A 57671-nucleotide genomic window follows, 5' to 3' on the forward strand; every position below is an offset into this window, starting at 1 on the left:
CAACAGCTTCCGCATACATCAACAATACTTCTGCATATCTCGTAATGATATAATTTTTATTACTACCATAACTAAGCCTATTGGGAATCAATTGATTAGAAGGTAAATAATGCTTTCCACTGAAGAATAATGCTCTTGCAGAATTGTTTATTACATCATTATCTGGAGTAGTATTAGATACCCAAGAAGGAAGTGTCGAATATGCTGGATCTTCTTTAATTTTAGAAATTCCATCTGGTGTAAATAATACATTTGTAGTAAGTCTCTTTTGTTCGTTTCTGCTAAGCATAAACTTAATGTATTTCTGGCTTGGCTCATAAAATCCCCAACCTGCACCTGCTCCCGTTACAGATGGAGTCCAGCTTGTTGGCCCATAAAAATCCCAAAGATGTTTTACATTATTACCAGTTCCAACACCAAAGTCAGAATATTGGATTTCCAATAAATTCTCGTCAGCTAATTTACCTGGTGTTTTGAATAATTCATAATAATCACTATAAAGTGTAAATTTTCCAGAATTAATGATAATGCCAGTGGCATCGGCTACGCCTTGATAATTTTTTAATTCAAGATTAGCCATTGCTTTAATTGCCAAAGCTGTATATTTAGTTACACCACCTTTAATATCAGTACGCTGATTAGGTCTCATATCAGGAAGGTTAGGAATAGATTCATCCATTTGAGCAGATATCCAAGACATCACATCATCTTTCGATCTAAGAGTCAATTGGCTTTGATCTAAAACTTCCATCACGATAACCTTACCCCAAACTCTAGATATTTCAAGCGTATAAAAAGCCCTAAGAGTTTTACATTCTGCAATATATTGATCTATTAATTGAGAATTAACACCGCCAGCTCTGAACTTTTCCAATTGTTCAATCTGTGCTGTAACTTGTACAATTCTTTGATACCAAATTTCCCATAGAGAATTATACATCCAGTAACTACGGTCATATGAATAGTTATCAGTATCTGTAAAAGGAGCCTGATCACCTTTACCTCCAGCGTTAACATCATCACCCCGTACGGATATCAACGGAATTTGTTCCCATCCCAGCCCTGTTTCATCATATGTCCCTGTAGCATTAAGCTTTTGGCCTACAAGAGTTGCATAAGCCCCCATAACCGCTCCCTTAGCACCACTAGCGCTACTATAGTCATAACTATTACCTGCATCCAATTCCATTGGTTCATCTAGCTTACTATCACAGCTTGATAAACCAATAACTCCAGCAAGCAATACTGTTTTTATATATTTTATTTGTTTCATTTTGTTTAATTTTTAATTTTTAGAATTTGATACTGTAACCAACAGAAACCACAGAAGGTGTTGGATAGACATCCAGGTTAACTCCGTCATTAGCAACTTCAGGATTCATTAAGTTCTTACTTTTAGTCCACATAAAAGGTCTGTCAGCAGTAAGTGTAAATCTCATTTCCGGAATATCGTTTGCTTTTAGAGTATAACCTAACTGGATATTTTGTACTCTGAAAAAATCTCCGTCTTGTAACCAAAATTTGGATAATTTTTGGTTATTCCAACTTTGTCTATAACCTTCGGATGATACATATTCATTAGTAGTACCCTCTCCGTGCCAACGGTTAATTGCAAAATCAGCATCAATATTTCTTCCGGTTGTTCTAATAACTTCAGCCCTGTTTCTATTAAGAATTTTATTGCCTCCCTGTCCATAAAACGCAACAGAAAGATCCCAGTTTTTATAATTCACACCCAAGGATCCACCATAATAATAAGTTGGAACAGGTGAGCCAAGGTACATTCTATCACTATCATCAATTTTTCCATCTCCATTTAAATCTCTATACTTGAAATATCCTGGTTTTACAGTTCCTGCACCTTGAGAATTAGCATAGACGGCAGTGGGATCTGCATTAACTTCAGCTTGATTTTGATAGATACCAATTATATCATATCCATAAAAAACATCTATTGGCTGACCAACCACCAACCGTTGTGGGAAATCTCCTGATCCTCTCGCAATAAATGTTTGTCCATTTAAATCTGTAATCTCGTTTTTAATTTGACTAAAGTTACCATTGATACTATATCCCCAATCTTCACCAATCTTATCTCTCCATCCTGCAGATATCTCAAACCCTTTATTTCTCATAGTACCTACATTTTTATAACTTACTTCGCTTCCAATTGTAGGCTGAACAGGGATTACTAAATTTTTAGTATCTTTTATGAAATAGTCTGCTTCCAAGGTTAAACGTCTTCCTAAAAATTCGGATGAAAGACCAACATTTGTTTCTTCTGTGAACTCTCTTCTTACATCATCTTTATATGTTGTGAACTGATAAGCAGACACATAAGTATCAGCAAATACTGTATTGACAGCAAATGGTGTATTAGCTCTATTTGCCTTCACAGCATCATTAGCCAATCTTCCCCATCCTGCACGTAACTTCAAAAGGTTAATCCAGCTTACATCTTTCAAAAATGATTCTTCAGAAACGACCCATCCCAAACCAACAGCTGGAAGATTGATTGTTTTTTGATTTGGGAATTTATTAGACCCTTCATTTCTAAGAGTAGCATAAGCAATATACCGATTCATAAATTTGTAAGAAAGTCTTCCAAAATAAGACGTTCTATAATAACGATATGGTTCACCCTCAGAAGTAATTCTACCGTCAGGAGATGTATTATTTATATACCAAGTACTTTCATTATCTCTTGAAAATAGACTACCATCGAAGAAAAAGCCTTTCATACTCATAAATTTATATGATTGATCAGCGTAAGAAGTACCTGCTAATAATGTAAAATCATGATTCCCTAAGGTTTTTGTCCAAGTAAGTGTATTATCCCAGATATAATCTTCATAAGTAGCATTATTTCGGGTAATAGAAGACTGAGCTAATGTTCTCTGAAAACCGTTTCCAAAACTATTAACATAGTATGGCAACTCCATTAGTCGTTCACTAATGTCTCTATTATTGTAAGATAAAGTTGTTTTAAATGTTAATTCTTTCGGAAGTAAACTGATTTCAGCATAAGCATTAAAGTTTAAGGATTTTTGAATTCCCAGTTTATCAACATTATCCATCAATGAAAACGGATTATCATGACCTCTATATCCTAATACCTGAGCATCAGCATAAGGCTTAACTGTTGCATCTGTAAATAAAGGGTCATAAACCGGCATTACAGGAACAGCATAGTAAATCTGCTGCCAAGCGGAACCTTCATCATCATATTTTTCACCTCGGGTATAATTAATCGTAGTTCCAACATTCAGCCAACTTGTTGCTTTGGCATCAATTTTAGCTCTAATATTAAATCTTTCATAACTATTTTTCATATTAAGGATTCCATCTTGTGCAAAGAAATTACCACCTAGGGAATATGCCACCTTCTCTGAACCTCCATCAACCGAAAGACTATGACTTTGAATTGGGGCAATTCTTAAAGCTTCTTTATACCAATCAGTATTAACATTAGGAAGATTTGGGTTTACTCTACTTCTTCCGAATCTTTGTATAGCTGCATCAATAGCATCTATTTCAAATTGACTACCAGACTCAAGAGCAAAATTTGTATATTGCTCTGTATTTGCCATCTTTATAACATTATTGGCATATTGAGACCCGTAATAAGTATCATAGGTCAGTTTAGGTTTTCTGTTATAGCTTCCTCCTTTTGTTGTTATTACAACAACTCCATTAGCAGCTAAAACCCCATAGATTGCAGATGCAGACGCATCTTTCAAAATTGTAAAATCCTGTATATCATTAGGATTCAAGAATTCAATATTATTTACAAAGAGACCATCTACAACATATAATGGTTGATTATCTCCTTGCAAAGAATGTACTCCTCTAATATTCATTTTTGGCGCCTCTCCTGGGGACCCGTTTGTTATAATCTGTACCCCAGCAACTTTTCCTTGCAAAGCTTGAGTAGCTTGTCCAGATGGTGTCTTAACGATATCAGCTGCCTTTACGGTAGTAATAGCACTCGTCAAGTCGACTTTCTTCTGAGTTCCATACCCAATCACAACAACTTCCTCGATCTTGTTCTCTTTCGTAACAGTATCCTGTGTGGTTTGTGCATGTAAATCACTGCCGAAGTACAGAGCAGCAATCAACAATGGTAATTTTACATAATTTTTTCTCATAATATTCTTAAGTATTATTTTCTTATTCTCCGAATATAAATATTTTTATTAACACAATGTTAATTTATGCTAAAATAAACATAAATAACTGAATATCAATAAAATAAAATAAAAAATAATTATATTATATATGAAAAGCATCAAAAAATAATCCCCAAATTTTGGCTCAGTATTTGTCTATTTAACATAATTGAAATTTTAATCACTCAAAACGAGCTAATATATTGCTTCACATTAAGACAATAAAAAGAATTGAATCACAAAATATTAAATTATGAATACCAACAGACTTTCACCAGAAATGCAGAATGCATTGATCAAACAAATGACAAAAGAAAATCACGCCTCACAAATATTCTTATCTTACGGATGTTGGGCGGATGTAAAAGGTTATGGAGGAATTGCCAACTTTCTTTACAGACATTCTCAGGAAGAAAGAAATCATATGATAAAGTTTATGAGATATATCCTGGACAGAGGCGGTGAAGCTAAGGTAGAAGCCATTCCCGCTCCTCCGGAAAATCCACAAAACCTTACCGATTGTTTCAATAAAGTCTTCCAACACGAGGTTGATAATACCACCTCCATATACAATCTTGTTGACCTGGCTTTCCAGGAAAAAGACTGGGCAACCTGGAATTTCATGCAATGGTTCGTGAAAGAACAGATCGAGGAAGAAAAACTAGCTCTTGAATTAATTGATAAATTGAAAATTGCCGGTGGAGACAGAGCAACAGACGAATCCCTGTTTACCCTGGATAAGGCTTTGGAAGCTGCCGCCGATGAAGTTTCTTTACCACAAGAAGCTACCGCAGATAACCCTTCTTAAAACAAAATAAATATCACTAACTTTGATCTCCGTTTTTACGGAGATCTTTTAATTTATATTCAAAACAAAATGGCAGACATTATAGAAAACAATCATTCCAATCCAGAAGATTTTTACAAATCGTTAAAAGAAAAACTGGAAGAGCAGCATAACTTCCCGGAGGAATACCTCTTCAAATTCATTGTAACAAATGATTCTGAGAAAATAACAGAAATCTTAAGGGTTTTCGATAATTTGAAATACACTTTATCCAACAAAGAAAGCTCAACAGGAAAATACACTTCTGTCTCAATCGATTGTTTTGTGCTGGACGCAGACCAGGTTATCACCATTTATAAAAAAGTGGCAGAGATCGAAGGTGTAATGATGCTTTAATTTTTGGTTTGAAACTTGTATTTTAAAATCAAATTTAATGTTATGAAAAAAGCATTTTTTAAAATACTGAACAAAATAAATGTCGCAGTTTTACCAAAGTACAGTAAAAGAGATTTTACAAAACTTAATAAATTTCAAAAAGCAATTTTTGGCTATAGATATATCGTTTTAATTAATTCTTTAGATTAATTATCAAACACTTAAAAATAAAAAAGCGTTCAAAATTGAACGCTTTTGCTTTATCTTCCGGTTTCAGACTCCCGTCCTTCAGCTTTATGAATTCTCAAGAATATAACTGAACATCAATGGAGCGCAAATCGTCGCATCACTTTCAACGATATATTTTGGTGTCGTAATATCCAGTTTTCCCCAAGTAATTTTCTCATTCGGAACAGCTCCGGAATACGAACCGTATGATGTTGTAGAATCAGAGATCTGGCAGAAATAAGACCAGAATGGGATATCGTGCATTTCCATATCCTGATACAGCATTGGAACAACACAGATTGGGAAATCGCCTGCAATTCCTCCACCAATTTGGAAGAATCCAACGCCTTTTCCACCCGAATTTTTCGTGTACCAATCAGCCAAATAAGCCATATACTCAATTCCTGATTTCATTGTAGAAAATTTCAAATCTCCTTTGATACAGTATGAAGCGAAGATGTTACCCATCGTAGAATCTTCCCATCCCGGAACCACGATTGGCAAGTTCTTTTCAGCAGCAGCAATCATCCAGGAGTTTTCTCTTGGAATCTCATAATACTGCTCTAGAACACCAGAAAGAATCATTTTGTACATATATTCGTGCGGGAAATATCTTTCGCCTTTGTTATCTGCATCTTTCCAGATTTCGTAGATATGTTTCTGCAATCTTCTGAAAGCCTCTTCTTCCGGAATACAAGTATCAGTAACCCTGTTCAATCCTCTTTCCAAAAGTGCCCATTCTTCCTGTGGCGTAAGGTCTCTGTAATGCGGAACTCTTTCGTAGTGAGAGTGCGCAACAAGATTCATAAGGTCTTCTTCAAGGTTCGCTCCGGTACAAGAGATAAAATCCACTTTGTCCTGACGGATCATCTCAGCAAAGATTTTCCCAAGTTCAGCAGTTGACATAGCTCCAGCCAATGTTACCATCATTTTGCCGCCATCTTTCAGGTGTGCAACATAACCTTTGGAAGCATCTACCAACGCTGCTGCATTGAAGTGCAAATAGTACTTTTCTATAAATTCCGAAATCGGCTTACTCATTTTATAAAAATTTTTGCAAAGATAATAATTTTGGTTCAAGGTTCAAGATTCAAGGTTAAATGTTGAATGTTGAAAAGTTTCAGATTTAATGTTCAGATTCGCTAGGAGCGTAATATTTGTAGCATCTCTATAATCCTTTCGAGCAGAGCTCCGTAGGAGCGAAATGTTTGTAGAAAACCGAATTCAATTCAGTGTCGCTCCTACGGAGCGACACTGTGAATTTTCTATTGTCACAATGTGAATTTATATACAAACTAATTTTGTAACCGCCAACCGCAATAGGGATAGAAGCGGTTATCCTTTTGTTTTTCTGTCATTCCGACGTAGGAAGAATCTGAAAAACAAAAGATATGAGCCCTTCAACAGGTTCAGGATAAACTACTAGCCCGAGTCGTGGGCAAAGTGTTGGCGAGGGAATTGCCCAAAATCCTTAAAAATCACACTATTAACACATCAAACTTCCCACTTCCAACATCCAACATATTTCATTACTTTTGCAAATCGAAATTTTAAACAGACAACAATGATATCGGCACAAGGATTAGGATTACATCACGCAGGAAATTATCTTTTCCGAGACGTCAATTTTACCATCAAGAAAGATGATAAAATCGGCTTGGTTGGTAAGAACGGAGCCGGAAAATCCACGCTTCTTAAAATCCTTTCCGGAGAGATCAACTTCTACGAAGGAAATGTTGTTCCGGAAGGAAACATCACAATTGGATTTTTAAAACAAGACCTTGATTTTGTAAAAGGAAGAACCGTCTGGGACGAGACGATGCAAGCTTATGAGCAGATCAATGCGATGAAGAATGAGCTTGAGGAAGTCAATCATCAGATGGCTACCAGAACTGATTACGAAAGTGATGCCTATTCTGATTTAATTGTCAGAATGACGGAACTGAATGACCTTTTGATGAATCACGATGCATACAATCTGGAAGGCGATGTGGAGAAAGTTTTGTTTGGTCTAGGTTTCAAAGCGGATGATTTCCAAAAAATTACTGATGAATTTTCCGGAGGTTGGAGAATGAGGATAGAGTTGGCAAAGCTGCTTCTTCAGAAAAATGATTTGATGCTTCTGGATGAGCCTACCAATCACTTGGATATGGAATCCATTATTTGGCTGGAAAATTTCTTGAAAGATTATCCTGGTTCAATCGTTCTCGTAAGTCACGATAAACAGTTTATGACATCGATCTGTAACAGAACTTTTGACGTTAACAATAAAAAGATCGACGATTACAAAGCCAACTATTCCAAATATCTGGAACTGAGAAAAGAACGCCGTGAAAAACTGGCTCAGGCCAAGAAAAATCAAGATGCGGAAATCAAACAGATGGAAGACAACATCAACAAATTCCGTGCGAGTGCAACCAAAGCTTCTTTTGCCCAGTCACTAATTAAAAAACTGGAAAAAATTGAAAGAATCGAAATCGATAATGAAGATGTTTCCAAATTCAATATCCGTTTCCAACCTTCTGTGACGCCCGGAAAAGTGATTTTTGAAGCTAAAAACCTGGGGAAAGCTTATGGGAACAAGCAAATTTTTGATAATGTCGATTTCTTTGTGGAACGTGGTGACAGAATCTCTCTTTTGGGACAAAACGGACAAGGGAAAACAACTTTGGCGAAGATTCTTGCCGGCGACATCAAAGATTATTCTGGAGAATGGAATCTTGGTCACAACGTGAGCATCGGTTATTTTGCCCAGAATCAGGAAGAAGTTTTGACACCGGATAAAACTGTTCTACAAGAAGCAGAAGATTCTGCGACAGAAGAAACGAGACCACGAGTTCGCGACCTTTTGGGTTCTTTCTTGTTTCAAGGTGAAGATGTGACGAAGAAAACCAAAGTTCTTTCCGGAGGTGAGAGAAATCGTCTGGCGCTTTGTAAATTGTTGCTTCGTCCGTTCAACACTTTGATCATGGATGAGCCTACCAACCACTTGGATATTCAGTCCAAAGAGATCATCAAATTGGCGCTTCAGAAATATGAAGGAACATTGATCGTTATTTCCCACGACCGTGAATTCCTGCAAGGTTTGTCCGATAAGATCTTTGAATTCCGTGATGGAAAGATGAAAGAATTCCTTGGAAACATAGATGAATATTTGGAATACAGACAAAAAGAAAGTATAAGGGAAATCTCTGCGGAAAGGTCAAAACTCCATAGAGAAGAGGTTGAAGCTCCAAAAAAACAAGAAGAAAAGCTTCGAGAGCCTCAGCCTGACAAAACTCCCACAATGATTGTCAGCAAAGAGCAAAAAAACATCCAGAATAAACTGAAAAAAGTAGAAGAGAAAATTTCTGAACTGGAACTGAAAATCGAAGAATTTGAAGCTTCTTTTGCTAAAGAGAACCCTTCTGAACAAACTTTGGAAACTTACAATAAAACAAAGGAAGAACTCGATTTGACCTTGCAGGAATGGGAGTATCTTGGTAGTCAATTAGAGAATTAATTTTAAAATATTTAATCCATTCGAAATGAATGGATTTTTTTATAAACTTGTTTTAATTCTTATATTCGACAAAGAAATTCAAAAATGAGCGACAAACTAAGAAAACATATCGAAGAAATCACACCGATCACGGATAAGGAATTCGAATATTTGCTGTCCCATTTTTCCGTTAAAAAACTTAAAAAACATCAGTTTCTGGTTCAGCAGGACGACCTTGTCAGGAACGACCACTTTGTAGTTTCCGGTTTATTGAAAGCTTATCACACCAATCCTGATGATGGCAAAGAACACATTCTTCAGTTTGCTTGGGAAAACTGGTGGATCACAGATTTTCAGGCTTATTTTAATCAAACCTATTCAACATTGAATATTGATTGTATAGAAGATGTCGAAGTGCTCTCTATTTCATTGGAAAACCGTGAAAAAATCTGTGCTGACCTTCATAAGATCGAACATTTTTTCAGAAAGAAATCCAATTCTGGTTACATTGCGCTTCAGCAAAGGATCCTTTCACTCTTGACTCACAGCGCAAAAGAACGTTATGAGCAGATGCTCAGCAACTACCCTGCTCTTTTCCAACGTGTTCCAAAGTCTCTTATCGCTTCTTACCTTGGCGTATCCAGAGAAACGCTCAGCAGATTGTCGAAATAATCTATCCAACACAAAGACACCAAAGTTATTCTGATTGAGAATAATTTGAAGGCACTAGAAAAATCAAAGATTTTTCAGTTTAATGAAGTTAAACTTTGTGCCTTACAACATAATATTTAATTACAACATGTGACCTTGTGTTATCTCAAATGTGACCTATATCACAGAAAAACCTTGATTTACATCCTTTCTTTCGGTCTCGATTTTGTAGAATTTTGCAGTATCAAATTTTAAAATTGTGATAATGAAAACCAAAGTTTTAATCTTTTCTGTTCTATTTGCATTTGTTTCGATGTTGAATATTGCAAATGCGCAGAACAAAAAATCTAACAAAGTTATGAGCAAAAAAATCTTATTCGTCGTAACCAGTCACGACAAAAAAGGCAATACAAACGAACCAACCGGATATTACCTTGGCGAAGTTTCCCATCCTTGGGAAGTTCTTCATTCTGCTGGTTATGACATCGATTTTGTGAGTCCAAAGGGTGGAAAAGCACCAGTTGACGGACTTAATCTGGAAGATGCTGTCAATAAAGAATTCTGGGAGAACAAAGAATACCGTACAAAAATCGAAAACACAATGAAGCCTTCCGACGTTGACCAGTCAAAATATGCTGCAATCTTCTACGCCGGCGGACACGGAACGATGTGGGATTTTCCGGACAATACAGAATTACAGAATATTGCAAAAAAGATCTATGAAAACAATGGCATCGTAGGTGCTGTTTGCCACGGACCTTCCGCTCTTGTAAACCTCAAATTATCAAATGGAAAATATCTGGTTGAAGGTAAAAAAGTGAATGCTTTCACCAATGAGGAAGAAACTGCCGTGAAGCTGGAAAATGTAGTCCCTTTCCTATTAGAAGATCAATTAAAAGAAAGAGGTGCAATCTTTGAAAAATCGGGACTTTGGCAAAATCACGTAGTTGCAGACGGAAGATTAATCACGGGACAAAATCCACAATCCGCAAAAAGCGTTGGTGAAGAAATATTAAAACAATTGAAACAGAAATAAATTTCACAACATTCAATTTATAAAAGCAAGACCCGGATGGGTTTTGCTTTTTTGTTTTTAAACTGTAATATTCGGTTTGGTTTTTGTAATTTCACATTAGATAAAACTTTATTAAAGCTCAATCACAAAAATTCAAATAATGATTAATAATCTCAAGAAATTCCTGAACGAAGAGCAAGACCCGAAAGCCATCGAAAAAATCATAGAAAAAGTCAATGACCTGCTGACCAATGGCGAATCGGTGGAATATATTGCAGTTCAAAACAAGCCAGCCATTAATATATCTCCGGATTCTATCGTTCTTACCAATAAAAGAATCCTATTTTTCCGCTCCAAGTCGTTCGGTCTGGTGACTGATTTCAAAGATTATCTTTGGAAAGATGTTGCTGAGAGTCATATCAGTGAGGCTATTTTGGGCTCCACTTTTACAATGACCGCTGTTACAGGATTCATAGAAACAATAGATTATATTCCTAAATCTCAGGCCAGAAAGCTGTATCAATATGCTCAAGGCAAAGAGGAAGAAATGATAGAATACCGCCGACAAAAAGAATTGGAAGAAAAAAGGGCCACAGCCGGAGGAATTACGGTCAATACACAAAACGAAAAACCTGAAGAACCACAAAAGCCACAAGAGGTAAAACCGGAAGTAGCAGCAGAAGGCCCAATGGAAACATTGATGAAACTAAAGGCTTTTCTGGAAAATGATCTAATATCTTTAGAAGATTACGAGACCAAGAAAAAAGAAATATTAGAAAGGATGTAGAATCCTTCCGGATATACAAAGCAAAATGTCAATCGGTGTTTTGCTTTTTTGTTTAAATTTACAGTCAAATCAATAATCAATGTCCCAAATCTTCAAATCTCATCTCGATAAATTCATCCAGATCACGGATGAGGATTTTGCGTTGATCATGGATTATTTTGAAATCAAATCGTTTGCTAAAAAAGAAATTCTATTAGAGGAAGGACAAATCTGCAAATCCAATTATTTTGTCCTCAAAGGTCTTCTCAGAAAGTTTTTTATCAATGAAAAAGGAACGGAACAAACCACAGATTTCGCACTGGAAACCTGGTGGATGACAGACAACTATTCCTTTGAACGCAAAACGCCAGCTGATTTTAGTATTCAAACGGTTGAGAAATCTGAAGTTCTGACCATCTCCAGCGAGTCTCAGGAAAAGCTTCTTAATGATTTCCCGATAATGGAAAAGTATTTCAGGATTGTTTACCAGAGAGCTTTCGCAGCCAATCAAAGGAGAGTGAAATATATTTTTACGTACTCCAAAGAAGATTTTTATTTTTCTCTGATCAAGCAATACCCCGATTTCGTACAACGTGTCCCACAATACTTAATTGCTTCTTTCCTTGGCTTCACTCCGGAATATCTGAGTGAAATCCGGAAGAGAATTTTTTCTTAGGTGGAATTTTAAGCACAAGGAACACAAAAGTTTCTTTTCATTAGCATCAGATCAAGGCATAAGAAAAATCAAAGATTTTCAATTTTTAAAATATCCGAGCTTAGTGCCTTAAAAACATATATACTAAAAACAATTCATCGTGCCTTTGTGTTATTTTAAATGCAAAATATCTTAAAATATACTTTTCTTAAACCAGTTTAAGTTTTTCCCATTATCGATTCCCCAACTTTGTATCAACAAATTAAAACAATCAAAACAATGGAAAAACGTATCAACATCCACGCAACAGAACCTCAAGCTTACAAAGCAATGTTAGGACTCGAAGGTTATCTTGCTCAGTCGGAAATTTCAAAGACGATTAAAGAGCTCATCAAAATCAGAGCTTCCCAAATCAATGGTTGTGCCTATTGTCTGGATATGCACACCAAAGACGCTATCAAATATGGCGAAACTGCTGAAAGGATCTTCCTGGTAAGTGCTTGGCACGAAGCAGACAAATTCTTCACAGAAGAGGAAAAAGTGGCGCTTAAAATGACCGAAGAAATCACATTGATCAGCCAAAACGGTCTTAGTGATGAGACTTATCAAAAAGCAAAATCTATCTTCTCCGAGAAACAAATCGCTGAAATCATTATGGCAATTGTAACCATCAATTCCTGGAACAGAATTGCATTAAGTACAAAACTGGAAATTGGTGAATTTTAACCAAAAAGGTCTCGATGTCTTACCAAAAACGTCGAGACCTTTTGATGAAAACGACGGGAGGTTTTGGACAAAACGACAGGAGGTTTTAGGTAAAAGGTCCTGTCGTTTTTATGAAATCTGCAAACGTCCTGTTCATCGGACTTTCAGAAGCTGCTTTTCTTCAGGAGATAGCATTATTGAAAGTTTTCTCAAGGCTCAGTTTTTATTGTCAATTTTCGAAGCAAATGTTCTGATGATTTTCAGGGCCAGAATTTCATCATCCATGGCAATTGCTTTTATCATACGCTAAGAACCGAGATCAAGGTCTAGCTCTATAAAGTATGATTTCTTATTTTCTTCGATCTTCAGAGAATATTTTCCCTGGTAAAGTTTTTCCAGACGTTCCGTCGTATTTTTCATACCCAGTTTTGTGGATTCGTCCGTAACGGAATGATTAACGATATTATTAAAAACCTTGAAATTCAGTTTTTCCCCATCAAGCTTCACATCAATTGATATTTTTGAGTATTCTTCTGCATTATAACCATATCTGAAGGCATTTTCAATGAAGTTCAAAAGAATCATCGGAACGATTCTAACCTCATCTGTAACTCCATTTTCTGTGTAAGTAAAATCTAGGCTATTATCCGTTCTTATAAGCTGCAATGCTAAATAATCCTTGATATAGAATAACTCTTTGGAGAGCGGCACAAAATCACTTTCGCTCTCTTCCAAGATATAGCGCATTACATTGGAAAGTTTCAGAACTCCTTCCGATGCATCATCAGGTTTTATCAAAATCAGAGAATAAATAGAATCAAGTGTATTGAAAAGAAAATCTGGTTGAAGCTGATAACGGAGATTTAGCAGATCTGCTTTGGCCCTGGCACGTTCCATCTCTTTTCTTTTTATAGACTGGTGTAGAAAAAATGAGCTGAGAAAGGAAAATAAGAACGGTAAAATCCCGGACACGTATTTTCTAGAAAAAGAGTCTTCTTTGCCCATCAATTTTGGAGGAGGAAAACCCTTTCTATGAGGTCGCATTTTGGATGGTGGCTCCAGATACTCTTTTTCAAAATATGCTCTCTTTTGTGGGGAAACATATTCTAGTGGCGGTGGAAAATCTTCAGATCTGATATGGATTTTTTTATCATTCGATATCTGATCCTGGAAAAAATTGAAACGAAGACTACGGTGATTATCCGGAAAAATAAAAAATGGAAGCGTGCAGATCCATATATAGGAAACAAAAATACCGACCCAATAAAGCAAAAGTTTCCTCTTGTCATATAATTTTGGCAGAAGAAAAAACAAATTCAGATAGAAAAAAACGATGAGAAGAACATATCTGGAAAAATCTCTCTGGAAAAAGGTCGAGCCCAACAAACGCAAACTACTATCTAATTCCGGCGACGATAAGACTGGAATCAACAAAAGAAGTAAGATCAATACAATGTGATAATAGATATTTTTGTTTTTCACAGAAACCTATTTTAATAAGAATTCTATAATTAATCGCACAATTCTTAAAATAGTTACAATTAAATTATTAGATCTGCAAAACGAAGTTAATGAAAAAAAATACTTCAAAACAAAAAACGCTTCCAAGTTTGGAAACGTCTTTTATAAATTTTATTCATGTCTTATTTGATGAAACCCCTGCTTCTAAGAAGTGGTTTTATATCGGCTTTGTGACCCGTAAACTCTTCAAAAGCCTTGTTCAGATCTACACTGTTACCAACTGAAAGAATATACTTTCTAAATCTGTCGCCATTCTCTCTCTTGATCCCGCCGTTAGCTTTTATCCATTCCCAAGCATCAGAATCCAAGGTCTCTGACCAAAGATAAGCATAATATCCAGCAGAATACCCACCGCCCCAAATATGTGCAAAATAAGGCGTGTGATATCTTGGCGGAACTTGTGGAACTAACAATCCGTATCTGGACAAAGCTTGTTTTTCAAAATCAAGAACAGGGATCAGCTGGCTGTCAGAAGTCACTGTATGCCAGTTCATATCCAAAGTCGCTGCGGCTACCAGTTCTGTTGTTGCGTAACCCTGGTTGAAGTTTGACGCTTTCTTGATTTTGTCTATCAAAGCTTGAGGCATCGGCTGCTTGGTCTGATAATGCAAAGCATAATTTTTCAGAATTTCCGGCTCCAATGCAAAATGCTCATTGATCTGGGACGGAAATTCCACAAAGTCTCTCGGTGTATTAGCTCCCGAAATGGATGCATATTTCTGGTTGGCAAACAAGCCGTGTAAAGTATGCCCAAACTCGTGGAACATTGTCTCCACATCGTCATAAGAAATCAAAGAAGGTTTTCCTGGCGCAGGTTTCTGATAATTGAAAACATTTACTATGACCGGCTTTTGTCCCAACAGATGAGACTGGGGAACAAAATTGTTCATCCAGGCACCACCGCTTTTGTTACTTCTTGTATAAAAATCAAGATAATATAATGCTAAAGATTTGCCGTCTCGGTCGAAAACCTCATAGGCCACAACATCCGGATGATAAACAGGAAGGTCTTTTCTTTCCTTAAAAGTGATTCCGTAGAATTGTTCCGCAGCATAGAAAACCCCTTTTTCCAAAACAGTTGTTACCTCAAAATAAGGTTTGATCTCGTTCTCATCGAGGTCATATTTTGCTTTTCTAACCTGTTCAGAATAGAAATTCCAATCCCAAGGCTCCACTTTGAAACCACCATTCTGAGAATCGATCAAGTCCTGGATTTCTTTTGCTTCACGATTCGCTGTTTCAACTGCAGGTTTTGCCAATTGTGCCAAAAGTCCCATTGCAGCCTCCGGCGTTTTTGCCATTTGGTCTTGCAGACTCCATTCAGCGAAGTTTTTCTTTCCGAACAATTGTGCTTTTTGCAATCTTAATTTTGCTAATTTCTCAACCGTTTCGCGCGTATCATTCTCGTCACCTTTTTCTGCTCTTGTCCAAGATGCTTTGAAGAGTTTTTCTCTAGTTGCTCTATTTTTGAGGTTCTGCAAAAGAGGTTGTTGTGTTGTATTCTGCAGAGCCAAAAGATATTTTCCTTTTTGTCCGGCTTGTTCCGCATCTGTTGCAGCAGCAGCAATTTCATCAGCAGAAAGTCCGTCCAACTCCTTGACATCAGAGATCAGAACTCCTCCCTTTTTTCTGGCTTCCAGCAATTTGCTGCTGAATTGTGTTGCCAAAGTGGCCAATTGCTGGTTGATCTCCTTCAGTTTTTCCTTTTTATCAACAGAAAGATTGGCTCCGGCCAATTCAAAATTGGTAATGTAAAATTCCGTCAATCTTTTGCTTTCTGGGTCTAATTTATCCGTTTCAACAACTTTTAATTTTTTGTAAAGCTTATCATTCAAATAGATCTTATCCGAGTGGGAGGCAAAAATCGGTGCATATTCTTCTTCTAATTTCTGAAGATTATCATTCGTATTAGAACTTGTCAAATTGTAGAAAAGAATCGTTGCTCTTCCAAGTATTTCCCCACTATTCTCCAAAGCTAAAACCGTATTCTCAAAAGTTGGGGAAGCTTTGTCATTTACAATTTTATCGATGTTGGCCAATTGCTCTTTCAAACCAGATTCAAAAGCGGGTTTGAAATGTTCATCCTTTATTTTATCAAATTCCGGAGCTTGATACTGCAACGGACTTTTTTTAAGAAATGGATTGTCTTTCATAGATTTTTCTGTGATAGCAGAAGCTTTTTTCTGCTGAGCATTTATCATCATATTTCCTGCACCAAATGCAATGAATGTGACAAGTAAGGTGGTTTTTATTTCCTTCATATATTTTAATTTTCGAAAAGAGCTGGTCTTTGGGTAATTTCGTGATAACAAACCGAGTTTTCATCAAAAAAATGAAACACCATACTTTTTCGAGTTTTATCTTTATTGGTATGCGGTTCTCCTCCATGTAAAACATTGGCATGCCAGATCAGCATATCTCCTTTTTTACATTCGAAGATTTCTTTTTTAAGGTCTAATTCTTTAACTTTTTCCTGGAGCATCAATTCGTAACCTTTGTTTCCTTTATTGCCCAGCATCCAAAAATTACCTTCATTGTCGTAATCAGAGTTCATATAATAAGGTAATTTGTGACTTTTGGGATAATAATGAAGTGCGCCCTGATCAGCCTTTATATCTTCCAGCGCAATCCATACACCGATCAGTCCACCAACTGGGAATGTGGTCATATGGATACTATCCGAATGTGTTTTCTGCTGGCTTCCATTAATAAAATTGATACTTTGAAAGAGCTTGGTCTTTCCATCTAATAAAATATCGAGCAGGTCTAATAAAGATTTCTCCAAACCTATTTCCTTGATAATTTCTGACTTATGCAGAGCAAACATGAGTTTATTTCCATATTTGAATTTAATCTCGTTGCTATCCAGAAGTTTCTGAATCTCCGAATTAACTTGATCGGCTTGCTCTGCCGATATAAAACTTTTGATAACACTGTACCCATTATCAAAAAAATGCAAAAGACTTTGCTGATTTTCCACGGTCTGATCTTTATAGAAATCTGTTTTGAGAATGGCCTCAGTATCTTCCTTTCTTACAAATTGAGATTCTATTTTTCTAAAGTCCTTGCTAGAAATAGGAGAAAAATAACTTTTGTTGATTTTGTATTTTTTGTAAAGAGGAATATTGTGCTGTAATTTCTTTTTATTGAAAATATTGAAAAATGCGTAGCTTAATTTACTGTTCTTAATCAACGAGATCATGGATTCTTATTTTTACCAAATTTAAAAAAATAATTATTTATAAACGTTATAAACAATTATTTATCTTCGTCGTCTTCCCCACTCCAGTGGTTTTCCTCGAAAGAAATACTGTCCAGAGCCAACAACTCGGCCTCACGCTCCAGAGATTCGCGAAGTGTAAATGTGATCATCTCTTTATCCTTCTCTTTCGCCAATCTTCTCGTCATGGCTTTGTCAATCAGCATAAAACGCTTGCCCATTCTGCGGGCAGTATATTTTCTCATCCCGTTCTCCTGCAGAATGTCGACCGCCATATCCACAGCAGTCCCCAGTGTCTCCCTATAGATATGACTGACATTCTTATTAAGGAAATCGTAGGCATCCAAACGGTTTTTGGCCCTTACAAATATCTTGAGTCCGGGATAATTTTCTTTGGCGTAATCCACCAGAAATCTATTTTTCTCCGGGTCATCCAGACAAAGCACAAGAAGTTCCGCATCCTCTATTCCTGCAGCTCTTAACAAAGCCGGCTTTGTTGCATCACCGTAATATACGTTAAAACCATTCGACCTCAAAAGAGCGACCCTGTCCGGGTCATTATCCAAAACCGTGGAGCGGATTCCGTTGGCTTTCAAAAGACGCCCGACCGTACTTCCAAAAAAACCGAATCCTACAATTATGATCTTACGTTGTTTGATGATTCCGAGTTCTATATTTTCCTCGGTCTTTTGCTTTATAAATCGTTTGTCCAGAATCTTCTCCTTGAAAATCAAAAGTAATGGGGACATACACATCGTGATCGCAACAATCGCCATTAATTCCGAATTTGCCTGATAATCGATCAGGTATAAACTCGCCGCGAAATTGACCAAGACAAAAGCAAATTCTCCAACTTGTGACAAAGCAAAAGCCAGAAAAAAACTTTGTTCATTGTTCATCTTGTAATACTTCCCGATTCCAAACAGAACGACAGCTTTGATAGCCAAAACAATAAATGCCGCAGAAAAGATAAAGAAAGGCTTCGAAGCAATAATATCAAAGTTAATAGTTGCACCGACGCTTACGAAAAACACGGCCAACAATAATCCTTTGAATGGGTCGATGTCGCTTTCCAATTCGTGGCGGAACTCACTGTTTGCAAGCATAACACCTGCGATGAAAGCACCTAAAGCAGGACTTAGTCCAACAGAAATCATCAATTCTGAAACGCCGATAACTAGAAATAAAGAAGCGGCCGTCAATAATTCATTTAAACCAGATTTTGATACAAATCTCAGGAACGGAATGAAAATATATTTTCCTAAAAGTATTAATGCCAAAACCCCCAGAATAACTGTAAATGGCTGTAACCATTCCGGCAGATATTGCAGTAATATTTTTTCATGCTCAGCTTGGGATAACGCTTTTTGAGACTTGGACAAGAAAGGCAATAATGCCAGAATCGGAATGACAGCAATATCCTGAAATAAAAGGATTGAAAAAGAAGATTCTCCGCTAACTGTCCTGAAAAGATTCTTTTCTTTCAAAGTCTGTAAAACAATCGCAGTGGATGACATTGCAAAACAAAGCGAGATAATGAATGACTTTTTCAATCCAAACCCTGCAATATAAAAAACAATGAAGATCCCAATGATACTTAATAACATCTGACTAAGACCCAATCCAAGAATCCGCTTTCTGATCTGCCAGAGTTTCTGAGGTTCCAGTTCCAGTCCCACCAAAAACAACAGCATGATCACGCCCAATTCCGAAGCATGCATGATATCTTCCGCATCTCTTCCTGTCAGTTGCAGACAGAACGGACCGATCAAAATCCCACCAAGAATATATCCGATGACCGAACTCAACCCAAGTTTTTTTCCTAACGGAACCATAATAATGGCCGCTCCAAGAAAAATCAGGATTGTCATTGCAATAGAGTTCTGCATCTATTCTATTTTTAGTATTTCCGATAATTCCTCACACTGCAGATCAAGCTCTGCGTCGTTCAAATTATCCGCGTTATAGATGATATGTATTTTTTTAAGGTCAATATTGTTGACTTGTAAGGAAACCTTGAGTCCGGAAAGTAATTCCTCTACTCCTATTTTATATTTTCCCTCTTTAGCATAATTGTTTTCTCTCCCACCCACACTTGTGATAATCAAAGCGTCTTTTCCGGAAAGAATATTAATTCCATTCTCAGAAACCCAGCGCATATCAAAAACTTCATCTATCCAAAGTTTCAGCAATGGCGGAAGTCCGAACCAAATGATAGGAAAATGGAAAATAATCCTTTCGTATTCTACGATTCTTTTCCTTTCCCGAAAAGGCTGGATATGAAAATCGGGATAATCCTCATACAAATCCCGAAATGTGACATTGTCCATATTTTCATAACATTCTAACAATCTAACATTTGTGGTAGAATGTTCGAAGTAAGGATGCGCAAATAGAACCAATGTTTTTTTCAAAGAAATCTCGATTTTCGTAAATATAGTGAATTTTTGTGTTGATGTCAAGGTTTGGGCTGTTACGAAATTGAGAATAATTTTGTAGATGGGAATTATTGGGGATATTTGAATTTTAACAAAAAACAAAAAACCAGACAAAAAATCTGGGTTTTATTTTATATTTTAATTTCTCAATTACCATCCGCCAGAAGCACCGCCTCCGCCAAAGCTTCCGCCTCCGCCAAAACCGCCGAAGCCTCCGCCTCCACTACTTCCGCCACCAAATCCGCCTCCTCCGAAACTTCCCGGAAATGGGAATGGAAAGAATCCGCCTCGGTATCGTCGGTTACCTTTTCTCGAGAGCGTATAATCATCGTCGTCATTGTTTCCTCCACCATTGTTACCATTCAGAATACTTATCAAAATAATAATGACAATTATAATCAGAATAATAGCGCCAATACTGATTCCGCCATCGTTCTTTTGTTTCTTGACAATCGGTTTGAATTTCCCTTGAACCGCTTCCATAATAGCAGAAGTTCCACGGTCAATTCCATTATAGAATTCTCCTTTTTTGAAAGCAGGTGTTACGAGATAATCCAGGATCTGTCCTGCAACCGAAGCCGTCAAATATTGCTCAACAGCCCGGCCTTGCTGGATAGACATTGTCCGGTCTTCTGTTGCAATCAGGAAAACAACGCCGTTATCTACTCCTTTTTGCCCAATTCCCCATTTTTCGCCGTACATCGTTGCGAGATAATTGACATCTTCGCCACCAGTTGTCGGGAGAATTATGACCTCGATTTCCGTAGAAGTAGAATCGGAGAACTTGATGAGTTTTTGATTCAGTGCATCCTTTTCAGATTCCGACAACAATCCGGCTTTATCATAAACAGGATAGAGCATCGCTGGTTTTTCCGGCACCAGCTGAGCTTTGGAAAACAATCCAAAAATCAGGAACAATGCGAAAATATATCGTTTAAGAGAAGCTGATATCATTGGGTAATTCATTGATATTTTCCCCAGAGATCGGGAAATATTTTTTGAGTTCGAGTCCTGTTTTCAGAATCGCATCTTTCAGACCTTTATAATAATTTTCCTTTGCAAATTCAGAAGTGATCTCATCGTGAAGATCATCCCAGAATTGTTGCTTTACTTTCTTATGAATACCCTCGTCTCCGATAATTGTGAGATAATGTCGTTCAAAATTCACAAAAAACAAAACGCCGTTTCTTTCTTTGGTCAGATGCATTTCCAACGAATTAAAAATCGCAAATGCTTTTTTTGCAAAATCATCTTCGGCGGTGGAATCGATATGCACACGAATCTCACCCGAAGAATGGTCTTCAGCTATTTTGATGGCTTCCACAAGGGAAGCCATCTCTGTATCTGTAAGGAAATGATTCATTATTCTGAAAATGCAGGAGGTGCTTTTTCTGCGCCAGCTTCTGCTTTGAAGTATGGTTTTTCTTTGAAGTTGGAGAAATTAGCGATCACGTTATTTGGGAACTTTTTAATATTCGTATTATATTCCTTCGCCGCATCATTGTAATAAACAGTTTCTGAGCGGATACTGTTCTCAATTGCCGTATATTCTCTTTGGAAATTGATATATTGCTGGTCGGCCTTCAGGTTTGGATAACTTTCTACAACTGCCAATAATCTACTTAAAGAACCACTCAATTCGCCTTGTGCTGCTTGAAATTTTGCCATATCGGCCTCGGTCATATTGGTTGGGTCGATGTTAACTGATGTTGCTTTTGACCTTGCCTCAACCACTTTTGTCAAAGTTTCAGATTCGAATTTAGCGTAAGATTTTACCGTCCTCTCCAAGTTGGGGATCAGGTTCGCTCTTTTCTGATAAACGGTTTCCACGTTTGACCATTTGGCATTTACGGTTTGTTCCTGTCCTACAAAACCGTTTCTAATTCCGACTGCCCAAAATCCTACTATAGCGATCAACGCAACAATTACGATTAATACAATACAACCTTTACCTTTCATAGTTTGATGTGTTTTAAAATTTTTTAATTAAATCAAATATACAAATTAAATATATCCGCAAAGTTTATTTTTCAAAAACCTTGGCTTCTTCCCAGAGCTCATCCATCTCAACAAGGTTTAAATCAGACAAAACCAAATTTTTGCTAAGGGCCAACTCCTCCATTTTCTGAAATCTGGAAATGAATTTCGAATTTGTTTTTTCCAAAGCTGTGTCGGCATTTAAGCCTGAAATTCTCGAATAATTAATCAAAGAGAAAAACACATCACCTAGCTCAGCTTCTTTTTTATCCTTGTCCGTTTCCTGATGAAATTCCTGCAGTTCTTCTCGTACTTTTGCCCAAGCATCGTCCGCAGAATCAAATTCGAACCCGATTCCTTTCACTTTATCCTGAATTCTATAAGCCTTGATAATTGGTGGTAAACCTTTCGGAACACCCGATAAAATGGATCTGTTTCCTTCCTTCAGTTTCAGTTTTTCCCAATTTTGCTTCACTACTTCTTCATCTTCGGCAACGGTGTCACCATAGATATGCGGATGACGGAATATCAGCTTTTCATTCAAAGAATTGATGACATCAGCAATATCAAAACTCTCTTTTTCTGAACCTATTTTCGCGTAGAAAACCAAATGTAAAAGCACATCGCCCAGTTCCTTTTTAATTTCCTGCAGATCCTCAGTCAGAAGTGCATCAGACAATTCATAAACTTCCTCCAAAGTCAAATGACGAAGTGTCTCAAAAGTCTGCTTCTGATCCCACGGACATTTTTCCCGCAGGTCATCCATTATATCGAGAAGCCTTCCAAAAGCTTCCATTTTTTCTTGTCGTGTATTCATAAATAATGAGTGATATTTGATAAAGATAATGTCAGGCTGAGGTTCTCGAAGCCTTTTTGACCCTAACATCATCAATAATGATATGACTGTTGATTTCCAATAATTTATTTAAAAATTCTTCCCGATCTTCAGGTGTGATATAAAGGTCGTTCTTAAATTTCGAAAAGACAATCAATCCACCAACAGAAGTGCCACATTTGTGAAACCCGCTCCACATTGTTTCTCCGATTCGGATTTTTGTGATTTTAAAAATACTGACCCTGAAAATATCGAAGATAACATTCACAACTAGATCTTCGCTGTCAATTCTAATTTTAACAAAGAAAAAACCAATTAATAAAAGCGTATTGATACCCGACAAAATAATTGCCATTATCAGCCATTCTGAAAAAGGCATATCAAAATAAGCTGAGACAATAATGATTACAAAAAGCAAACTGATCCCTAAAAATAAAGAACCATAAATCCAATCTCTTTTGCTTTTGTAAACTTTCATTAATGCGATTTGTTTTGAAGCATTGGAACAAATTTATAAACACCGAATTCCTCTTTTTCAAACTGAGTATCAGAAATTTTAGTAAATCTATAAAGAATCTGTTCATCAGTTTTACCTAGTGGGATTACCATTTTTCCACCAACTTTCAATTGTTTTAACAATTCCGTTGGGAGAACTTCCGCACCACAAGTCACCAATACTTTGTCAAAAGGGGCAAACGTCGGCAAACCCGCAAATCCGTCTCCGAAACTCTGGAACTTGGGTCTCAAATCCAATTCTCTAAGAATTTTGCTTGAAAAATTGTACAGATCCTTTTGACGCTCAATCGTGTAAACCAAAGCTTTCATCCGGATTAGAACCGCCGTCTGATAACCGCACCCTGTCCCTATCTCCAACACTTTTTCGCCTTCATTCACTTCCAGCAATTCAGTTTGTTCGGCAACAGTCGATGGATGAGAAATTGTCTGTTTAGAAGCGATAGGAAAAGCACGGTCTTCGTAAGCATAGTCTTCGAAAACACTCTCTATGAAAAGATGCCTGGGAACTTCGTTCATTGCATTCAAGACGAAAGAATCTGTAATCCCGATTTTCTGATGAAGATAATCGATTAATTGTTTTCTTTTGCCCTTGTGGACGTAAGTATCTCTCATTATTAGCTTTAATATTTTGAACCACAAAAAACCACAAAAGAAACAAATTAAAATCAAATGTTCGAAATTATAATTTACTTAAAAGAAAGTAGTTAAAACTTTTATGGCTTTTGTGGTTAATTAAACTGCAATTTCGGAAGTAAAATTTTAAAATCCAAACAAGAATCATTATTTTAAAAATATATCAAATAATTGATCGTTAATCAGAATAAAGTTTATAGCTTTGATTGTTTTTTTATTAAAAATTCAAATACATCTTCAATTAATTGAATGAAAGAATGGATGTTATGCAGAAATTAAGAGCTTACATTAAAGGAACCGGTTCATACGTTCCTCCAAAAATTTTAAAAAATGATTTTTTCGAAAAAGTAGGCTCTTCCAACGAGTGGATTTTTAAGAATCTGGGAATCAGAGAGCGCCGGATTGCCGAAGGTGAAGTGACCAGCGATCTGGCCTACAAAGCAGGACTGAAAGCTCTGGAAAATACCGATGTAAAACCAAAAGACATCGACCTGATCATTGTTGCAACTTCTACACCTGACAGACAGGCCCCGTCAACAGCGTGTTTTGTTCAGGAAAAAATGGAAGCGCCACAGGCTGTTGCATTTGATATTTCTGCGGTTTGTTCCGGTGGACTTTACGGCATTGCGATTGGCTGCCAGTTTATCGAAACCGGAATGTATAAAAATGTTTTGGTCATTGGCGCTGATACTTTTTCAACGATTACCGATTGGGAAAGAAAGGATTCGGTTTTCTTTGGAGATGGTGCAGGCGCGATCTTGCTCTCTGCGACGACCGAGGACAAAGGTTTTTTCGATTTCAAATTGCACGCAGACGGAACCGGGAAATATCATTTCAATATTCCGGCTGGCGGTTCAGAAATGCCAGCTTCAGAAGAAACTCTGAAGCAAAGACTTCATTATTTCCAAATGAACGGGAAAGAAGTTTTTGAAACCGCGACCAGAGTCTTGCCGGAAACAATCAATGAAATTTTAAAGGCCAACAAGCTGACTTCCGATGATGTAGATTGGGTCATTCCCCATCAGCCAAGCATCAGAATTTTACAGGAAACAGCCAGGAAAACCAATATCCCGTTCGAAAAAGTGATGACGAACATGGACAAATATGCCAACACTTCCGGCGGAACTATCCCGATTGTCCTTGATGAAACTTACAAAAGCGGAAAGATCCAGCCGGGAAATCTTTTGCTTTTCGCAGCGGTTGGCTCCGGCTGGACCTGGGGAACTGCACTTTATAAAGCGTAGTGAATTCATTAATTATTAATTGTTAATTAACAATATGTTAGATAATCAAACTTTTCTAATTACCGGAATTGCGGATGAGAATTCATTAGCAATGAAAACCGCTGAAAAAATCCTTGAAAACAACGGAAAAGTTGTCTGCACAGGTTTAGGCGTGACGCCTTTTCACAAAAATCTTTCCGAAAAAGCAGAATCTTTCCTCAACAAAAATTACGAAGACTTCGAAAATGCCTGTAAAAAAGTTTTAGGAAATGATATTTACACGGCCCCTCTCGATGTGACCTTGCCGGAAAGTTTAAGCCATTTTGCCAATGATCTGAAAACAAAAAACATTGAACTGAATGGTTTTCTTCACGCCATCGCAATGGACAAAACCATCCGGAACAAATCCGTGAAACCAATGCTGGAAGTGACCGCCGAGGAATTCAATGACACGATGAATGTGTCTGCATTTTCATTGGTTACGCTGTGCCATTCATTATTATACAATGGTGTTTTGCAAAACGGTGCTTCGATAGTTTCATTAAGTTATATCGCGGCGGAGAAAGTTTCCTTTTTCCCTTACATCAATATGAGTATTGCGAAAGCAGCACTTGAAAGATTGACGATTGAAATGGCTTATGAATTAGGTGTAAAACATGGTATTCGCGCAAACGCCATCCGATTCTCACCTTACATGGGAAGTAAGGCAGGAAATGCAACTTTGAAGGTTGAAGATGTGGAAAGAGCGAACAGGATCAGTCCGTTGGGTAATGCTTTGCCTGAAGATTTAGCGCACGAAATCGTTCATCTTTTCCGAAAAGAAACCAGGATCACCGGGGAAATCCGTCATGTGGATGGTGGTTTTCATATTATGGGATAGATCGGGTTGGAAGGTTTGAGTGATAGAGAGATGAAAGTGTCTTGGATGTCTTCGACCATAATCAGACTGACAAATCTAATATTAACAGTTTATTTTCAGCGATGTCAGGCTGAGGCTCTCGAAGCCTTTCATAAATTAAATCTCAATAATCAACCTCAAACTAAAACGTCTTGCATCTGCTAAATCTGCAAGAGAAATATTTCAGTAAAGATTCAAGTTGCAAGTTTTGTGGCTTGAATTTTTATTTGGTTAAATTGCATCATCAAAATTATTTAGATTTATGAGACAAATAAAAACGGCTTTGTTGGCTTATGGCGGTTCGGGGAAACTTTTTCATGCACCATTCCTTGAAGTTAATGAAGGTTTCGAACTGATAGGCGCCTACGAACGAAGCAAAAAAAATATACAAACCGATTACCCAAACGTTAAAAGTTTTGATTCGCTGGAAGAAGTTCTGGAAAGCGATGCAGAGCTGATTGTGGTCAATACACCAATTGATACCCATTTCGAATTCACCAAGAAAGTCCTGGAAGCTGGAAAACACGCTTTGGTAGAAAAGGCTTTCACCACGACTTCTCAGGAAGCGGAAGAATTACATAAACTCGCCAAAGAGAAAAATCTGAAACTCTGTGTGTATCAAAACCGAAGATATGACAGCGATTTCCGAACCGTAAAAAAAGTTCTGGAAGAGAATTATCTTGGAGACATTGTGGAAGCAGAAATCCGTTTCGAAAGATACAATCCTGAACTGAGCCCAAAAGCGTGGAAAGAAGACGGAAATCCCGGCGCCAGTATTTTGATGGATCTGGGTTCGCACGTGATCGACCAGGCATTGACATTATTCGGGAATCCGGAGAAGGTTTTTGCAGACATCAGACGAACGAGAGAAAACACACAGATTGATGATTATTTTGATATTTTACTTTACTATCCTGACAAAAGAGTGCGATTGAAATCAAGTTATTTTGTGAAAGAAATGACGCCATCTTATGTTCTTCAGGGGAAAAAAGGAAGTTTCCTGAAACACCGGGGCGACATCCAGGAAGATGAATTGAAATTAGGCAAAGTCCCGAATCGTGAAAATTGGGGAACTGAGCCTGATGATAAAACCGGACTTTTGGCTTATAATGACAGAGTTGTCAACTTCCCGACGTTCCAAGGGAATTATCTGGATTTTTACGATGACCTTTACAACGCCATCGTGGATGATAAAAAAGTTCCTGTGACGGCAAAACAGGCCTACCATATAATGAAAGTGATTGAAGCAGCTAAGGAAAGTTCGGAGAAGGGAAAAGTTGTTGGTTTATAAATAAGACTTCGGTTCCGATCAGTCTGACATTTAAAAATTTCCATTTTTTCATTCCGTAGGAATCTTATCACTAGCTGTTGAGATCCTTTCAGAAATCGAAGATCCGACGGTCAATGACAAATATTGTTTTATCGCAACAACTATTATTGCATGTAGAATCCGCAGTCCGATTTGAGCTGACTCTTCGTGACAAATTGGGAGTCCTTCGACAAGCTTAGGATAAACTACAAGCGGGTATAGCTTCCCAAATAAAAATAAAGACTCAGAATTGCAAGAAATTCTGGGTCTTTATTTTTACATAGATTTATAATTCTAGAAAATCAATACTTGATCATTAACACTCCGCTTCCCTTGATCCTATACAAACCTCCTTCCGGTAGTACTTCATCGGTTTGTGCTGTTGCTTCGTTATCATAAACAGGACATCCCTGAATGATAGCAGGTGTAATGTCAGAAGCATTCTTTACTATACGGAGTTGGGACTGGGATTTTTCTTCTACTATAGAAGATTTGGCCAAGACCGAACGATCGATGGTCTTCAGAACGCCGTTAGCATCCACTACAACTATCCTATCATTTGGATTGGTACTGATATAATTAGGACGCTGGGCTGCCTGCAAAGTTTGCCATGCCGCTAAAGTTCCATAACCCAGCGCATCTATACGTACTCCGCCCAATATCAAGTCAAGCCTTTGGGTAGGGTTTCTATAAAAGGCATCTACATTAGGATCCGCACCCAGAGACCAGTTTCCCCTTTCATCCATAATAGCGCGATAGACATTGACCGCTGTAGATGATGCACTACCATCACTATTCGCACCCGAAGTTCCCAACCATATCTCTCCTCCCACCGATGTATACTTTCCTGTTCGTAAAACAATTCCTGCCCGCTGTTGTGTAACTGCCGTGGTCAGCCCATAATTATTGCTGGACGTGGAAGTATGTCCTTCAAATGCTGTAATAGAAGTTCCATTTGGCCTGGCAGTCCTGGCTCCGATAGTTCCTGATGAAATAATATTACGATGTACGATGGCCTGTGCATTATTGGTGGTCGCCAAACTATAATTAATATCCAGATCGCTGTTGGCTTGGAGGGTCCATTTATCATCAAACTGATTGCTTCCAAAAACAGTATCTGAAGGAGAATATCCAACTCCCACTCTTCCTTTTGGTGTTACGATAATATCATCCAACACCTGCGTTGTAGTAGGCGTTCCGGTCGAGGGATTATCTTTTACCGCATCAATATGAAAAGTTCCCAGCCCTTGACTGGTGCCCACTGCTACATTTCCTTTTTGATAGATGTCCTGCGTATTAAGTGTTGCTTCTGTATCAGTAGTACGAACTTTCCATGGTTCCGTTCCCCCAGAAGCAATACCTCCCGTAAACTTTTGCCAAAGAACTCCATCAAAATAATAATAGCCCGGCGAATCCACATGAGTCCTCGGGATATTCGTATCGCCACCGGAAACATCGGTAACATAAATAAGAGCTGCCGTCTGATCGACTCCATAAGTTGCAGTATTATTAGTAAGTTCGGCTCTGGTAAGCCGTGGAGACTGAAGACCGATGTGTTGCGTATTATCAGTAATACTTCCAGAGACATCTCTTTTGGCACTAACGTCTAATGTCGTTTTGGGGCTATTGGTATTGACACCTACTTGCCCAAAAGTTAATCCAAATGCAACCAATGCAATGGATAGATAAACTTTTTTCATCTTTTGTGTTTTTGTTCGATGCAAATGTAAAAAAAATCAATAAAAAATACCTTTATTAATATTTTTAATAATTAAAATAAATTTTATTAAAAACAAATTAAACAATAATCAATTAAAAACGACAAAAAAACATCCATAACAATTATAAAATACTCTTTACATAAAACTAATAGATTATGATCAGATTATTCGTATTGGAAAAAAAAGATGTTGCTGAGAAAGATTAAAATAAAATTGTTTGTAATCATTACTCGCTCTCAAAATTCGACTAAATAACAAGACTCAAATCATGAAAAATTATATGTCTTTTTTTGATGCCGAGTTGCTATAATTCTTAAATTTACGACCTTAAGAAAATTGAGCTATGATAAAAGCAGGACTTGTAGGAGCAGGACATCTCGGAAAAATCCATTTGAGATTACTGAATCAATCTGAAAAATATGAACTCGTTGGTTTTCACGATAAAGATGTAGAAAATGGTAAAAAACTGGCAGCCGAATTCGGGTACAAATATTTTGAAAGTTTCGAAGAATTATTAGAAGAAATCGAAATGCTGGATATCGTAACACCAACGGTTTATCACTACGATTATGCAATGAAGGCGATTGAGAAAGGAATCCATTTCTTCATCGAAAAACCTGTGACCCAGACCTTGCAGCAAGCGGAGGAAATTCTTTTCAAGTGCAGGGAATTTGGTATAAAGGCACAAGTTGGTCACGTTGAACGATATAATCCGGCTTTCATTGCAACGAAAGATTACATCAAAAATCCAATGTTCATAGAGATTCACAGACTGGCTGAGTTCAACCCGAGAGGAACAGATGTTTCTGTAGTTTTGGACCTGATGATCCATGACCTGGATATTCTGCTTAGTCTTGTGAAATCGAAAGTGAAGCAAATCCACGCCAGCGGTGTTTCCGTCGTAAGCAAAACGCCAGACATCTGCAACGCCAGGATCGAGTTCGAAAATGGCTGTGTCGCAAATCTCACAACTTCCAGAATATCGATGAAAGCCATGAGAAAATCAAGGTTTTTCCAACAAGATGCCTATGTTTCAGTAGATTTCCTGGAGAAAAAAGCGGAAGTTATCAGAATGAAACCTGCGCCGGAAAACCCATCTGACTTTGACATGATCATTGAAAATGCGGAAGGTGAGAAAAATCAGATCCTTTTCGAATATCCGAACATCCAGCCGAACAATGCCATTCTTGACGAATTAGAAAGTTTCGCGAATGCTATCGAATATGATGTTCCTGTACAAGTCTCCTTGGAAGACGGAACCGAGGCCTTGAAAGTGGCACTGGAGATCGTGAGGTTGATACAGAAAAATTAAAACATGAATTATATAAAATATTTTTTAGTAATACTCCCATTATTCTTTTTCTCTCAAGATCCCGATATAAAATTTGACAAATATCTTGACAACAAAACAAATGTCGTATATGCTGATAATAATGAGATCTGTCCTATAAGTGTAGAATATTCATACTCTGGTGAAAATGTATTATCAAGTTTGCCAAATAAAAGCATCATTGTTGTTCCTGCAAATGCTAAGAAATTTATCATTTCCAGAATTGATGCTGAAAATAAATCTAAGGGCTTCAAATTTAGTTATAGTGTATTTTATGTTTTCGGAGATGTGAATTCAAAACCATCGAACCCTGATGAAACTTATTGGTTGCCCTACTCTGTTGGAACTTCACAGTCAATCTATCAAGGGTACAATGGGAATTTTTCTCATCAGAACGCTTATGCTTTGGATTTCAGTCATAAATTGGGAACCGAGATTTTTGCGGCTAGAAGTGGAAAAGTCGTTACTACAAAATCTGATTCTGACCGGGCATGCTTCACAAAGGACTGTGCCAAATATAATAATAAGATCATCATTCTGCATGATGACGGAACCTTCGCAGAATATGCCCATCTCAAAAAAGATGGTGTCATTGTAAACAAAGGTGATGAAGTGAAACAAGGACAGCTCATAGGATACAGTGGAAATACCGGATGGAGCAAAGGACCGCATCTTCATTTTTCAGTTTTTTCCAATAAAATAGATGGGGAAAGAAATTATTATAAAACAAAATTTAAAGTAAAAGAAAACCCGGAACCAATCTATTTACAAGAAAAACAGAGATATACAAGAAATTACAAATAAAATTAGCCAAGCTGGTCTTTTATTTTCTGAACAGCCAGTTCCAGTTTTTCTTTATCTTTCAGTTCACATTCCCAGATTGTAAGGGATTTCCAATTCATTTCTTTTAACTGATCAATAGCTCTCAGATCTCTTGCGATATTATTTTCGAATTTGGTTTTCCAGAAATCTCTGTTGGTTTTCGGTAACTTGTACTGACAGTGCGGGCATCTGTGCCAAAAACAACCATTCACAAAAATGGCAATTTTCTTCGAAATAAAGGCTATATCCGGTTTACCCGGAATTTTTTTTGAGTGAAGTCTATACCCGCGGATTCCATTTTTCCATAGCTCTTTTCTAAGTAGCAATTCCGGTTTGGTATTTTTACTTTTGTTCTTGCTCATGACCCTGGAAACACTCTCGTTCTTTGGAATCGGAGAACGTTTATCTCTGATGTATGTTTCAGGTTGTTTCATTGGAAAAGTTTGCTAATAGTCTTAATATTATGTTAAATCCAAAACTAAGACCAAAAATACTAATTTGAATTATTTCCAGATTTTTATGATATATGAATAAGATCACTTTTCAGATTCGGAAAATATGATATATTTACAAAAAGTAAACTTTAAATTCAAATAGGTTTTTGCAGACCCTAAAGAAATTTAAAAAATATATGAGACCGAAAGGTCCATGAATCCTAGATAAATAATAAATAATGAAGAAAAACATCGTTGTCATCGGAGCCGGAACTATGGGAAATGGTATTGCACACACCTTTGCACAAAGTGGTTTTACGGTAAATCTCGTGGATGTAAAACAGGAAAACCTGGACAAAGCCCTGAAAACCATCACTACCAATCTGGACAGGATCATCGCAAAAGGTAATCTTACAGAAGAAGAAAAAGCACAAACTTTGGGTAATATCAAGACCTTTACAGATATAAAGGACGCAGTTACTACCGCTGACCTCATCGTAGAAGCAGCTACGGAGAATCTTGACCTGAAGCTTAGGATATTTTCGCAGATGGACGAATTGGCCCCTGAAAACTGTATCCTGGCGACCAACACCTCTTCTATTTCCATCACACAAATTGCAGCAGCAACAAAACGCCCTGAAAAGGTTATAGGGATGCACTTTATGAACCCTGTTCCGATCATGAAACTGGTTGAGATCATCAAAGGTTATTCGACATCCAAAGATACTTTTGATGTTATCTTTGAAATGTCAAAAAACTTAGGAAAAGTTCCTGTTGAAGTCAATGATTATCCCGGATTCGTAGCCAACAGGATCCTGATGCCAATGATCAATGAGGCTATCGAAACATTATATAATGGCGTTGCAGGTGTGGAAGAAATAGACACGGTTATGAAGCTCGGGATGGCCCATCCAATGGGACCTTTGCAGCTGGCAGACTTTATCGGGCTGGATGTTTGCCTTGCGATACTAAACGTGATGTACGAAGGTTTCAAAAATCCGAAATATGCACCAAATCCTCTATTGGTGAATATGGTAATGGCTGGCAAAAAAGGTGTGAAATCCGGCGAAGGTTTCTACGATTATTCTGAAAGTAAAAAAGCTGAGAAAGTTTCGAAAATGTTTTTGAAATAATTCTAAAATCTCCAATTAGTAATTTCGGATTACGATTTATAACTTTGTCAGAATCAGATTTGATCCTGACATTTTTATTTAAAGAACTATGATTTCAATAAAACTCAATTCAAAGTACGAGAAAATCCTACAGTTTTTTCTGATTGTCGTTACTTATACGATGATCATCCTAAGATTCTTACTGAACGAGAAAGGACGTGTAAGCCCGGACTCTATAAGATATCTGCGACAGGCCAATATTTTCCCGATCATCGATGATACAATTGCACCTTTGGGTTACCCGTTATCCATCAGGTTCTTTACGTTCTTCGGAGTAGATGAATTTTGGGGCAGCAAGCTGGTGGGACTTTTTGCATATACTTTCATTCTGGTCTTTGCCTATAGGAAAAAGTTTTACTTCAAGGAACTTTTGGTCGTTTCTTCTTTGTTCAGTTTTGTAAGCATCTTTTCTTTCACGATGAGCGAAGCCTTTACATTGCCTTTTGTCATTTTTTTATTCTTTACAGCCCGTCAAATTTTAAAAAATAGATTGTCCCAGATCCAGGGCATCTTTTTCCTTACCCTCTTACTTATAATCCTTCTCAATATCCGTTATAGTGCATTGTTCTTTTGCTTGGGCATTTTGGGGTTCGGGGTTATGAATTTCAGGAAAAACTATTGGAAGACCTTTGCCGTTTCAGGAATTTTGGGGATCGGTTTTTATGGACTTTACAAATTGATTTTCATCGATTATTTTAATGAGAATTACATTGCACAATCTCTCGAAATCGGGTTGAAACCTACTTCTACTCTAGTGCCCGAACTATTTCAGGGACTTGCAACCACTTTTGATCCGTTTGTCCACATTGCTGACCCCAATGGCGGAATCATCAATTATGGAATCTACGGAATTGGAGCTTTGACAATTGTTGCCATGATTTTCCTATTTGTAAAGACCAAACTATCTGAAACGGAGAGATTTATTCTTATCATTTCCCTTGTCTGTATCGTTTGTTCTTATTTCATCCAGTATTTTTATTGGATCAATCCGATGGATTATAGATTACTCGCTCCTTTTTCCATTGGGATATGGATCGTTTTTCTAAGAAAACTATTTCGGATATTAGATGACATTGTCTATTCCATCGCTTTTTTAAGTCTTATGACAGGTTTTATCTTCACCTGGCTGTCAAAGGGCGATTATCTGGAGAACAGAAAAATAATCTCCGGGTTTCTGGAAAAAGAAAAACTGAAGGACACAACCTTCGAATATTATGTAGAAACGCTTGAGAACTTGGATCAAGTTCAAGTTGCAGAACTTATCAGTACAGTGAACCCTCGAGTTTACATCACTTTCAAGGCTGCAGATACTGTGAAAAAAAACGTATTGACAAGGTATAAGGTAGAAAGTAAGGTCAGTATCAAAAAAAATAATTATCAATAATTCTTTTCGGGAAATTTTCTATCTTTGAAAAATAGAGTGATGATCTCAAATGCTCTGATTTATATTAAAATTTTATATTATGAAATTACCTAAGTTTTTATTAGCCGACAATTCTGATTTCCCAGAAGATCTTTTTGTAGTACACACAGAGTATCCGCGTTTCATCCTTAACGTAGAAGAAGAGGATGTAGAATGGTTGGACGATTTGGAAGGGGATGATGAAGAAACTGTAGCAAACGAGGCTACAAAAGTTGTGGAAGAAGCCTTCAAATGGTGTGATGAAGAACTTGCAAAATACGACGACGAGGAAGACGAAGAATAATAAAAAAAGGAACTCAAAGCTGAGTTCCTTTTTTTGTGTGAATATTTCAATTTATTGTTGTTTATTAAACTTCAATAATAAAAGATTGTCCTTATAAAGTTCCAATGTAGTTTCTGTAACTACATACTTGTTCACTTCTGGCAAAACACTTAGAAAACTGGTCTCAGTTGTCATATTGTTGCACATTTTCCTAGTAGAGCCAATAGCTTTTGCAGAAAAATTGCCTGCAGAAGTGTCTATTGTGGCCTCAGAAAAATAGTTATTGCAACCTGCATTTCCAGAAATCCTGTTCTGCTCGATCAACAACGTTGGCTTATTTGTGATATCATCTGCCAAAACCCATTGTGTCCCTGTAATAGGCGCCTGGTTTTTTCCAACTTTGGAAGCATTTCCTAATCTGCTTGTACAAGAAACAATAGACAGAGATAATATGGATATTAAAATAAGTTTTTTCATTTCATAAAGAATTACCTTTCAAAGATAAGATTTTATTCCTTAACATAATATTCGGACAGAAAAAAGACAGCACAAAATCAATGGCCAAAAATTGAATATATTAGGAAAAAATCAATTTTTGAAACATCAATCAAATTAATAATGAATAAGTTATGATTTATTAATTTTAATAGCCTAATTTTGCACCCCGAAATAAAGAATCATAATATGAAAAGAATTGCAGAACACAGAAAGCTTCTTGGTATTGATAAAACCGCAACTTTGAAGGATCTGAAGACCATCTACAGAAATACGATGAAGGACACACATCCTGATAAATTTGTAAATAATGAAGAAGGAAAACTGGAAGCAGAAGAAAAAAGCAAATCTGTAATAGAAGCTTATCATTTTCTAGTAAGCATCCACGAAGAAACTCAGGAAAAATACAAAGAAGAATATACGGAAACTATTACAAAATCTAATATTCAGGATTTTTATCTTGAGAAATCGATTTTGACCGTTCAGCATCTCAATGGACAAATGTTCGAATACATCGGTGTTCCAAGAAATACTTACATCAAAATGGTAAACTCAGATTCGCCAAGCCGTTTTGCAAGAAGACACATCTACGGAAATTTTATCTATAGAAAATCCGGCGAGGTAATGGCGGATTAATTTTCTATTTAATAAAATACATTGGGACTTTCAGATCTTTCTGAGAGTCTTTTTTTTGCTTGAAAACAAAAAACCGCATCAATATAAATTGATGCGGTTTAAAGGTTAATTAAATTGATATATTAATCTACGTGCTTAGGCGTAAATCCGTCTTCACTTAGTTCCCTGTGTTTATAATCTGCCTTCATCTCAGCATCATAATCCACAGTTTCGTGTTTGCCCATTCTTCTCAAAATTGAATCAAATAAAGAGTAAACAACTGGTACGATGATCAAGGTCAGGAATAATGATGATGTCAGACCACCGATGATTACCCAAGCCAGGCCGTTGTTCATCTCCGCTCCTGCTCCTTTTGCAATCGCAATCGGGATCATCCCGAAGATCATCGCAATCGTGGTCATCAAGATCGGACGAAGACGGGCGTGGTTCGCCTGGATCAGAGCGTCGTGAGTATTGGCTCCGGCTGCTTTTCTCATATTGGCAAAATCGACAATCATGATCGCGTTCTTCGCAACCAAACCGATCAACATGATCATACCGAGCATCGTAAAGATGTTCAATGAGTTCCCTGTGATCGCAAGGATCACCATTACCCCGATCAGTGCCAATGGAATCGAGAATAATACCACAAATGGATAAACAAACGAGTCATACAAGGAAACCATTACCAGATAAACCAATACAATAGCCGCCAACAATGCTATCCCTAACGTACCAAAGCCTTCGGTCTGATTTTCCATATCACCACTCCAGATGTAAGTCACACCAGCAGGTTTTGTCTTTTGGTTTTCCATAAACTGGGCCGCCCATTCGTTAGCAACGTCTCCAACCGGACGACCTACAACTTTAGATTTTACCTTTACAGAAGGTGTTTTATCTCTACGTTCTAGCAAACTTGGTCCGGAACCCATTTTCACTTCAGCAAATTGGCTCAGTCTGACCTGTTCTCCGCTAGGATTTGTAAACATCAGGTTTCTTACATCATCAATAGATTGTCTGTTGGCATCACCAAAACGGATGTTGATATCATATTCATATTCCCCGGCTCTGAACTTTCCGTCTGTATTCCCACTGAACGCAGTCTGCATCGTTTGTCCTACACTTGAAAGATTCAAGCCCAAAGAAGCCATCTTATCTCTGTCGATATTGACCTGAACTTCCGGGTTTCCAGAATCGGTTGATAATTCGGCATCTACAGAACCGGGAACTTTTTTAAGCAATTCGAGAATTCTGTTCGCTTCTTTGTTTGCTGTTTCGTTATCCTGCGCAGTTACCACTAGTTCGATCGGAGCGTTGTCTGCTCCCATTAATCCGATCGGTGCTGTTTTAAACTCAACGCCGGTGAATTTCTCTTCCAAAGCTCTCTTGATCTTGGCTGATTTGATATCCGTACTTTCATTACGCTCAGACTTATCAACCAAAATTACCTGAATCTCTGATTGATACAAAGTGGCCTGTGCTCCACCAAAACCTGATGACTGCTGACCAACTGTTGTGATCATATCTACGACATCTTTATCATTTCTAAGGTATTTTTCAACCGCCAATGTTACCTGGTTGGTTTTCTCAACAGAAGCATCTTTTGGCAGTTCCATCTGAACCAGGAACTGTCCTCTGTCCATTTTCGGGAAGAATTCTCCCCCGATAAATCCGAATGCCACCAACATAAAGGAAGAGATCAAGATAAGGAATGTTACAACAACGGTCGTTATTCTTCTTAATGTCGATTTTAGACACCATTCCAAAATCCCACTGATCCAGTGCGTAAATTTCTCCAATTGTTTTTCGAACCAAAGGATGAATTTCTCAAATGGGTTCTTTCCTGTCAAATGTACCAACTTACCAAATCTTGAAGATAGCCAAGGAATAATGGTGAATGACGCCAATAATGATAACATCGTCGCAATAACAACGGTAACGCAGAACTGCGCCAGGATATCAGCCACCAAACCGGAACTCATCGCAATCGGTAAGAATACCACCACAATTACCAACGTAATCGCCGTTACGGTAAATCCAATTTCTGAAGCTCCGTCGTACGCTGCCCGGATCCTGCTTTTCCCCATCTCCATATGACGGTAAACGTTCTCCAAAACTACGATCGCATCATCCACAAGGATACCTACCACAAGTGAAAGTCCCAATAAACTCATCAAATTCAAAGTATATCCCATCAAATACATCCCGATCACAGTTGCAATCAGCGATACCGGAATCGAAACCATTACGATAAATGCGTTTCTGATGTTGTGAAGGAACAATAACATGACCACCGCAACCAGGATAATTGCCAGGAATAAATCAAATATTACGTGATCTGCTGCTTCAAGGGTAAAATCTGTACTATCATCAACAATATTTACTTTTACGGCTTGTGTTTTATAATTTTCCTGAACCTGGGCAATTGTTTTCTGAACTAATTCTGAAACAGATACTGCATTGGCATCAGACTGTTTCTTGATTTGCATCAAAATCGTAGAATTCTGATTGAATCGTGCCACTTTCTCAACATCTTTCTGTGTATCGAAAACCGTTGCAATATCAGACAAACGAACCTGAGCTCCATCTTTGTTGGAAACTACAAGGTTGTTCATCTCCTGAACATCTCTATATTTTCCAGAAAGTCTGATCGTAGAACGTGAAGTTCTGGTCTTCAAAGCACCCGTCGGGAAATCTAAGTTTGAAGAAAGAATTGCTTGTTGTACGTCTCCAATCGACAGTCCATAACCCTGCAATTTTTTCTCGTCAAGACTTACCTGAATCTCTCTCTCCTGTCCACCGACAAGATCAACCTGGGCGACACCATTTACACGGGAAAAAATAGGCTCTATTTTTTTATCTAAAAGATCATAAAGGTCTTTATTATTAAGCTTATTACTGGTAATACTCAATGTCATGATCGGAAGATCGTCCAAAGAGAATTTCTGCAATGATGGCGGATCCGCATCATCCGGAAGATCTGCCAAGATCGCATTTACCTTACGTTGCGCATCATTCAAAGCATAGTTCACATCGGCCCCAGTGTTCAGCGTAACCATGATCACCGATAAACTTTCGTAAGAAGAAGATTCAACTTTCTTCACATTTTCCAAAGAACCAACCGCATCTTCGATCTTTCTGGTGACCGAAGTTTCGACCTCGGCAGGCGAGGCTCCCGGATAAACCGTAGAAATGGTTACTATATTGGTCTCAAACTTCGGAATCAATTCGTACCCCATCATAGAGTAACTCAACAAACCACCCAGTGTCAGGATCGTAAATAATACGATAACCAGTGATGGTCTTTTAATGGATATTTCTGCTAACTTCATCTGTACTCTACTTTACAATATTGATTTTTGAACCGTTATCCAGGTTGATCTGTCCGCTGGTAACAACCTGCTCCCCCCCCTTCAGTCCGCTTAAGATCTGAACTTTATCACCGTAAACTTTTCCGGTTTGAACTTTGATCAATTTCGCAGTTCCATTGCTTACAACAAACAATTGCCCGGAACTCACTCCATTTACGAAAGCTTCGGCAGGAACAGTCAGCATATTCTGAGTTTCAGCACCGTGATTGGTCTTGAAAACTGCTGTTGCGTACATACCGGCTTTCAAGTTTCCTCGGTTTTGGACTTCGATCTCAACCGGGAAATTCAAAGAAGCATCACTTTTAGGAGCAATGAAAGTAATTCTACCAGAGAATGAATCTTCTGGCAAAACATTGACATTGATCTTTACTTCCTGTCCCACTTGGATCCTCCCCACTTGGCTCTCGTCCACCAAAACAGAAAGCTTCAGAGTATTGATATTAACAATCTCGAAAAGTGAAGTTCCCGGCGCAACTACCATTCCCGGCTCAACCATTTTTTTGTTGATTGTTCCACTGATTCCCGCTCTTACACTTGTATCATTGATTTTTACACCTTGGGCTCTTACAGCGGTCTGTGCATTTTTCAATTGAAGTCTGGAGTTGTCCAATTGTTGTTTTGTAACACCTCCTGTTTTGTAAGCATTTTCGTAACGTTGGTTATCGATAATTGCATTTTGCAAAGTATTCTGAGCTTGCGTTACATCCACTTCGATCGCATCTCTTTTGATCGTTGCCAAAACTTGCCCAGCTCCCACTCTAGAACCTTCTTTTACCAAAACGCTAACGATCCTTCCAGAGATTTCAGAAGATTGATTAGTTTCCTGTTTCGGAATAAATGTTCCGTTTGCAGAATAATCTGTATCGATATTTTCACGGGAAACGGTGATCACATTAACATTGATCTTGTCAACTTGTCTTGCAACTTCTTTTACTTCAGTTTCCTGCTTCTTTTTGTTATCCGCTATTTTGTAGGCAGCCAGACCAATCAATACAGCTGCAACGATGATATATATTAATGTTTTTTTCATTTTATAGTTTATTTTAAATAAGTTTTAAGTTCTCCTTTTGATTTGTAGTATTGTACTTCTGCAATTTTATAATCCAGAACAGCAGTAGTGTAATTATTTTTCGCCTGAACCAAAGAGTTTTCCGCATCCAATAAATCTGTAAGAGTTGCTAGTCCATATTGATAATTGCTTTTTGTATCAGCAAGCACGCTTTCTGCCAATGCAACATTTGCTTTTTGGTTTTCAATAGATGTTAAGCTGTTTTCGATTTGTGACTTAGCATTCTGATATGCCTGGTCCAATCCTAGTTTGGTATCTTTCAAATCCGCTTCCAGTTTATCGATCTCAATTTGATTTTGCTGAACTTTCGCTTTAGTAGCAAATCCATTGAAAATCGGAATGTTAATGCCTAAACCAATTGCAGAATAGTCTGACCAATACACTCCATTAGACTTTCCATTGGTTAAAGGAAATTTTGCACCTAATCCTTGCCAGTTATAGTTGGCGGTCAAATTAACGGTTGGATAATATTTTGCAATTGTAGCTTTTTTCTGATATTCAAGAAGTTCTTTGTTTTTCAATAGAACTTTAATTTCAGTCCTGTCATCAGTGTTTACCATATTTTCCAAAAGATGCGGTGTCACTTCCATATCCGCTGGCACAAGCTGGATCTTGGTTTCAATCGGCATTCCCATATAAAATTTCAGAGCATTTTCTGCTTGTGCAATTCCGTTGTTACTCTGTTTGATATTGGTTTCGATATTAGTCAAATTAACATTAGTCCTGTCCAGATCGATTTTTTTGGACAACCCGTTATCGAACAAGCTCTTGATCACATTTCGTACTTTCTCTGTACTTGCAAAGCTACTTTCCAGAGTACTTTTCTTTTCCTGGGCTGTAAAAACCTGGAAGTAAGCATTAGAAACCCTTTCAATGATCTGCTCATCAGTAAGATCGGCGTTCAGCTGATAGAATTCTTTGGTTGATTTTGCAGCCTTTAGACCTATAAATACCTGTTGATCAAACAATGCCTGCTGCAGTTGGACACCTGCTCCGGCAATCCATTTTTGTCCAAATGGAACCATCACTATTGTTCCTGGCGCACCAAAAAAATCACCCGGCAAAGCACTTTCCTGCAAGATTGGATTATGGGTAAGATTTGCCGTCCCATTGATCTTAGGAAGTGCGCCTGCTTTTGCCTCTAATATCTTTGCTTCTGCATTTGCAACATCCAGCTTTGCTTTCAGTGCGTCCGACTTATTCTGCAAAGCATATTCTATGGCTTGTTTCAAGGTAATGGTCTGCTGAGAATACAAGAGTGATCCCGTAACAGTCAAAACGCCTAAAGCCAATTTTCTCCACTTTATCATTTTGTTATTAATCATAGTTTATTACTTCGTTAATTTTTTATATTTTTCTTTTATTTTTTTGAAAGCTTTTACTCTTATGTGACGGATGGTCTGTCAAAATACTTTAATATTATTTTCGATTTTTAAAAAGCATATTGAGAATAATATCTTTTCTGTCGGCTATCAACCGGTCAAATTCTTTATCGTCGATCATTAAATTCTCCATAATAAGAGGTCTTACCGCACTTGGAAATACAAGTAGGGAGATCATATTGAAGATGAACTGGATCGGTTCCATTTTTTCTACATTTCCAAGCTCCATCTCTTGTTCAATATCTCGAAAGAGCTTTTTCAGATCATCCTCCTCAACATCTTTTTTGTGGCAACTTCCTTTATTGATTTGTGAAACGATATAAGTTTCCAAATACGGATACCGCAAACTTGTGGATAAGCTCTCTTCAATAAACTGGGCTATCTTCTCCTTAAAGAGAAGATCGGACCTCATAATCACCTCAGATTTTTCCTTTTCCACTTTATGTGCTTCATCAAAGACAATTTGAACCAAATTATCTCTTGATCGGAAGTAGTAGTTTATCAGTGTTCTGTTAATACCTGCTTCATCGGCAATCTCTTGAGTTGTAGCGTCAAATTTCCCTTTGACGAAGAAGAGATTCTTCGTTGTTTCTTTGATCAACTCCTGGGTCTGGTCTTTTTTTTCTTGTTTTGACATTTTTGTTAAACAATTTTGTGCAAATTTATATCAATCATTTGTTTTGACAAAATTGTTAAACATTAAAATTAAACAAATTTGAAAATTTAATACAAACTTAACATTCAAAAAATCCATGGCACTTCTCCTAGGGCAAGAATTACTATTCTATTATAAAGTTAAAATCAGTAACTTTGCAAAATTCATAAAATAGGTTTCCAAAAAATATAAAATCCGAAAATCGGGAAACTTGATAATTCATAACTCATTCATAATTTAATGGAATTAATACATCGCAACCTTCTGATCGGAATCCATGATTCTCTACAAGAAACTTTTTTCGAAGACAGAAAATATGCAGATAAAGTCATAGAAAGACTCCTAAAATCTCACAGAAAATGGGGAAGCGAGGACAGAAAAGTAGTTTCCGAGATCTTCTACAATATCATCCGTTGGAAAAAACGTCTGGAATACTACATGGGAGAAGGTGTGAAACCTACGAACGTATACAAAATGATCATTGCCTATCTTCTTTGGAGCAAAACACATTATAAAAAATTTGAAGAATTTGACGGGATCAAGGTCGCGGATATCCTTACTAAATTGAAAAAGGGCACTGTTCCAACAAAAGCCATAGAGCACTCTATTCCTGATTGGTTAGCTGAAACTTTGGAAAGAGAATTAGGAAAAAACTGGGAAAGAGAAATGTTGGCGCTTAACGAACAGGCTCCTACAGTTCTTCGTACAAATACTCTAAAAACAACTCCAAGAGAATTGGTCGCAGATTTAAATGATGAAAATGTAGAAGCTTTTACGGTCAAAAATTATCCCGATGCCGTCCAATTGACCGAGAAGAAAAACGTTTTTCTGACATCAGCCTTCAAAGATGGATTGTTTGAAGTTCAAGATGCGAGTTCCCAAAAAATTGGAGAATTATTGGATGTAAAGGAAGGAATGAGGGTTGTAGATGCCTGTGCCGGTGCCGGCGGAAAAACTTTACATCTAGCAGCTCTGATGAAAAACAAAGGACAGATCATTGCACTCGATATCTACGAATGGAAATTAGCAGAGCTAAAAAGACGGGCCAAAAGAGCTGGAGCACACAACATAGAAACCAGAGTAATCTCTGACAATAAAGTCATCAAAAGATTACACGAAAAAGCCGACAGACTATTGATAGATGCCCCATGTTCGGGTCTTGGTGTCCTGAAAAGAAATCCGGATTCCAAATGGAAAATAGATCAGGCTTTCATTGACAGGATCAAAGGCGAACAACAACAGATCTTACAGGATTACTCCAAGATTTTGAAGAAAGGAGGGCAAATGATCTATGCAACATGCTCTATTCTGCCTTCAGAAAATAATGAACAAGTAAAAACATTCTTGAAAAACAATCCTGATTTTTCCCTTGTCAAAGATGAAAAAATAATGCCTAGCGAAGGTTATGACGGATTCTATATGGCACTGATCAAACGTAATTGATAAAAAAATTCCTAGGATACACAAGGTATTCCTAGGAATTAAAAACACAAATGATGAAAGCGCAAATCTAAGACATATTTTATTAAAATGCCTTATCATTTGGTAATAAAAAAGAATTTTATAAATTCTTTAACATAAACAAGAGATTCAATTGAATCTCTTGTTTATTTATAGTTTAATTCAAATCATTAATTCCTCATTTATATAGCCTTGCTTGTTTAATTTTTTTTCACAAGCTAATCAATCTCATACTTTAGAATCATTCTAAAATCATATTTAATCCTTAAATTTGCGTTTCAAAATTTCTTATAAATGTTTGAAACAGATATCATTATAATAGGCGCAGGCCCGACAGGCCTTTTCGCTGTCTTCGAAGCAGGATTGTTAAAATTAAGATGCCATCTGATAGATGCCCTTCCACAGCCTGGTGGACAATTAACAGAACTATATCCTAAAAAACCAATCTTTGACATTCCAGGTTTCCCAAGTGTGGATGCAGGTGTTTTGGTGGACAACCTGATGGAACAGATCAAACAATTTGAACCTCAGTTTTCGCTGGCCCAGAAAGCGGTTAGCTATGAAAAAACAGAAGAAGGTGATTTCATCGTCACTACAAGCAGAGGTGTAAAAGTCAAGGGGAAAGCCATTGCAATTGCAGGCGGATTGGGAAGCTTTGACCCGAGAAAACCAGAGTTGGAAAACATCGATAAATTTGAAGAAAATGGTGTAGAGTATTTCGTAAGAGAACCGGAAATGTTCCGTGACAAAAAAATTGTGATTGCCGGAGGTGGAGATTCCGCCTTGGATTGGTCAGTTTTTCTAGCTGATGTCGCTTCTGATGTCACTTTGATCCACAGAAGAAATGAGTTCCGTGGAGCATTGGATTCAGTAGAAAAAGTAACTGAGCTAAAACATCAAGGAAAAATAAATTTGATTACACCTGCTGAAGTTACAGGCCTGATTGGCGATGATAAATTAACTGCAATCGAAATTGAAAAAGATGGTGAAAAATCAATTCTGGAAACAGACTATCTGATTCCTTTATTTGGGTTGACTCCTAAGTTGGGACCGTTGTCAGAGTGGGGATTGGAGATCGAGAAAAATGCGATCAAAGTAAACAACGCTTTGGACTACCAAACCAACATTGATGGAATCTACGCTATTGGTGATATCAATACCTATCCTGGAAAATTAAAATTGATCCTTTGCGGTTTCCATGAAGCGACGTTAATGGTTCAAAGTGTTTACAACAGGCTAAATCCTGGGAAAAAATTCGTTCTAAAATACACAACCGTAAGTGGTGTTGATGGTTTCGACGGAACTAGAAAAGAAGCTGAAAAAGCAGTTGTAAAATCGATTGATTAGAAGTTTTAAGAGATTAAAAATTAGTTTTTTTTAATTCTTAAATAATAATATAGAGAGGATTCTGGAATCCTCTTTTTTGTGCACAATCAAAAAATCTGACATCCGACATCTCTTGTCTAAAATCTATCTCTTATCTTTGCAACATGTCAGACGTTAATATTACAATCATAGACAGAGAAGGTGTTTCTCATACGATTCCCGCCCCAACAGATATGGCAATGAGTATTATGGAAGTTGTCCGTGCCTACGAACTAGCAGAAGAAGGAACGATTGGCATCTGCGGAGGAATGGCAATGTGCGCTTCCTGCCAATGTTATGTTTTAAGTGAAGATGTTCCGCTTCCGGAAATGTTACCAGACGAAGACGCAATGCTTGCAGAAGCTTTCAACGTAAAACCTAACAGCAGATTAGGTTGCCAAATTCCTATAACTCCAGAACTGGAGGGACTTGTTGTAGAACTCGCTCCAGAATATTAACCACAGTAGAAAGATAGTTTTTTTTAGAATTAATGTATGTTTCCTATGTGGTTTCGAATTATTTATTCTAAAATGAATTTCTTAGTAATTACTTTCCCGGATCTGGTTTTAAAAACGGCTAAATAAAATCCACTATTAATTTTATTCAAATCAATTTTCCCAGAAGAAAGAAGATTTTTTGATTCCAATAATTGTCTTCCACTAGTATCCACGATCACGATGGATTCAATAGCTTCAGTTCCTAATTTATAATTCAGAGATTTGTCTTTTACAAAAATCTCTACAGGACTTTTCTCCAAGTCAGAAACAGCCAAAACAGAACCTTTTGCCGTTTCGATGATAAACTCCAATCCCAGTTTTGCAAATTTTGCAGCGTGAGTTGCACTACTTCCCATATTGGACAGTTTATCATTGGTTGTATGGATATTTGGATTATATTGAGTAAAAGAAGCTTCGAAGGGAAAAGCCGCATCATAACCGTTATCTGCCCAACTGAAATGATCTGAACAGCCATAATTGCAGATCGTATTTCCGTAAGTGAATGCATGAGGGCCTGTTTTGTTGTAATGTTCCATTAATTCAATTAAAAACAAATTGAGGTCATTGCTATTATAAGAATCCGTCGTTAGATAAATATCTTTTGTAGAACCTTTATAATTGGTCATATCGAATTGCACAAACGAAACCACATTCTTATTATCAAGTGCATAATCCTGGGCAATCTCCGAAGAGCCAACCAATCCGATTTCTTCAGCAGCAAAAGCCATAAACTCAACGGTTTTTGATGGTTTGTAATTCACATCCAACAAAACCCTTATCATTTCAGAAATTGTGGCAATCCCTGACGCATCATCATCTGCTCCCGGTGCAAAATTGGCATTACTGGTAATAGAATCCATATGTGCCCCCACAATGATGAAATCATTCGGAGCCGTAGTTCCATCAATTGTAAAAACCAGAGAAGGCATCGGTGTTCCAAAGTGATCAACTACTCTAACAGATACATCCGTTCTTCCAGAAGCAGTGATCAAAGCTTGCCATTTTGTTTTCAGATCCTGAACAGCTGTTTGCGCTTTCGCTGTCGTATGATAACGCGTTCCGTAATTTTCAAGAACCTGAATATGAGCCTTGATATTATCAGCATTCACTTTCGCAATGGCAGCATTGACCGCCGCATTTTGGTCAATCGTAAATGATAAAACCCTATTCGATCTTTTAGATCTGTTAATTGCCGATAACGCTTCTTCTTTGGAAGATTTGTAAACATAGCCAGGGCCATGTGTGATGACATTATGATGAAGAAACTCAGCTGCCTTTTTGGTCAGAAAAATAGCAGATTGATTTCCGGCAGCACCTACAATTTCAATTTCTTCAGGGAATTTTTCTTTTAGTTCTTTTGCGCTTTCAGAATCCGTCGTTGCATAGAACTTGTCTGATTGTGCGAAAGCGTGGCTAAAAACTACAAGTGAAAATATAGAAAGTAATTTTCGTTTCATTAATTATTGATTTTTCAGCTTTTATTTCTGTAAAAATAATCAAATTCTTTAACAAATTATTGAATTAATTATCATTTTGATTCTATTATTTATAAATAAATCGTATGGAATTATTTTTGAATTGATGAGGAAAATAAATTATTATGAAAAATTCATTTCTAAAAATAGCAATACCAATTTCAGTTGGAGTTTTGGCAATCTTAATATTTAAATCCTGTTCTGTTGGAATTCCTGAAAAAGCAACCGCAATTCAGAATTTTGATTCAGAGAAATATCTGGGAAAATGGTATGAGATCGCAAGATTCGATTTCAAATTTGAAAAGAATATGAATCAGGTCACAGCTACATATTGCAAGAATCCTGACGGAACTATAAAAGTTGACAACAAAGGCTATGATTATGTGAAAAAAGAGTGGAAACAAAGCATTGGCGAAGCAAGATCTGTTAACTCTGAAAGCGAGGCAAGGCTGAAAGTATCTTTCTTCAAACCCTTTTGGGCCGGTTATAATGTCATCGAGCTGGTTGACTACAAATATGCTTTGGTTGCAGGAAAGAATCTGGATTATCTCTGGATTTTGTCTCGTGAAAAGACAATCCCGGAAAATATTAAAACTCAATTTCTTGATAAAGCAGAATCAATTGGTTATGATACTTCCAAATTGATCTGGGTGGAACAGAAATAAGAAGTGAAAAGAAGTACAGATCGTCGATTTATTGCCGACTGCAGCGGCATCCTTTTTTGGCGCTGATTTGGAAACGTTGGCGAAAAGACAGAGCGGAAAGCGGGATGGAAAGTGAACCGACACCGCAAGTGATGCTCCTAAAAATCAGCTTTGATAATTTGTATTTTGGCAAACAAATCACTAACTTAGAACATCTAAATCCAGATAAAAACCAATTGATAATATGGCGTTTATAGATTATTATAAAATTCTTGGGCTTGAAAAAAATGCATCAGCAGATGATATCAAAAAAGCTTACAGAAGGCTTGCGCGGAAGTATCATCCGGATATGAATCCGAATGATAAGGAAGCGGAGAAAAAATTCAAGGAGATCAACGAAGCCAATGAGGTTCTAAGCAATCCGGAAAACCGTGCAAAGTATGACAAATATGGCGAACACTGGAAACACGGCGAAGAGTACGAACGTGCGCAGCAACAGCAGAGACAGCAGCAGCAATATTCCGGGAACTTTGGTAGTGGATTTTCAGGAACAGACTTTGGTGAAGGCGAAGATTTTTCAGATTTTTTCCAGTCAATGTTTGGAGGTGGTGGCAGTGGATTTGGAAAAAATTCCAGAGGAAGTGCGAGCGGAAAATTCAAAGGTCAGGATATTTCAGCCGAACTGAGTCTCGGTTTGAAAGACGCCGCAAAAACCCATCAGCAGACTTTCGATATCAATGGCAAAAAAGTGAGAATCACAATTCCGGCAGGCGTTTATGATGGTCAGCAGATCAGGCTGAAAGGCCACGGGAATCCCGGAATGAACGGTGGACCGAATGGCGACCTCTATATCACATTCAATATTTCGGAAGATAAGGATTTTAAGCGTGAAGGTGATAATTTGAGAACGTCTGTCGATCTGGATCTTTACACAGCTGTTTTAGGAGGTGATGTTAACATCCGGACACTTGACGGTTCGGTTAATCTGAAAGTGAAACCAGAAACTCAAAATGGAACAACAGTAAGACTAAAAGGAAAAGGATTTCCGGTCTATAAAAAAGAAGGTGAGTCTGGTGACCTGTACGTAACATACAACATAAAAATCCCAACCAACCTTACTGAAAAACAAAAAGACCTTTTTCAACAACTCAAAAATTCTTAGCAATGAACGAAAGAATCTCCATAGAAGAAATCATCCGAATCTATAAAATAGATCATTCCTTTCTTGACCAGCTCATCGATTTGGAATTATTGCATCCCGAAACCGATAACCGCATCCGGTATATTATTTATGAAGAACTACCTCATCTTGAACGTTTCGCAAATTGGCATTACGACCTTGATATTAATCTTCCGGGCATCGAAATCATCCATAGGCTTCTCAATCAACTGGAAGATCTGAAAAATCAAAATCGCAGGCTGCTACAAAATGTTTCGAAGTTCGAAAACTGGGAAGATGCAGAATTTTAGCCAATTTTCTTTGTAGATTTGTAAGATGGAATTATATGATGTTCTTATTGTCGGCGGTGGTCCAATCGGGTTAGCCTGCGCTTTGGAAGCTAAGAAAAAGAATCTAAAATATATTGTAATTGAAAAAGGAACGGTTGCGAACAGTCTTTACAATTATCCATTATATATGACATTTTTTTCAACAGCCGATCGATTGGAAATTGACGAAATTCCCTTTATCACAACCAAACCGAAACCCGGCAGACAAGACGCTTTGGAATATTATCAGGGAATTGCACGCCAAAAGGAGATCAATATAAGACCTTATGAAAGGGTCATCAATATTCAGAAATCTACTTTCTTTCAGGTTGAGACCAGCAAGCAGATCTATTTTGCCAAGAATGTGATCATCGCCACAGGTTTTTATGATATCCCTAATATGATGGAAATTCCGGGCGAAGATTTGCCAAAGGTAAAACATTATTATACAGAACCCTACCCTTATGCTTTCCAGAAAGTCGTGGTTGTCGGTTCCAGTAATTCTTCTGTTGATGCTGCCTTGGAAATCTACAGAAAAGGCGGAAATGTAACGATGATCATCCGAAACAATGAGATCTCTAAAAGCGTAAAATATTGGGTAAAACCAGACATCGAGAACCGAATCAAAGAAGGAAGCATCAAAGCATTTTTCGGAGCAGAACTTTTGGAAGTGAAGTCCCATTCTGTTATTTTCAAAACCAATAAAGGCGAGACCCAAGAAATAGAAAATGATTTTGTTCTCGCAATGACAGGCTATCTTCCCGACTTTGAATTCCTTAAAAAAACTGGAATTGACTTAAAAGGCGAATGTCAAAACCCTCATTATAATCCCGGCACAATGGAAACCAACGTTGACGGAATCTACCTCGCGGGTGTTGTTTGTGGGGGGAAAGATACACATCTCTGGTTTATTGAGAACTCCAGGATCCATGCCCGACAAATCATCAAAGATATCCTTAGTAAAAATTAATAATTTGCGGACTTAGTTGGTATTCTTTTTGTAACTTATTAGCACAGAAAGAAAAACTATGAACATCAAATTAATTAAAAACACATTTCCTTTATTCATCATCATTTCGTTATTTCTGGTTCAATGTAAAAAGGACGAATCTGTTCCTTCCCCGGATAAAAATAATAATCCGATAACAGATATTTTATCTCCTGACGATAAAAAAGAGGAAGACTCAATAAAAGAAGAAAAACCAAAGGTTCCGGATGTTGTCATCCCAAGAAAAGACTTTGGATTCTATCCTTGGGTTTACAAAAACACCGACTCGGTTTCACAAAAAAACAAAAAAGAGTTCACCGGGAAAGCGCTTTATACCATTCTCGCTCTTAATCGACTTGACAGAGCTAATATCGGAGCAGCCGACACATTGGTTGTGCCTGCAAAGATAGAAGACGATTTCCTAATATATTCACCATTTCCAGGTCATGTTACAAGTCTTGAAAATGTACGAAAATTCGTTTTCTTTTCATATCCCATTCAAGCTTTTGGTGTTTATGAAAACGGAAACCTCATCAAATGGGGACCAACAAGTATGGGTAAAAAAGCAACGCCAACCAAAAGAGGTTTGATGTTTGCCAACTGGAAAAAAGAAGTGGCGATTTCTACCGTCAGCGACGAATGGAAACTCCGATGGAATGTAAATGTTGCTAATTTTGACGGCATCGGTTGGCATCAGTATGCAATGCCCGGATATCCGGCTTCGCACTCGTGCCTCAGAATGCTGGAAGAAGACGCCAAGTGGATGTACACCTGGGTGGACACTTGGATTCTGAACAAAGGCGGAGCAACTACCAGAGCCAAAGGAACACCACTGATCGTTTATGGTGATTATCCTTGGGGAAAAAGAAGACCATGGAAAAAACTGCTGGATTCTCCCGAAGCTAACAATATATCTGAAGATGAAATGAATAAAATCATCGAACCTCAGCTTGCCGAAATTATGAAGGAACAGGAGAACAGAGACATCGTTCTTCAGCAGATTGAACAGGAGAAAAAAGCAAAAGCAGACTCTTTGATGTCATTGGCAAACAAAGACGCTACAAAAGTACAATGATATTTATAATTTGATTGTTGCCTGGAGAATCTTCATGTTTTCTATCAGTAAATTTTAGCTAAGTTAATTAGATATGTTTTACCTTAGCTAAAATTAGTAATTGAATGTTGATCAATAGGGACAATACGCATAATTATATTAAAAAAATCCTTTTCTTTCTTATTTTTTTGAACATTTGTCTATTTCTAATACCCATCGAGCCAATAATGCCAAGTGTGGGACTGGATCCTTCTTGGCAACATGCTATGAATGTAGCCATTTCAGAAAAATTAGAATTAGGTAAAAAAATAATATTCACATATGGACCTTATATCGGGATCTGTACGCATTATTTTCATCCAAAATTGGATAGTATCAACATTATATGCTCTTCATTCCTAAGTATCACTTTCGGATATCTTATCTATAATTTACTGCGAAAAGAAAAAGTGACAATCATTTTTTTATTCTTTGTCATATTCTTTTTAATATCCAATACCAATTATAGGGATTTCATCTTCTACCTCGCCCCTTTTCTGCTTTTCTTTGATTTTATCAGAGCTGATATTAATAATTCCATACGACCGTTATTACATAAATTTATATTATACTTTCCGATTGGATTGATCATATTAATAAAATGTTCCTTTATCATTCCTTATCTACTAATTCTTCCTATTATATTTTTTATACTCATATCATCTAAAAGGGCAAAGGAAATAATAACTATATCAATAATCATATTTTCCGGATCAATATTTTTCTGGACCATCTCAGATCAAAAACCAACGAACCTACTTTCATATTTTACTTCTAACCTACCATTGATATCAGGATTTTCCGAAGGAATGTCAAGTACCGAACACTCTTTATCTGAAGTGATCCTATTTTGGTTTTTAGGAATAATTACGATTGTCCAATTATTTTTTTTAAAGTATAAACCTCATTCTTTTATTTTATCTATCGTTTCACTTTTCATCATATTTTTGAGTTTCAAAAGTGGATTTGTAAGGCAGGATGAGCATACAAAAATATCTTTTGCAATAATGATCTTCGTTGCGTTTTTTATTTATTTGTTTTCAAAAACGAAATCATCTTTTGCCATATTTTGTTTGTGCCTTATCACCTCTTTAACTTCCTATAAGTTATATCATGACACTTCATTCAGCGGTTCTATCAAAAATAATTTTGCAAAAATATATGACGGAATAAAACTCAGGTCACAGTATAAAAAAATAGAAACTGAATATCAGAAAAAGCTGGATGATATCAATAAAGAGATCCAGTTTCCTATTCTATCCGGAAGTAGTGATATTTATAATTTTGAGCAAAGTTATCTCCTGGCATCTAAAAACATCTGGAATCCACGACCTGTATTTCAAAGTTATACCGCATATACAAAAGACCTTTTATATGCCAATAGAAATCATTTGTTATCAAATAAAAGTCCAGACAATTTATTTTTCAAAGTCGAAACAATCGACGGTAGATTACCATCAACCGAAGATGGCAATAGCTGGCCTCTCATACTTTCAAATTATAAACCGATAAAATTCGAGAACGATTATCTCATCTTAAAAAAGAGTTATGAACAAAATAGAGATATTAAACCGGATCTTATACAAAGACGATCCGGGAGACTTAATCAGGAAATAGAAATCCCAGACCATACCGGTCTCTTATTCTGTAGAATGAGAATAGAGCCTACATTTTCGGGGAAATTTATAACAAGATTTTTCAGGTCCGACAAATTATATATGATCACCAAAGAAAATAATAACTCGGAAAAAAAATATAAATTAATAAGCGGAATGGTTGAAACTGATTTCTTAATATCTCCACTCGTAGAAGACACAAAAGATTATTATAATTTATATAAAAAAGATCATCTAAAATATAAAAATGTCAAATCAATCAAAATCACTCCCAATGATCGTAATTTCCTATTAGATTTCTGGCAGGATGATTTTGAAATAGAATTTTACAATTTTTCAAATTAATACGATGTATTTTGTTTTAGATATTCCCAACAATCGTTTTTACCTGTGTGAATTCTTTCAATGCATGCAAAGACAGCTCAACACCATAACCGGAAGATTTTGCTCCACCGAAAGGGAGTCTTGCGTCAGAACTCGTTGATTTGTTAATGGAGACCGTTCCGGATTCCAGATTATCGATGAAAAACTGAGCTCGTTTTTTATCTTTCGTCCAAACAGCATTGCCTAATCCGAACGGAATATCATTCGCTAATTTCAATATTTCTTCGTCATCTTTTCCAATCATCAGAATTGCCAAAGGTCCAAACAATTCCTCCTGAAGAATGGGATTACCTTCTTTTACCCGAATAATTCCCGGACGAAATTCATTCTCAGAAATACGCTCCAAAGCCAGAACCACTTCTGCTCCATGTTTCAAAGCTTTTTTATATTGACCTTCTAATTCATCTGCCAAATCGGGTCTTGCCATTTTTCCCAGTTTGGTTTCTTTTTTAAAAGGGTCAGCGGGTTGGTAAGAATTGTATTCTTCTACAAATTTTGGAATAAAATCTTTCTCAATATCTTGATGAACGATGAAACGCTTGGCTGCATTACAAACCTGACCAGTATTCTGAAGTTTTCCGGCAGGTCCTTCAATCGCTGCTTTTTCATAATCGGAATCCTCTAAAACAATAAAAGCATCACTTCCGCCTAATTCCAAAACTGATTTTTTTATATTCTTACCTGCCAACGCTGCAACAGTTCCACCGGCTTTTTCACTTCCTGTCAAGCTTACACCACGCACTAAAGGATTTTCAAGAATCTCTTTGATCTCATTATGCCCGATTCTTAGATTTTGGAAGATATATTTTGGGAAACCAGCTTCTGCAAAGGCTTTTTCAATTTCATCACCACTTCCGAAACAGATGGATGCGTGTTTCAGCAAAATAACATTTCCTGCAAGAATCGCCGGAACTGCAAATCTCAAAACCTGCCAGAAAGGAAAATTCCAAGGCATTACACCAAGAATAATTCCCATCGCATCATAATGAACTTCGCTGACATTGAATTCTGTTTCGATTTTCTCAGGTTTCAATACATTTTCTGCATTGGCATAAAACCTGATCATTCCCGCACTTTTCTCTATCTCGGCAATTGACTGGGAAATTGGCTTGTGCATTTCTGTTGTTATGATCTCTGCATATGTTTCTTTATTTTTATCCAGAACATCTGCCAGTTTCATAAGGAGTCTTTGTCTTTCTTCAAAAGGAGTTTTTCTCCAATCTTGAAAAGATCTGTGTGCAGAATCAATATGTTTTGTCAAATCCATTTTTCTCTGATTTTATTGAATATCGGGTTGCATTAATTGTACCAACTTTTGCCAGTCTAAATGTACAAAGTTGAGAATAAAACTCATATGTATTTTTATATTTTTTATAAATTTTTGTAGTAAATTTTATAAATAATGAAATTTAATTTTGGAAAGTAATTCAAAAACAGAGAATTGCTTCGCCCCGACCTGAGTGGAGCTCTTTTTCTTTTTCTCAAAAAAAGAAAAAAGCGGGAACGGAGGGCGGATAGAGGCGCCCAAAATATTATATTAATGTTTCTTGCTACTTCGGAAAAGTAAAACGGCGTTGAGGAAAATAAGCAGTAAATCCAATGTGACCCAGATACTGAGCTTGATGTTATCGTATTTGAGGTCATCGATCTTTTCCGTTGCAACAGCCGATAATTTGAGACTGTGGTTGATATAATTTTTGACCTCGATGATCTTGTCCTCATTCTTATTAGGAACTGCAACCTGTGAGAAATAGACCAACTTGTCTTTTCCAATGTACCCGACAACCCAAAACTCGCTGGATTTCTGCATATTGAGGTATTCTATCCTGAAATATTCCGGACGGATCTGTCCCACGTGCTTGGAAAGGTATTTTTGCGAAGTATTATCATCCTGAACCCGGATGATGTAGAAGTCTATCGGCTGGGGCAGATAGTTGATCACTTGAACAGCCAAAGAGTTTTCCAGAAATTGTGATACGCTTCTCTCTACAAACCAAAAGGTAAAATATGCAGCAACAGATATAGTGATGATCGTCCTGACAGCTTTGTTCCACAGACTCCATTTTCCTCCTCCGGCAGAGGAAAGAAATAGCGCTATGATCAGAAAAATGAGGATTAGGATGATTATCATTGAAACAAAGATAATGGTTTCTCTTTAATTAAAAAGTGACATTCCATTCTTTGTAGAACTCATCGAGGAACTGAAGCATAAACCGATGTCTGTGTTCTGCAATTTCTTTAGCTGTTTTTGTATTGAGCAAATCCTTCAGCAGCAACAATTTTTCGTAAAAATGATTGATCGTGGTTCCGTTGGATTTTTTGTATTCTTCTTTTGTCTGATTGAGCTTTGGCTCGATGTCCGGGTGATACATCAAGTTATTTTTGTAGCCTCCGAAATTGAAAGTTCTGGCTATTCCAATTGCTCCTATAGCGTCCAATCTATCCGCATCCTGGACGATCTTCAGTTCCAAAGGCAGATTTGCGGGAGCATCGTTTCGATTTTTGAACGACATATTTTCGATGATGAAAACAACGTTTTGAATTGTTTCCGAATCAACGTTTTGTTCTGTAAGAAAGTCGTTAACAATTTTGGAGGCCAAAGTTTCATCTCCGTTATGGAATTTTGGATCGGCAATGTCGTGTAACAATGCAGCTAACTCAATGATCAATTTGTCGCCTCCTTCTTTTTCCTGAATTCTCAAACTGAGTTTCCAAACACGCTCGATATGAAACCAATCGTGACCGGATTCTGTTCCTTCCAGTTTTTGTTTTACTAATTCTATTGTCTTGTTAATTAATTCCATTAATTCAATTCTTTTAAAATAATATTCCAGAGCTTTTTGTTATAGCTTCTGAAAAAATTAATATGGCCTATTTCTTTTTTTTCTGACTCCGATGTTTTTATTAATCTGTAAGTTGGTTTCAGATTCGGGTAAGTATCATTTAAAAGTGATTTCACACCTTTTTCAGTGAGCCAGACATCATCTTCTGCCCTTATTACAAAAACTTTCTGAGTCAGATCTTTAGAAAAATCATCTGATTGTTCCAATAACTTATTGGTCGATTTTTTATTGAGAATCAAAGTTCTCCAATCAAACGCACTTCCGGAAGGTAAACTTTCACCTAAGCCAAACCAATCCGCGGGAAAATACCCCAATAATCTGGTCGACAATGGCTGCGCAATTCCAAAGCCGAGATAAGCTTCTATTTTGGTCCTGAATTTCAGATTTCCGACAAAGGCATTCTGAGTCCCAACAAATACAAATTCCTCAAACATCTGAGAATCCTGATTCATTCCTAAGATCAAGGCTCCAACCGAATGTCCTAAACAAAACTTTTGATAATCTTGAAAATTAGCTCTAATATATGTGGTCACAGCTTTGTAATCCTTCTTCCCCCAGATCCTCATCGAAGCTTCGAAGCCTTTCATTCTATAGGGTTTTGAAAGTCCAATTCCACGATAATCATAAGTAATGACCGTAAACCCTTGTTCAGAAAAAAACTGCGCAAACGAAAAATAGATCTGCTGTTTGACACCCGTTGCAGAATTTATCAATAAAATTTTCCTATTTGGATCTCTAGGCTCAAAAATATGGACAGACAAGCTATAATTATCCTCGGTCAAAACATCAATACTCTTCATTAAAAATAATCTAATGGAATCACTTCATAAAAGTAAAAAATTCAACCTGTTGAAAATTATATTTCGATATGCTTGAAATATTAATTCTGGAAATCCTGGAGATAAGGCAAGCCTTTTTGGGAACCTCTGTAATCTGCTGCCTTAAGCGCAACCTCGTTACCAAACTGAACACAATCTTCAATAGAATTCCCGTGAAGTAATGCGATGGAAAATCCCGATGTAAAAGCATCTCCCAATCCCATATTATGCGATTGGCTTTTCGGGTCATTCCGGAAATATTTCATTTCGGAACCATCAAAATAACTGGTACTGTTGGCCCCATCTCTCACAAATAATTTGTTGGGAAGGTGCTTCATGATCTCTTCGTGGTTGCCTTCTCCGAAAATTATTTCCAAGTCTGTACTTTTTGCGACTATGAAACTTGCATATTCTATAATATCATCTGACAATCGATTTGCAGGCGCTGCATAAATCCCGATTTTCTTTCCAATATTTTTTGCTTTTTTGAAAAGATATTCAACGGTTTTCAAAGGAATCTCCAGCTGAGTTAAAATCAAATCTGCTGTTAAAAGATATTTTTCTGCTTCGTTGATGTCTTTTGGAGACAGATTATAATTAGCTGCGGGAACAACCGTGATGGCGTTTCCTTCATCAGAAGCGTTTACATAAGCCGTTCCTGTGTCTTCATCCTCGTCTTCTACAACGTAGGTCACATTCACATCTTCATCATCCAGATTTCTAAGGACCTGTTGTCCATAGGGATCCATCCCCACCCGACTGATCAGAGAAGTATGAGCACCTAAACGTGATGTTGCAATCGCCTGGTTTGCTCCTTTTCCTCCAAGAAAGCTTTTCAGGCTATCT

General features: G+C 37.2%; 55 protein-coding genes (2 of these 55 cut by a window edge). 28 read left to right on the plus strand and 27 right to left on the minus strand.

The features are described 5' to 3' along the window. Together K319_RS0113435 and K319_RS0113440 are read right to left on the minus strand one after the other, a co-directional pair. Nucleotides 1-1273, minus strand: the 5' portion of a protein-coding gene (locus K319_RS0113435; protein WP_027384062.1) for a RagB/SusD family nutrient uptake outer membrane protein. 275 nt of this gene lie to the left of the window's left edge; 1273 of the gene's 1548 nt are visible here — the first part of the coding sequence; it begins with the start codon at nucleotides 1271-1273; its stop codon lies off the left edge, out of view. A 19-nt stretch (nucleotides 1274-1292) separates the two neighbouring features. Continuing rightward, on the minus strand, nucleotides 1293-4148 hold the full coding sequence (locus K319_RS0113440) for a SusC/RagA family TonB-linked outer membrane protein (RefSeq protein ID WP_027384063.1): 2856 nt from the start codon (nucleotides 4146-4148) through the stop codon (nucleotides 1293-1295). A gap of 274 nt (nucleotides 4149-4422) precedes the next feature. Between K319_RS0113440 and K319_RS0113445 the strand changes: the two genes are divergently transcribed. The 3 genes from K319_RS0113445 to K319_RS21665 all read left to right on the plus strand — a co-directional run bounded on the left by K319_RS0113445 (nucleotide 4423) and on the right by K319_RS21665 (nucleotide 5541). Beyond that, nucleotides 4423-4977: a ferritin gene (locus tag K319_RS0113445; protein ID WP_027384064.1), complete on the plus strand. Its 555-nt coding sequence runs from the start codon at nucleotides 4423-4425 to the stop codon at nucleotides 4975-4977. A 69-nt stretch (nucleotides 4978-5046) separates the two neighbouring features. Next, nucleotides 5047-5352: a DUF493 family protein gene (locus K319_RS0113450; RefSeq protein ID WP_027384065.1), complete on the plus strand. Its 306-nt coding sequence runs from the start codon at nucleotides 5047-5049 to the stop codon at nucleotides 5350-5352. A gap of 42 nt (nucleotides 5353-5394) precedes the next feature. Further along, the gene (locus K319_RS21665; RefSeq protein ID WP_168926404.1) at nucleotides 5395-5541 is read left to right on the plus strand and encodes a hypothetical protein; all 147 of its coding nucleotides are present in this window, start codon (nucleotides 5395-5397) and stop codon (nucleotides 5539-5541) included. Between the two features lie 84 nt (nucleotides 5542-5625). Here K319_RS21665 and K319_RS0113460 read toward each other — a convergent pair whose 3' ends face one another. Further along, nucleotides 5626-6600: a deoxyhypusine synthase family protein gene (locus K319_RS0113460; protein WP_027384066.1), complete on the minus strand. Its 975-nt coding sequence runs from the start codon at nucleotides 6598-6600 to the stop codon at nucleotides 5626-5628. Between the two features lie 523 nt (nucleotides 6601-7123). On the opposite strand from K319_RS0113460, the gene K319_RS0113465 reads away from it, so the two are divergent. From K319_RS0113465 to K319_RS21555, 7 genes are all read left to right on the plus strand, one after another. Then, nucleotides 7124-9061: an ABC-F family ATP-binding cassette domain-containing protein gene (locus tag K319_RS0113465; RefSeq protein ID WP_027384067.1), complete on the plus strand. Its 1938-nt coding sequence runs from the start codon at nucleotides 7124-7126 to the stop codon at nucleotides 9059-9061. An 84-nt stretch (nucleotides 9062-9145) separates the two neighbouring features. Then, nucleotides 9146-9712 carry a Crp/Fnr family transcriptional regulator gene (locus K319_RS0113470; protein ID WP_027384068.1) on the plus strand — a complete coding sequence of 189 codons (567 nt, stop codon included), beginning with the start codon at nucleotides 9146-9148 and terminating at the stop codon, nucleotides 9710-9712. Between the two features lie 244 nt (nucleotides 9713-9956). After that, the gene (locus K319_RS0113480; RefSeq protein ID WP_084403453.1) at nucleotides 9957-10727 is read left to right on the plus strand and encodes a type 1 glutamine amidotransferase domain-containing protein; all 771 of its coding nucleotides are present in this window, start codon (nucleotides 9957-9959) and stop codon (nucleotides 10725-10727) included. Between the two features lie 139 nt (nucleotides 10728-10866). After that, nucleotides 10867-11493, plus strand: a complete 627-nt coding sequence (locus K319_RS0113485; RefSeq protein WP_051230687.1) for a PH domain-containing protein — start codon at nucleotides 10867-10869, stop codon at nucleotides 11491-11493. 79 nt (nucleotides 11494-11572) lie between these two features. Beyond that, nucleotides 11573-12148, plus strand: coding sequence for a Crp/Fnr family transcriptional regulator (locus K319_RS0113490; protein ID WP_027384071.1), 576 nt, complete (start codon nucleotides 11573-11575; stop codon nucleotides 12146-12148). Between the two features lie 258 nt (nucleotides 12149-12406). After that, on the plus strand, nucleotides 12407-12853 hold the full coding sequence (locus K319_RS0113495; protein ID WP_027384072.1) for a carboxymuconolactone decarboxylase family protein: 447 nt from the start codon (nucleotides 12407-12409) through the stop codon (nucleotides 12851-12853). Further along, on the plus strand, nucleotides 12843-13142 hold the full coding sequence (locus K319_RS21555) for a hypothetical protein (protein ID WP_156907105.1): 300 nt from the start codon (nucleotides 12843-12845) through the stop codon (nucleotides 13140-13142). The genes K319_RS0113495 and K319_RS21555 overlap by 11 nt, the downstream gene beginning before the upstream one ends. Here the strand turns inward: K319_RS21555 and K319_RS21670 are convergent. From K319_RS21670 to K319_RS0113555, 11 genes are all read right to left on the minus strand, one after another. After that, nucleotides 13139-14314: a sensor histidine kinase gene (locus tag K319_RS21670; protein WP_169712674.1), complete on the minus strand. Its 1176-nt coding sequence runs from the start codon at nucleotides 14312-14314 to the stop codon at nucleotides 13139-13141. The two genes, K319_RS21555 and K319_RS21670, sit on opposite strands and share 4 nt — an antisense overlap. A 161-nt stretch (nucleotides 14315-14475) precedes the next feature. Next, nucleotides 14476-16557 (minus strand): M3 family metallopeptidase, encoded by a 2082-nt coding sequence (locus K319_RS0113510; protein ID WP_235696112.1) that lies wholly within the window; start codon nucleotides 16555-16557, stop codon nucleotides 14476-14478. Between the two features lie 62 nt (nucleotides 16558-16619). Continuing rightward, on the minus strand, nucleotides 16620-17555 hold the full coding sequence (locus K319_RS0113515) for a phytanoyl-CoA dioxygenase family protein (protein ID WP_027384074.1): 936 nt from the start codon (nucleotides 17553-17555) through the stop codon (nucleotides 16620-16622). Nucleotides 17556-17611: 56 nt separating this feature from the next. Beyond that, nucleotides 17612-19462 (minus strand): monovalent cation:proton antiporter-2 (CPA2) family protein, encoded by a 1851-nt coding sequence (locus K319_RS0113520; RefSeq protein ID WP_027384075.1) that lies wholly within the window; start codon nucleotides 19460-19462, stop codon nucleotides 17612-17614. Next, nucleotides 19463-19987, minus strand: a complete 525-nt coding sequence (locus K319_RS0113525) for an NAD(P)H-dependent oxidoreductase (RefSeq protein ID WP_027384076.1) — start codon at nucleotides 19985-19987, stop codon at nucleotides 19463-19465. Between the two features lie 174 nt (nucleotides 19988-20161). After that, on the minus strand, nucleotides 20162-20965 hold the full coding sequence (locus K319_RS0113530) for a TPM domain-containing protein (RefSeq protein ID WP_027384077.1): 804 nt from the start codon (nucleotides 20963-20965) through the stop codon (nucleotides 20162-20164). Next, nucleotides 20946-21374, minus strand: coding sequence for a TPM domain-containing protein (locus K319_RS0113535; protein ID WP_394330687.1), 429 nt, complete (start codon nucleotides 21372-21374; stop codon nucleotides 20946-20948). The genes K319_RS0113530 and K319_RS0113535 overlap by 20 nt, the downstream gene beginning before the upstream one ends. Then, nucleotides 21374-21970: a LemA family protein gene (locus K319_RS0113540; protein WP_027384079.1), complete on the minus strand. Its 597-nt coding sequence runs from the start codon at nucleotides 21968-21970 to the stop codon at nucleotides 21374-21376. The genes K319_RS0113535 and K319_RS0113540 overlap by 1 nt, the downstream gene beginning before the upstream one ends. Before the next feature lie 64 nt (nucleotides 21971-22034). Beyond that, complete coding sequence (gene mazG / locus K319_RS0113545; protein WP_027384080.1) at nucleotides 22035-22805, minus strand: nucleoside triphosphate pyrophosphohydrolase; 771 nt, start codon at nucleotides 22803-22805, stop codon at nucleotides 22035-22037. 31 nt (nucleotides 22806-22836) lie between these two features. Continuing rightward, the gene (locus tag K319_RS0113550; RefSeq protein WP_027384081.1) at nucleotides 22837-23301 is read right to left on the minus strand and encodes a PH domain-containing protein; all 465 of its coding nucleotides are present in this window, start codon (nucleotides 23299-23301) and stop codon (nucleotides 22837-22839) included. Next, a complete protein-coding gene (locus tag K319_RS0113555; RefSeq protein WP_027384082.1) occupies nucleotides 23301-23951 on the minus strand; it encodes a protein-L-isoaspartate(D-aspartate) O-methyltransferase in 651 nt (216 codons plus the stop codon). The genes K319_RS0113550 and K319_RS0113555 overlap by 1 nt, the downstream gene beginning before the upstream one ends. 287 nt (nucleotides 23952-24238) lie before the next feature. Here K319_RS0113555 and K319_RS0113560 point away from each other — a divergent pair, with 287 nt between their 5' ends. The 3 genes from K319_RS0113560 to K319_RS0113570 all read left to right on the plus strand — a co-directional run bounded on the left by K319_RS0113560 (nucleotide 24239) and on the right by K319_RS0113570 (nucleotide 27384). Continuing rightward, on the plus strand, nucleotides 24239-25216 hold the full coding sequence (locus K319_RS0113560; protein WP_027384083.1) for a 3-oxoacyl-ACP synthase III family protein: 978 nt from the start codon (nucleotides 24239-24241) through the stop codon (nucleotides 25214-25216). A gap of 34 nt (nucleotides 25217-25250) precedes the next feature. Continuing rightward, the gene (locus tag K319_RS0113565; RefSeq protein WP_034671822.1) at nucleotides 25251-26075 is read left to right on the plus strand and encodes an SDR family oxidoreductase; all 825 of its coding nucleotides are present in this window, start codon (nucleotides 25251-25253) and stop codon (nucleotides 26073-26075) included. Between the two features lie 280 nt (nucleotides 26076-26355). Next, complete coding sequence (locus tag K319_RS0113570; RefSeq protein WP_027384085.1) at nucleotides 26356-27384, plus strand: Gfo/Idh/MocA family oxidoreductase; 1029 nt, start codon at nucleotides 26356-26358, stop codon at nucleotides 27382-27384. A gap of 320 nt (nucleotides 27385-27704) precedes the next feature. On the opposite strand, the gene K319_RS0113575 is transcribed toward K319_RS0113570, so the two are convergent. Beyond that, nucleotides 27705-29102 (minus strand): hypothetical protein, encoded by a 1398-nt coding sequence (locus K319_RS0113575; RefSeq protein WP_027384086.1) that lies wholly within the window; start codon nucleotides 29100-29102, stop codon nucleotides 27705-27707. A 364-nt stretch (nucleotides 29103-29466) separates the two neighbouring features. On the opposite strand from K319_RS0113575, the gene K319_RS0113580 reads away from it, so the two are divergent. Then, nucleotides 29467-30435, plus strand: a complete 969-nt coding sequence (locus tag K319_RS0113580) for a Gfo/Idh/MocA family oxidoreductase (protein ID WP_027384087.1) — start codon at nucleotides 29467-29469, stop codon at nucleotides 30433-30435. A gap of 3 nt (nucleotides 30436-30438) precedes the next feature. Then, the gene (locus K319_RS20480; protein WP_034671824.1) at nucleotides 30439-31257 is read left to right on the plus strand and encodes a M23 family metallopeptidase; all 819 of its coding nucleotides are present in this window, start codon (nucleotides 30439-30441) and stop codon (nucleotides 31255-31257) included. Nucleotides 31258-31259: 2 nt separating this feature from the next. Here K319_RS20480 and K319_RS20485 read toward each other — a convergent pair whose 3' ends face one another. Further along, complete coding sequence (locus K319_RS20485; protein ID WP_051230691.1) at nucleotides 31260-31709, minus strand: very short patch repair endonuclease; 450 nt, start codon at nucleotides 31707-31709, stop codon at nucleotides 31260-31262. Between the two features lie 239 nt (nucleotides 31710-31948). Here K319_RS20485 and K319_RS0113595 point away from each other — a divergent pair, with 239 nt between their 5' ends. The 3 genes from K319_RS0113595 (at nucleotide 31949) to K319_RS0113605 (ending at nucleotide 34587) form a co-directional block, all read left to right on the plus strand. Then, on the plus strand, nucleotides 31949-32842 hold the full coding sequence (locus K319_RS0113595; RefSeq protein ID WP_027384088.1) for a 3-hydroxyacyl-CoA dehydrogenase family protein: 894 nt from the start codon (nucleotides 31949-31951) through the stop codon (nucleotides 32840-32842). A gap of 88 nt (nucleotides 32843-32930) precedes the next feature. After that, nucleotides 32931-34265, plus strand: coding sequence for a hypothetical protein (locus K319_RS0113600; RefSeq protein WP_027384089.1), 1335 nt, complete (start codon nucleotides 32931-32933; stop codon nucleotides 34263-34265). Between the two features lie 79 nt (nucleotides 34266-34344). Next, nucleotides 34345-34587, plus strand: a complete 243-nt coding sequence (locus tag K319_RS0113605; RefSeq protein ID WP_027384090.1) for a hypothetical protein — start codon at nucleotides 34345-34347, stop codon at nucleotides 34585-34587. Nucleotides 34588-34638: 51 nt separating this feature from the next. Here the strand turns inward: K319_RS0113605 and K319_RS0113610 are convergent, their stop codons facing one another. Then, nucleotides 34639-35043, minus strand: a complete 405-nt coding sequence (locus tag K319_RS0113610; RefSeq protein ID WP_027384091.1) for an META domain-containing protein — start codon at nucleotides 35041-35043, stop codon at nucleotides 34639-34641. Nucleotides 35044-35250: 207 nt separating this feature from the next. On the opposite strand from K319_RS0113610, the gene K319_RS0113615 reads away from it, so the two are divergent. Next, a complete protein-coding gene (locus K319_RS0113615; RefSeq protein ID WP_027384092.1) occupies nucleotides 35251-35697 on the plus strand; it encodes a KTSC domain-containing protein in 447 nt (148 codons plus the stop codon). A gap of 122 nt (nucleotides 35698-35819) precedes the next feature. On the opposite strand, the gene K319_RS0113620 is transcribed toward K319_RS0113615, so the two are convergent. From K319_RS0113620 to K319_RS0113635, 4 genes are all read right to left on the minus strand, one after another. Then, nucleotides 35820-39008 (minus strand): efflux RND transporter permease subunit, encoded by a 3189-nt coding sequence (locus K319_RS0113620; protein ID WP_027384093.1) that lies wholly within the window; start codon nucleotides 39006-39008, stop codon nucleotides 35820-35822. Between the two features lie 7 nt (nucleotides 39009-39015). Further along, nucleotides 39016-40077, minus strand: a complete 1062-nt coding sequence (locus tag K319_RS0113625) for an efflux RND transporter periplasmic adaptor subunit (protein ID WP_027384094.1) — start codon at nucleotides 40075-40077, stop codon at nucleotides 39016-39018. Nucleotides 40078-40085: 8 nt separating this feature from the next. Next, the gene (locus K319_RS0113630; RefSeq protein WP_051230708.1) at nucleotides 40086-41426 is read right to left on the minus strand and encodes a TolC family protein; all 1341 of its coding nucleotides are present in this window, start codon (nucleotides 41424-41426) and stop codon (nucleotides 40086-40088) included. A 109-nt stretch (nucleotides 41427-41535) separates the two neighbouring features. Next, complete coding sequence (locus K319_RS0113635) at nucleotides 41536-42135, minus strand: TetR/AcrR family transcriptional regulator (RefSeq protein ID WP_027384096.1); 600 nt, start codon at nucleotides 42133-42135, stop codon at nucleotides 41536-41538. 258 nt (nucleotides 42136-42393) lie between these two features. On the opposite strand from K319_RS0113635, the gene K319_RS0113640 reads away from it, so the two are divergent. From K319_RS0113640 to K319_RS0113650, 3 genes are all read left to right on the plus strand, one after another. Beyond that, entirely contained in the window at nucleotides 42394-43596 is a 1203-nt protein-coding gene (locus K319_RS0113640; RefSeq protein ID WP_027384097.1) for an RsmB/NOP family class I SAM-dependent RNA methyltransferase, read from the plus strand. A gap of 312 nt (nucleotides 43597-43908) precedes the next feature. Next, entirely contained in the window at nucleotides 43909-44961 is a 1053-nt protein-coding gene (locus tag K319_RS0113645; protein WP_027384098.1) for an NAD(P)/FAD-dependent oxidoreductase, read from the plus strand. Between the two features lie 143 nt (nucleotides 44962-45104). After that, nucleotides 45105-45437, plus strand: a complete 333-nt coding sequence (locus K319_RS0113650; protein WP_027384099.1) for a 2Fe-2S iron-sulfur cluster-binding protein — start codon at nucleotides 45105-45107, stop codon at nucleotides 45435-45437. Between the two features lie 62 nt (nucleotides 45438-45499). On the opposite strand, the gene K319_RS20490 is transcribed toward K319_RS0113650, so the two are convergent. Beyond that, nucleotides 45500-46933 carry a M20/M25/M40 family metallo-hydrolase gene (locus tag K319_RS20490; RefSeq protein WP_051230693.1) on the minus strand — a complete coding sequence of 478 codons (1434 nt, stop codon included), beginning with the start codon at nucleotides 46931-46933 and terminating at the stop codon, nucleotides 45500-45502. Between the two features lie 143 nt (nucleotides 46934-47076). Between K319_RS20490 and K319_RS0113660 the strand changes: the two genes are divergently transcribed. The 6 genes from K319_RS0113660 (at nucleotide 47077) to K319_RS21565 (ending at nucleotide 53125) form a co-directional block, all read left to right on the plus strand. Then, nucleotides 47077-47616, plus strand: a complete 540-nt coding sequence (locus K319_RS0113660) for a lipocalin family protein (RefSeq protein ID WP_027384100.1) — start codon at nucleotides 47077-47079, stop codon at nucleotides 47614-47616. 223 nt (nucleotides 47617-47839) lie between these two features. Next, on the plus strand, nucleotides 47840-48757 hold the full coding sequence (locus tag K319_RS0113670) for a DnaJ C-terminal domain-containing protein (protein WP_027384102.1): 918 nt from the start codon (nucleotides 47840-47842) through the stop codon (nucleotides 48755-48757). A 2-nt stretch (nucleotides 48758-48759) separates the two neighbouring features. Further along, a complete protein-coding gene (locus K319_RS0113675) occupies nucleotides 48760-49065 on the plus strand; it encodes a chaperone modulator CbpM (RefSeq protein ID WP_027384103.1) in 306 nt (101 codons plus the stop codon). Between the two features lie 25 nt (nucleotides 49066-49090). Then, nucleotides 49091-50053 (plus strand): YpdA family putative bacillithiol disulfide reductase, encoded by a 963-nt coding sequence (locus tag K319_RS0113680; protein WP_027384104.1) that lies wholly within the window; start codon nucleotides 49091-49093, stop codon nucleotides 50051-50053. Nucleotides 50054-50111: 58 nt separating this feature from the next. Continuing rightward, nucleotides 50112-51146, plus strand: coding sequence for a L,D-transpeptidase (locus K319_RS20495; protein WP_235696110.1), 1035 nt, complete (start codon nucleotides 50112-50114; stop codon nucleotides 51144-51146). An 827-nt stretch (nucleotides 51147-51973) separates the two neighbouring features. Beyond that, complete coding sequence (locus K319_RS21565; protein WP_156907108.1) at nucleotides 51974-53125, plus strand: hypothetical protein; 1152 nt, start codon at nucleotides 51974-51976, stop codon at nucleotides 53123-53125. 16 nt (nucleotides 53126-53141) lie between these two features. On the opposite strand, the gene K319_RS0113695 is transcribed toward K319_RS21565, so the two are convergent. The 5 genes from K319_RS0113695 to K319_RS0113715 all read right to left on the minus strand — a co-directional run. After that, nucleotides 53142-54431: an aldehyde dehydrogenase family protein gene (locus tag K319_RS0113695; protein ID WP_027384106.1), complete on the minus strand. Its 1290-nt coding sequence runs from the start codon at nucleotides 54429-54431 to the stop codon at nucleotides 53142-53144. A gap of 270 nt (nucleotides 54432-54701) precedes the next feature. Continuing rightward, entirely contained in the window at nucleotides 54702-55295 is a 594-nt protein-coding gene (locus K319_RS0113700) for a hypothetical protein (RefSeq protein WP_051230695.1), read from the minus strand. Between the two features lie 28 nt (nucleotides 55296-55323). Next, nucleotides 55324-55968, minus strand: coding sequence for an HD domain-containing protein (locus K319_RS0113705; RefSeq protein WP_034671829.1), 645 nt, complete (start codon nucleotides 55966-55968; stop codon nucleotides 55324-55326). Beyond that, complete coding sequence (locus K319_RS0113710; RefSeq protein ID WP_027384109.1) at nucleotides 55968-56807, minus strand: alpha/beta hydrolase family protein; 840 nt, start codon at nucleotides 56805-56807, stop codon at nucleotides 55968-55970. The genes K319_RS0113705 and K319_RS0113710 overlap by 1 nt, the downstream gene beginning before the upstream one ends. Nucleotides 56808-56887: 80 nt before the next feature. After that, nucleotides 56888-57671, minus strand: partial view of a ribokinase gene (locus tag K319_RS0113715; protein ID WP_027384110.1) — the 3' portion only. 107 nt of this gene lie beyond the right edge of the window; only the last 784 of its 891 coding nucleotides appear in the window; its start codon lies off the right edge, out of view; its stop codon occupies nucleotides 56888-56890.

Origin of the sequence: Epilithonimonas caeni DSM 17710 (assembly GCF_000426465.1) — a bacterium.
In the GTDB taxonomy this organism is placed as follows: domain Bacteria; phylum Bacteroidota; class Bacteroidia; order Flavobacteriales; family Weeksellaceae; genus Epilithonimonas; species Epilithonimonas caeni.

Coding starts and splice junctions, on each gene's coding strand:
- K319_RS0113440 (WP_027384063.1), bottom strand. CDS start 4,148: ATGAGAAAAAATTATGTAAAATTACCATTGTTGATTGCTGCTCTGTAC.
- K319_RS0113445 (WP_027384064.1), top strand. CDS start 4,423: ATGAATACCAACAGACTTTCACCAGAAATGCAGAATGCATTGATCAAA.
- K319_RS0113450 (WP_027384065.1), top strand. CDS start 5,047: ATGGCAGACATTATAGAAAACAATCATTCCAATCCAGAAGATTTTTAC.
- K319_RS21665 (WP_168926404.1), top strand. CDS start 5,395: ATGAAAAAAGCATTTTTTAAAATACTGAACAAAATAAATGTCGCAGTT.
- K319_RS0113460 (WP_027384066.1), bottom strand. CDS start 6,600: ATGAGTAAGCCGATTTCGGAATTTATAGAAAAGTACTATTTGCACTTC.
- K319_RS0113465 (WP_027384067.1), top strand. CDS start 7,124: ATGATATCGGCACAAGGATTAGGATTACATCACGCAGGAAATTATCTT.
- K319_RS0113470 (WP_027384068.1), top strand. CDS start 9,146: ATGAGCGACAAACTAAGAAAACATATCGAAGAAATCACACCGATCACG.
- K319_RS0113480 (WP_084403453.1), top strand. CDS start 9,957: ATGAAAACCAAAGTTTTAATCTTTTCTGTTCTATTTGCATTTGTTTCG.
- K319_RS0113485 (WP_051230687.1), top strand. CDS start 10,867: ATGATTAATAATCTCAAGAAATTCCTGAACGAAGAGCAAGACCCGAAA.
- K319_RS0113490 (WP_027384071.1), top strand. CDS start 11,573: ATGTCCCAAATCTTCAAATCTCATCTCGATAAATTCATCCAGATCACG.
- K319_RS0113495 (WP_027384072.1), top strand. CDS start 12,407: ATGGAAAAACGTATCAACATCCACGCAACAGAACCTCAAGCTTACAAA.
- K319_RS0113510 (WP_235696112.1), bottom strand. CDS start 16,557: ATGATGATAAATGCTCAGCAGAAAAAAGCTTCTGCTATCACAGAAAAA.
- K319_RS0113515 (WP_027384074.1), bottom strand. CDS start 17,555: ATGATCTCGTTGATTAAGAACAGTAAATTAAGCTACGCATTTTTCAAT.
- K319_RS0113520 (WP_027384075.1), bottom strand. CDS start 19,462: ATGCAGAACTCTATTGCAATGACAATCCTGATTTTTCTTGGAGCGGCC.
- K319_RS0113530 (WP_027384077.1), bottom strand. CDS start 20,965: ATGATATCAGCTTCTCTTAAACGATATATTTTCGCATTGTTCCTGATT.
- K319_RS0113535 (WP_394330687.1), bottom strand. CDS start 21,374: ATGAATCATTTCCTTACAGATACAGAGATGGCTTCCCTTGTGGAAGCC.
- K319_RS0113540 (WP_027384079.1), bottom strand. CDS start 21,970: ATGAAAGGTAAAGGTTGTATTGTATTAATCGTAATTGTTGCGTTGATC.
- mazG (WP_027384080.1), bottom strand. CDS start 22,805: ATGAATACACGACAAGAAAAAATGGAAGCTTTTGGAAGGCTTCTCGAT.
- K319_RS0113550 (WP_027384081.1), bottom strand. CDS start 23,301: ATGAAAGTTTACAAAAGCAAAAGAGATTGGATTTATGGTTCTTTATTT.
- K319_RS0113555 (WP_027384082.1), bottom strand. CDS start 23,951: ATGAGAGATACTTACGTCCACAAGGGCAAAAGAAAACAATTAATCGAT.
- K319_RS0113560 (WP_027384083.1), top strand. CDS start 24,239: ATGCAGAAATTAAGAGCTTACATTAAAGGAACCGGTTCATACGTTCCT.
- K319_RS0113565 (WP_034671822.1), top strand. CDS start 25,251: ATGTTAGATAATCAAACTTTTCTAATTACCGGAATTGCGGATGAGAAT.
- K319_RS0113570 (WP_027384085.1), top strand. CDS start 26,356: ATGAGACAAATAAAAACGGCTTTGTTGGCTTATGGCGGTTCGGGGAAA.
- K319_RS0113575 (WP_027384086.1), bottom strand. CDS start 29,102: ATGAAAAAAGTTTATCTATCCATTGCATTGGTTGCATTTGGATTAACT.
- K319_RS0113580 (WP_027384087.1), top strand. CDS start 29,467: ATGATAAAAGCAGGACTTGTAGGAGCAGGACATCTCGGAAAAATCCAT.
- K319_RS20480 (WP_034671824.1), top strand. CDS start 30,439: ATGAATTATATAAAATATTTTTTAGTAATACTCCCATTATTCTTTTTC.
- K319_RS20485 (WP_051230691.1), bottom strand. CDS start 31,709: ATGAAACAACCTGAAACATACATCAGAGATAAACGTTCTCCGATTCCA.
- K319_RS0113595 (WP_027384088.1), top strand. CDS start 31,949: ATGAAGAAAAACATCGTTGTCATCGGAGCCGGAACTATGGGAAATGGT.
- K319_RS0113600 (WP_027384089.1), top strand. CDS start 32,931: ATGATTTCAATAAAACTCAATTCAAAGTACGAGAAAATCCTACAGTTT.
- K319_RS0113605 (WP_027384090.1), top strand. CDS start 34,345: ATGAAATTACCTAAGTTTTTATTAGCCGACAATTCTGATTTCCCAGAA.
- K319_RS0113610 (WP_027384091.1), bottom strand. CDS start 35,043: ATGAAAAAACTTATTTTAATATCCATATTATCTCTGTCTATTGTTTCT.
- K319_RS0113615 (WP_027384092.1), top strand. CDS start 35,251: ATGAAAAGAATTGCAGAACACAGAAAGCTTCTTGGTATTGATAAAACC.
- K319_RS0113620 (WP_027384093.1), bottom strand. CDS start 39,008: ATGAAGTTAGCAGAAATATCCATTAAAAGACCATCACTGGTTATCGTA.
- K319_RS0113625 (WP_027384094.1), bottom strand. CDS start 40,077: ATGAAAAAAACATTAATATATATCATCGTTGCAGCTGTATTGATTGGT.
- K319_RS0113630 (WP_051230708.1), bottom strand. CDS start 41,426: ATGATAAAGTGGAGAAAATTGGCTTTAGGCGTTTTGACTGTTACGGGA.
- K319_RS0113635 (WP_027384096.1), bottom strand. CDS start 42,135: ATGTCAAAACAAGAAAAAAAAGACCAGACCCAGGAGTTGATCAAAGAA.
- K319_RS0113640 (WP_027384097.1), top strand. CDS start 42,394: ATGGAATTAATACATCGCAACCTTCTGATCGGAATCCATGATTCTCTA.
- K319_RS0113645 (WP_027384098.1), top strand. CDS start 43,909: ATGTTTGAAACAGATATCATTATAATAGGCGCAGGCCCGACAGGCCTT.
- K319_RS0113650 (WP_027384099.1), top strand. CDS start 45,105: ATGTCAGACGTTAATATTACAATCATAGACAGAGAAGGTGTTTCTCAT.
- K319_RS20490 (WP_051230693.1), bottom strand. CDS start 46,933: ATGAAACGAAAATTACTTTCTATATTTTCACTTGTAGTTTTTAGCCAC.
- K319_RS0113660 (WP_027384100.1), top strand. CDS start 47,077: ATGAAAAATTCATTTCTAAAAATAGCAATACCAATTTCAGTTGGAGTT.
- K319_RS0113670 (WP_027384102.1), top strand. CDS start 47,840: ATGGCGTTTATAGATTATTATAAAATTCTTGGGCTTGAAAAAAATGCA.
- K319_RS0113675 (WP_027384103.1), top strand. CDS start 48,760: ATGAACGAAAGAATCTCCATAGAAGAAATCATCCGAATCTATAAAATA.
- K319_RS0113680 (WP_027384104.1), top strand. CDS start 49,091: ATGGAATTATATGATGTTCTTATTGTCGGCGGTGGTCCAATCGGGTTA.
- K319_RS20495 (WP_235696110.1), top strand. CDS start 50,112: ATGAACATCAAATTAATTAAAAACACATTTCCTTTATTCATCATCATT.
- K319_RS21565 (WP_156907108.1), top strand. CDS start 51,974: ATGTCAAGTACCGAACACTCTTTATCTGAAGTGATCCTATTTTGGTTT.
- K319_RS0113695 (WP_027384106.1), bottom strand. CDS start 54,431: ATGGATTTGACAAAACATATTGATTCTGCACACAGATCTTTTCAAGAT.
- K319_RS0113700 (WP_051230695.1), bottom strand. CDS start 55,295: ATGATAATCATCCTAATCCTCATTTTTCTGATCATAGCGCTATTTCTT.
- K319_RS0113705 (WP_034671829.1), bottom strand. CDS start 55,968: ATGGAATTAATTAACAAGACAATAGAATTAGTAAAACAAAAACTGGAA.
- K319_RS0113710 (WP_027384109.1), bottom strand. CDS start 56,807: ATGAAGAGTATTGATGTTTTGACCGAGGATAATTATAGCTTGTCTGTC.